Origin of the sequence: Variovorax sp. MHTC-1 (assembly GCF_003984645.1) — a bacterium.
In the GTDB taxonomy this organism is placed as follows: domain Bacteria; phylum Pseudomonadota; class Gammaproteobacteria; order Burkholderiales; family Burkholderiaceae_C; genus Variovorax.
The window spans coordinates 1-46,383 of record NZ_RWKI01000026.1 but is presented as its reverse complement, the minus strand read 5'-3'; the positions used below and the strand labels follow the sequence as shown (position 1 = coordinate 46,383).

Below are 46,383 nucleotides of genomic sequence, written 5' to 3'. Positions count from 1 at the left end.
AGCGGCGAGCCCGCGCACCGCCCAGGCGCGCGCATTCAGCTCGATCGCGCCATCGGGCCGGCGCGGCAATGTGGCGCTGAGGCGTTCGCGCAGCTTCGATCGATCTGTCTCGTTCAAGGCCATCGCATAGCCGGGCGCCGGTCCTTGCCCGCCCAGGAACGGCGTCCAGTAGTCGTCGAAGTCGCGAAACGGCGTCGCGATATCGAGCGGCCGCACTTCGACGGCACGCAATCCGGCCTGGACGAACAGCGCTTCGAGCGGCGCCGGCCGACACAGCGGAAATCGCAGTCCTTCGTCGAGTTCCGTGGCCGCCGGATTCAGCGCCACGGCCGCGTCCCAGAAGCGGCGCATGAGTTCCATCCCGCCGGCGTAGTCCCACACGTAGGCGGCCACCGTCCCGCCCGGCTTGACCGCACGGGCCATTTCGGCGACCGCGCGCCCGGGCTCGGGAACGAAGTTCAGCACCAGCGCGGCGACCGCGGCATCGAAGCGCCCCGCCTCGACCGGCAGGCTTTGCGCGTCGCCGACCTCGAAGGACGCACGCGGATCCGGTATGCGGCGCCGCGCGTGATCGACGAAGCCTTCGGAGGCATCGATGCCGAGCAGCGACGCCGGCTGCGCGTGTTCCAGGATGGTCTGCGCGACGGCACCGGTGCCGCAGCCGACGTCCAGCCATGCCGATTGCGCCGGCACCCGGAGCCAGGCCAGGAGTTCGGCCGCCACCCTTCGGCTCCAGCGCCCCACATAGGGCTCGTAGAGATCGCCGGCTGCCCAGGTGTCCTTTCGATCGGCCATGACTGCGCTCCTTCAGGAGATGTCCCGAGAAAGGGATTGTCCGCCTCGCTGGACTTGTTCCGGCAAAGGCGGCAGGCGGGAACAGCACGGTCCTCTGCCGCATCCAATAGCACAAGGCCCGACATGCCGTCACCTCCATCCGCCAACGCCGCAGCGACCCCTGCCTCCGATGCAGAACTGGCCGCTCGCGCTGCGCGTGGCGACATCGATGCCTTCCAGCAGATCATGCGCAAGCACAACCGCCTGCTGTTTCGCACCGGCCGCAGCATTTTGAAGAACGACGAAGAGACGCAGGATGCGCTGCAGGAGGCCTACCTGCGCGCCTGGCGCTCACTCCCCGCCTTCCGCGCGGAGGCGCGCCTGTCCACCTGGCTGGTGCGCATCGTGGTCAACGAGGCACTGGGGCGGCTGCGCCGCGGCGCCGGCGCCCAGGTGGTCCCGCTCGACGCCGCCATGGATCTGTGCGCAGCGCAAGGAGAAACGTGGATGCACGCGGACGCCGGCGAACAGCCCGAGCGCGTGGCCATGCGCGGGGAAACGCGTCGCCTGATCGAGGCCGGCATCGATGCCTTGCCCGAAGCGTTTCGCACCGTGTTCGTGCTGCGTGCCGTGGAAGACATGAGCATCGAGGAAGTGGCGGCTGCGCTGGCGATTCCCGAAGCGACTGTGCGCAGCCGCTTCTTTCGCGCCCGCGGACTGCTGCGCGAGTCGCTGTCGCGCGAAGTCGATGTCGCCTTGAGCGATGCATTCGCCTTTGCCGGCGCCCGCTGCGACGCCATCATCGCGCGCGTCATGGCTGCCATCGGCCAGGCCGGCGCTGCGCGCTGAATCCCCCACACGGGTGCTGCGAAAGGAGCTCCACATGACCACGTCTCATCGTGAATGGCTGCAAGCGAGCGGATTCGAAACCCAGGCCGGCGCACGAACCGCGCTGATCGCGACCACGACTGCGATCGCAGCCGCCCTGGCTGTCGCGTGCGGCGGCGGCGGGGGCGGCGGAGGCGTCGGTGCGGGTGGCGCCGGAGGTCCCACAGCCGAGCAAGCCGCTCTCGTCGCACAGGGCAAGCAGATCTTCCGCTTCGACACCTTCGGCGACGAGGCCCATTGGACCGACACGCTGCGCATGCATGAGGTCATCAGCGCCGCGATCAGTCCCGTGGCCGCGCTGGCGGTCGGACTGAAGGTCGACGCCGAGGCACTGCCGCCGGCCGTGGCGAAGGGCATCCAGGACGGAAGCATCGATCTCAAGAGCCCCGACACGACCGTCGCATTGCTGAAGCTGGACGCTGTGGTCGGGCTCAAGGGCACGGTGCAGACGGTCGGCGGCAAGGATGCGCTGACCCGCGTCGGCGTCACCTGCGCCCTCTGCCACTCGACCGTCGACGATTCTTTTGCGCCGGGCATCGGCAAGCGGCTCGATGGCTGGGCCAATCGGGACCTGAATCCCGGCGCGATCATCGCGCTTTCGCCGGCGGTGGACGCGGCCAGGAAGGCCGTCTATCTCTCCTGGGGCAAAGGCAAGTACGACCCGCGGTTCAACATCGACGGCCTCAACAAGCCGGTGGTCATCCCGCCGGCCTATGGACTGGAGGGCATTCACAGCATCACTTTCACCGGCGACGGCGCTGAAGTCGCCTACTGGAACCGGTATGTGGCCGTGACCCAGATGGGCGGCCAGGGAAGTTTCTCCGAGCCGCGGCTGAATCTGAACATCACCAACGGCACCACGGACCTGGTCACGAGCAAGCTGCCCGCGTTGCAGGCGTATCAGTTGTCCTTGAAGGCTCCGGCTGCACCGGCGGGCAGTTTCGACGCCGCTGCAGCCGCGCGGGGCAAGGTGGTCTTCGACGGCGCAGGAAAGTGTGCGAGCTGCCACAGCGGCGCCCTCTTCACGGACGCCAACTCGACGCTGCATCCTCCCGGCGACTCGATGGCGGAACCGGAAACACCGAGCTACGCTTCCCGTTCGGCGACCAGGATGTACCGCACCTCGCCCCTGCGAGGCGCCTGGCAGCACGCGCCCTACTTCCACGACGGGTCGGCCGCCACGCTCGAGGATGTTGCAGCCACCTACAACACCAGGCGGTCGCTGGGCCTCACTCCGCAGGAGATCGCAGATCTCGCCCAGTACCTGAAGTCGCAGTGAGGCACAGCGCGAGGTTCGCGCACTCGCTGCTCACGCGCACGACGCGGCTTGCCACGACCGCCTTTAACGGCAAGGCGCGGCGTGGTCCCTTGGTGAAAACCCACTGGCCCATGACTTGCTAAACCTGGGCCAATGATCGAAAATTTTCTTTCCCTGCACCACTTTGTAATTTTCTTTTCATCTTTCGCACCTTGAAGGGGCGAGCCCGAACCGAATGCTTGCCTCTTCCGCGACTTCCGCGACCACCGTGGCGCAGCGCATCGCGCAGGCCCTGCCGCAGCTGACGCGCTCGCACCGCCAGGTGGCCGACTACGTACTGGAGCGTCCCCTGCAGGTCGCGACGCTGCCGATCGACGAGCTGGCGATGGCGGCCGGCGTGTCGGTGGCCACCGCCAACCGGTTCGCACGCGCCCTGGGCTTCGACGGCTATGCGAATTTCCGCGCCGAACTGGTCCGCGGTTTCGAGCCCCTGCTGGCGCCGGTCGAGCGGCTGCGCGGCAGCCTCGCGCAGCCCTCGACGGTGGCCGAGGTCTTTGCCGCCGCGCTGGAGGAAAGCCGGGGCAACATCGAGGCCATCCGCCAGGCGCTCGACCCGGCCTCCTGCGAGGCGGCGGTGGCGCGCATCCTCGAGGCACGCACCATCTACATCGTCGGCTTCGGCGCCAGCGCCTGGCTTTCCGGTCTGCTGCAACATGGCCTGGACACCTACTGCGCCGACGTGCGGCTGCTGCCCTCGGTGAGCGGCGTGACGCACGGCGCGCGCGCGCTGTCGCGCGGCGGAGCGCCCGATCTGCTGGTGGCGCTGAGCTTCCCGCGCTACCTGACCGACACCATCGCGCTGACCGGCATCGCCCGCGGCCAGGGTGTCGGCGTGCTGGCCCTCACCGACCGGCCCAGCTCGCCGCTGGCGCCGCTGGCCGACGTGGTGCTCTATGCGCAGACCGAGACCCGCTACCGCCCCAACTGCGAGACCAGCGTGCTGGCGCTGATCGAGGCGCTGACCAGCGCCGTGGCTCTGCGCGCGCCGGGCGCGTTCCAGGCCGCCGGCAAGATCGTCCACTCGGTCATGCCCTGGCTGCACGGCGCGCAGGGACTGCGAGCCCCCAACGCCGAAAAGAACCAACCCGCGCAGGCGCCGCGCGCACCGAGAAGAAAGAAGAAGGCACGATGAGAACCACACCGGTCATTGCGATCCACGGCGGCGCGGGCACCATCAGCGCGGCGGCGCTGGACGCGGGCGCGGCCGCGGCCTACCACGACGCGCTGCGCACCATCGTGCTGGCCGGCCAGGCGCTGCTGCTGCGCGGCGCCAGCGCGCTGGACGCGGTCTGCCTGGCGGTCGAGATGCTGGAGGACTGCCCGCTGTTCAACGCCGGCCATGGCGCGGTCTTCACAGGTGCCGAAACGCACGAGCTCGACGCCGCCGTGATGGACGGCGCCGAGCTGCGCGCCGGCGCCGTGGCGGGCGTCAGCCGCATCCGCCACCCGGTGCACGCCGCACGCGCGCTGATGGAGGACGGCGCCCACGTGCTGCTGGCCGGTGCCGGCGCCGAGGCCTTCGCGCGCGAGCGCGGGCTGCAGATGGTCGAACCGGAGTACTTCTCCACCGAGGCGCGACGCGAGCAGTTGTGTCGCGCGCGCGCCGAAGGCCGTATCGCGCTCGACCACGACGGCGCGGCACGCGCAGCGGCGCTGTCCACCGCGCCGCTGGACGAGACCGACAAGTTCGGCACCGTCGGCGCCGTCGCGCTCGACCGGCATGGCCACCTGGCGGCCGCGACCTCCACCGGCGGCATGACCAACAAGCGCGTCGGCCGCGTCGGCGACTCGCCGCTGATCGGCGCCGGCACCTATGCCGACGACAAGCGCGCCGCCGTGTCCTGCACCGGCAGCGGCGAAATGTTCATCCGCACCGCCGCGGCCTACGACGTCTGTGCGCGCATGCGCTATGCCGGCCAGTCGCTGGCGCAGGCCGCGCACGCCGTGATCATGCAGGCCGTGCCCGCCATCGGCGGCAGCGGCGGCCTGATCGCGATCGACCGGGCCGGCAACGTGTGCCTGCCTTTCAACACCGAGGGCATGTACCGCGGCCACGCGCGCGGCGCCGAGCTGCCGCACACTGCCATCCACCGATGAACGCTGCCGTCCTGCCAGAACCCGCCGCGACCTCCGGCGCGCCGGACCTGCCCGGCCAGCGCGTGCTGGCGGTCGACGCCCTCACCGTGCGCTTCGCGAGCTCCGAGCGCACGGTGGACGCGGTGCGCAAGCTGTCCTTCCACGTCGACCGCGGCGAGACGCTGGCCATCGTCGGCGAATCGGGCTCGGGCAAGTCCGTCACCTCGCTGTCGCTGATGCGGCTGGTCGAATACGGCGGTGGCCGCATCGTGCAGGGCCGCATGGCCTTCCGCCGCCGCGACGGCCGGGTGCTCGACCTGGCGCAGGCCTCCGACGCGACCATGCGCGGCATCCGCGGCGCCGACATCGCGATGATCTTCCAGGAGCCGATGACCTCGCTGAACCCGGTCTTCACCGCCGGCGACCAGATCGCCGAGGCCATCGCCATCCACCAGGGCAAGGACCGCGCCGCCGCACGCGCCGAGGCGCTGCGCATGCTGGAGCTGGTGCGCATTCCCGAAGCGCGCAGCGTGCTCGCGCGCTACCCGCACCAGCTCTCCGGCGGCATGCGCCAGCGCGTGATGATCGCGATGGCGCTCTCGTGCCGGCCCTCGCTCCTGATCGCCGACGAGCCGACCACCGCGCTCGACGTCACGATCCAGGCGCAGATCCTCCAGCTCGTCCGCGAGCTGCAGGCCGAGATGCAGATGGGCGTGGTCTTCATCACCCACGACATGGGCGTGGTCGCCGAAGTGGCCGATCGCGTGCTGGTGATGTACCAGGGCGACAAGGTCGAGGCCGGGCCCTCCGAGCCGCTGTTCGCGGCGCCCCGGCATGCCTACACGCGCGCGCTGCTGTCGGCCGTGCCGCACCTGGGCGCGATGCGCGGCACCGACCTGCCGCGGCGCTTCGAACTGCTTCGGGTCGACGCCGCGGGCGCCCGCGTGAGCGTGAGCGATGCAAGCCCGCAGAACACTGTGCAGAGCGACCAGCCGCCGATCCTGCGCGTGAAGGACCTGGTGACCCGCTTCGAGCTCAAGAGCGGCCTCTTCAGCCGCGTGACGCGCGTGGTGCATGCGGTGGAGCAGATCAGCTTCGATCTGCGTGCCGGCGAGACGCTGGCACTGGTCGGCGAATCGGGCTGCGGCAAGTCCACCACCGGCCGCTCGCTGCTGCGCCTGGTCGAGAGCCAGGGCGGCGCGATCGAGTTCGACGGCCGCAACGTGCTCACGCTGCCCACCGTCGAGCTGCAGGCGCTCCGGCGCAATATCCAGTTCATCTTCCAGGACCCCTTCGCCTCGCTCGACCCGCGGCTCACTGTCGGCTTCTCGATCATGGAGCCGCTCTTGATCCACAAGATCGCGAGCGGCGCCGAGGCCCAGCAGCGCGTGCGCTGGCTGCTCGAGAAGGTCGGCCTGCCGGCCGACTACGCGCAGCGCTACCCACACGAGTTTTCCGGCGGCCAGCGCCAGCGCATCGCGATCGCGCGCGCACTCGCGCTCAACCCCAAGGTGGTGGTGGCCGACGAGTCGGTGTCGGCGCTCGACGTCTCGATCCAGGCGCAGATCGTCAACCTCATGCTCGACCTGCAGCGCGAGCTGGGCATCGCTTTCCTGTTCATCTCGCACGACATGGCCGTGGTCGAGCGCATCAGCCACCGCGTGGCGGTGATGTACCTGGGCCAGATCGTCGAGATCGGCCCGCGGCGCGCAATCTTCGAGAATCCGCAGCACGCCTACACGCGCAAGCTGATGGCGGCAGTGCCGGTCGCCGATCCGGCGCGCCGCAACCGCGACCGCCCGCTGCTGCAGGGCGAGATCCCGAGCCCCGTGCACCCGGTGGGCTACGCACCCGAGCTCAAGCCGCTCGTCGAGGTGGGCCCCGGCCACTTCGTCGCACACCACCCGATCAACTGATTTATCTAGAAGGAGCTCCAGCATGAACAAGCAACGCCTCTCCCGCATCGCCGCCGCGCTGACCATCGCCGGCCTGGCCGGCTTCGCGCTCTCGGCGCACGCCGCCAAGGACGTCGTCGTCGCCGTGCAGTCGGGCTTCACGACCACCGACCCGTACGACGCCAACGACACGCTCTCGCAGGCCGTCGCCAAGTCCTTCTATCAAGGCCTCTACGGCTTCGACAAGGACATGAAGATGGTGCCGGTGCTGGCCACGAGCCACACCGTCAGCAAGGACGGCCTGGTCTACACCGTCAAGCTGCGCACCGGCGTGCAGTTCCACGACGGCACGCCTTTCAACGCCGAGGCCGTGAAAGCCACCTTCGACCGCGTGACCAATCCGGACAACAAGCTCAAGCGCTACAACCTCTACAAGAACATCGCCAAGACCGAGGCGGTCGACGCGACCACGGTGCGCTTCACGCTCAGCGAGCCCTTCTCGCCCTTCATCAACACGCTCGCGCACCCGTCGGGCGTGATCATCTCGCCGGCGGCGCTGGCCAAGTACGGCAACAAGGGTATCGCGCAGAACCCGGTCGGCACCGGCCCCTTCAAGTTCGTCGAATGGAAGGCCACCGACCACCTGAAGGTCGCCAAGTTCGACGGCTACTGGAAGAAGGGCTACCCGAAGGTCGACAGCATCACCTTCCGCCCGGTGGTCGACAACAACACGCGCGCCGCGATGATGCAGACCAACGAGGCGCACTTCGCCTTCCCGATGCCGCCCGAAGCGGCCGCGACGCTGAGGGAAAAGCCGAGCCTCGAGGTGAGCAGCTCGCCCTCGATCATCCATCGTTACATCTCGATGAACACGCAGCAGAAGCCCTTCGACAACCCGAAGGTGCGCGAGGCCATCAACTACGCGATCAACAAGGAAGCGCTGGTCAAGGTGGCATTCTCGGGCTATGCCATTCCGGCCGAAGGCGTGCTGCCCAAGGGCATCGAGGGCGCGGCCAAGCTCGGCCCCTGGCCCTACAACCCGGCCAAGGCGCGCGAGCTGCTGAAGGAAGCCGGCTACCCGAACGGCTTCGAGAGCACGCTCTGGTCGGCCTACAACTACACGACCGCGCAGAAGGTCATCCAGTTCGTGCAGCAGCAGCTGGCGCAGGTCGGCATCAAGGTGCAGGTGCTGGCGCTCGAGGCCGGCCAGCGCGTCGAGCGCGTCGAGAGCGCGCAGGACCCGGCCACCGCGCCGGTGCGCATGTACTACGTGGGCTGGTCCTCGTCGACCGGCGAGGCCGACTGGGCGATGCGGCCGCTCCTGGCCTCCGAGTCCTTCCCGCCCAAGCTCTTCAACACCGCCTACTACAAGAACCCCGAGGTCGATGCCGACATCAAGAAGGCGCTGGTGACCACCGACCCCGCCGCCAAGGCCAAGATCTATGCCGACGCGCAGCAGCGCATCTGGAAGGATGCGCCCTGGGCCTTCCTGGTGACCGAGCAGCTGCTGTCGGTGCGCGCGCGCAACCTGGCCGGCTTCTACGTGATCCCCGATGGAAGCTTCAACTTCGACGAGGTGGAACTCAAGTGAAGCTCTCCCCCAGGCTCCCCCACTTCGTGTGGTCCGCCAACCCCCTCACCGGGGGCAACACCAGCGGCCCGGCAAAGCCGGTTCCGCGGTGTTCCCCGAACGGGCCTGGCTTCGCCGGCCGCGGGGTGGGGCGCGAAGCGCGGTGGGGCACTGAAATGATGATCCTGCACACAGCAAGCGCATGACCCAATATGTCCTCAAGCGCTTGCTGGGCTTGCTGCCGACGCTGTTGATCGTCGCGGTGCTGGTGTTCCTGTTCGTGCACATGCTGCCCGGCGATCCGGCGCGGCTGGCGGCGGGGCCGGACGCCAGCCCGGAAACGGTGGCGCTGGTGCGCGCGGACCTCGGACTCGACAAGCCGCTGCCGCAGCAGTTCCTGAACTTCTTCACGAACATGCTGCAGGGCGACTTCGGCCATTCGCTGCGCTCGAAGCGGCCGGTCGCGACCGAGATCGCCGAGCGCTTCATGCCGACGCTGCTGCTGACGATCACGAGCATGGCGTGGGCCGTGGTGTTCGGCATGGCCATCGGCATCACGTCGGCGGTGTTCCGCAACCAGTGGCCCGACCGGCTCGGCATGACGCTGGCAGTCTCTGGCATCTCGTTCCCGGCCTTCGCGCTGGGCATGCTGCTGATGCAGATCTTCTCGGTCCAGCTCGGCTGGCTGCCGACGGTGGGCGCCGATTCGTGGCGGCACTACATCCTGCCTTCGCTGACGCTGGGCGCGGCCGTGGCGGCGGTGATGGCGCGCTTCACGCGGGCCTCCTTCATCGAGGTGATCCAGGAAGATTTTGTTCGCACCGCGCGCGCCAAGGGGGTGTCGGAGAAGTGGGTCATCCTGAAGCACTGCCTGCGCAACGCGCTGATCCCGGTGGTCACGATGATGGGCCTGCAGTTCGGCTTCCTGCTCGGCGGCTCGATCGTGGTCGAGGCGGTGTTCAACTGGCCCGGCCTCGGGCGCCTCCTGGTCGACGCGGTCGAGATGCGCGACTACCCCATCATCCAGACGCTGGTGCTGCTCTTCTCGCTCGAATTCATCCTGATCAATCTCGTGGTCGACGTGCTCTATGGCTATATCAACCCCACCATCCGCTACAAGTGACGCGCCGGTCCCGGCGCTCGCCGCCGAAGGCAAGGTGCGCACGCCGTGGACCGAGTTCTGGCGCAAGTTCCGCATGCAGCACGTGGCGGTGGGTGCGCTGGTCTTCGTGCTGCTGCTGGTGGCGGTCGCGATCGTCGCGCCGTGGATCGTGCCTTACGACGCCGAGAACTTCTTCGACTACGACAAGCTCAACACCGGCCCCTCGGCCGCGCACTGGTTCGGCGTCGACCCGCTCGGGCGCGACATCTTCAGCCGGATCCTGATGGGCGCGCGCATCTCGCTGGCGGCCGGCTTCCTCTCGGTGGTGCTGGGCGCCATCGTGGGCACCGTGCTGGGCCTCCTGGCCGGCTACTACGGCGGCTGGTGGGACCGCATCGTGATGCGCATCTCCGACGTGCTGTTCGCCTTCCCCGGCATCCTGTTGGCGCTGGGCGTGGTCGCCATCCTCGGCAGCAGCATGACGAACGTGGTGGTCGCGGTCTCGGTGTTCAGCGTGCCGGCTTTCGCGCGGCTGGTGCGCGGCAACACGCTGGTACTGAAGAACCTGACCTACATCGAGGCCACGCGCAGCATCGGCGCCAGCGACCGCACCATCCTGCTGCGCCACATCCTGCCGGGCACGATCTCCTCCATCGTCGTCTACTTCACGATGCGCCTGGGCACCTCGATCATCACGGCCGCCAGCCTGAGCTTCCTCGGCATGGGCGCGCAGCCGCCGATGCCCGAGTGGGGCGCGATGCTCAACGAGGCGCGCGCCGACATGGTGAATGCGCCGCACGTGGCGCTGTTCCCGTCGTTGGCGATCTTCTTCACGGTGCTGGCTTTCAATCTGCTGGGCGACGGTCTTCGCGACGCCCTCGACCCGAAGATCGATCGGGTATGAAGCTCTCCCCCAGGCTCCGCGCACTTCGTGTCGCTCCTCCACCCCCCCCACCGGGGGCCACACCGGCGGCTCGGCAAAGCCGGTTCCGCGGTGTGCCTGGAACAAACATCGCAGCAGGCGCAGTGACATGCTGATCTCTGCGATCCCACGCATCGGCACCCTGCCTTCGGGCCGGTGCGATGCCATCACTGACGTGCACAGCGTCGCGGTCGGCCATGCGACGCTGGCCGACGGCGAGGTGCAGACCGGCGTGACGGTGATCCGCCCGCATGCCGGCGACCCGTTTCTGCAGCGCGTGCCGGCGGGCTTCGCGGTGCTCAACGGCTTCGGCAAGAGCGTCGGCCTGCTGCAGGTCGAGGAGCTCGGCGTGCTCGAAACGCCGATCGCGCTGACCAACACCTTCTCGGTGCCGGCCGTGGCGGCGGCGCAGATCCGCCAGTGCATCGCTGCGAATCCGGAGTGCGGGCGCAGCCTGCCGACGGTCAACCCGCTGGTGTTCGAGTGCAACGACGGCTTCCTCAACGACATCCAGCGCATGGCCGTCGAAGAGAGCCACTACCTGCAAGCGTGGGCCTCGGCCGGCGAGGACGTAGCGCAGGGCGCGGTCGGTGCCGGCCGCGGCATGTCCTGCTTCTCGCTCAAGGGCGGCATCGGCACTGCATCGCGGCGCGCCGGCACGCACACGGTGGGTGCGCTGGTGCTCGCCAACTTCGGCCTGCTGCACCAACTGATCGTCGCCGGGCAACCGGTCGGCAAACGGCTTGCCAGGCAGCCCGCCGAAGCCGAGAAGGGCTCGATCATCATGCTGCTCGCCACCGACGCGCCGCTCGACGCGCGCCAGCTGCGCCGGCTGGCGCTGCGCGCCGGCGCCGGCCTCGCGCGCACCGGCTCGGTCTTCGGCCACGGCAGCGGCGACATCGCGCTCGCCTTCTCGACCGCTTACGCGCTGCCGCAGCGCCGCGAGGATCCGACGCCGGCCGTCGCGCTGCTGCACGACGGCCTGCTCGACGAATTGTTCCAGGCCGCGGCCGACAGCACCGAGCAGGCCATCCTGCATGCGCTGTGGCATGCGGAATCCGTCACCGGGCGCGACGGCCATGCGCGGCCGGCGCTCAGCGCGCTGCTGCGCGAACTTGGCTCCCCATGAAAATCCTTATCTCCGTCGATATCGAAGGCGTGGCCGGCGTCTTCCATGCCCAGCAGGTGCGTGCCGGCAACCCCGAGTACGAGCGCGCGCGCCGGCTCATGACCGAGGAGGCGAACGCCGCCATCGCCGGCGCCTTCGACGGCGGCGCGAACGAGGTCTGGGTCAACGACTCGCACGGCGACTTCCGCAACATGCTGCCCGATCTGCTCGACGCGCGGGCCCAGGTGATCCAGGGCAAGCCGCGCTACCTGAGCATGGCGAGCGGCGTCGAACTCGGCATGGACGGCGTGTGCATGGTCGGCTACCACTCGCGCGCACAAGGCCTGGGCATCCTCGCGCACACCATCAACAGCTTTGCCTTCGCCGGCATCGAGATCAACGGCCAGGCGGTAGGCGAGGCCGCCCTCTACGGCGCGCTGGCGGGCGAATACGGCGCGCCGGTGCTGATGGCCAGCGGCGACGACGTCTTCATCGCGGAGAACCGAGCGCTGTTCCCGCACGCCACCTTCGTGCAGACCAAGCGGGCGACCGGCCAGACCAGCGGGGTGTCGCTGTCGCCGGCGCAATCGTGCGAGGCGATCCGCGCCGGCGTGAAGGCGGCCCTTGCGGCGCCTGGCAACGCGCAGCCATTCGTCATGCAGAAGCCGCTCGCCGTCAGCTTGCGCACTCAAACGCCCGCGCTGGCCGACCTGTTCTGCCAGTGGCCCGAGTTCGAGCGCGTCGCCGCGGCCGAGCTGCGCTTTGCCGCGCCCTCGGTCGAGGCCGCGGTGCGCATGCTCAACTGCTGCTCCGCGATGTCGTCGATGCTGCGTTGAACGGATCGACGTACACGGTGACGGCCGGGCAGGCACTGCCCTCGCGGCTGTCGGCGCGCCGCTGCAGCGCTTCGATGCCGGCCATCATCGCGGCGTTGTAGCTCGGCATCGGTCCTTCGGCCGATTCGATCGCGATCGGCTTGCCGTCCAGTTCGGCGTGCTTCTGAAGGATCCAGTAGAAGTGGCCGGCGACGGGCTCGTCCACGATCAGTTCGACGGAATCGGGGGTCATGGCGCTCTCTCTCCTATTGCGCGAACATCAGCGCCAGGCGCTGCGCGTCGTGCTCGGCGTCGAGCAGCGCATCGTCGGCGGTGGCCCGCAGCTCGATGCAGACGTGCACGACCCGTTCTTCGGAAGCTTCGCGGATCTTGACCACGCCCGTCCACCAGCCTTCCTGCCACTGGCAGTCGAGCAGCATGGTCTGGCCGTGCGCCTGCGCCACGACCGCCTGTCGGCGGCGCACGGGCGAAGTCCGGTGCCAGACGCGTCGGGATGAACTCAACAGCTTGGAGAACATGGCGGCCCTTTGGTTGAAGACCAGGGAGCCCATTGGATGCGCGCCAAGCTGCGCGCGGAAGCGATGGATTTCACGCTTCGGCCGATTTGCGCACGGGATCGGCTGAAGCGTGCAATACGCCACGGCCAAGGGTCCAGCGCCGGCAAGAAAGGCAGAATGCGCTGAGCTCGCACCCCGAGGGAGCGGGCACGCGTCCCGAAAGGAGCGGAGATGGCGCAGCACAAGCAGACGTGGGCGGCAGGAGATCGCTACGAGCCCTACATGGGCCGCTGGAGCCGACAGGTCGCGCCCGGGTTCCTGGGCTGGCTTCAGGTGCCGCCGGGATCGAAGTGGCTCGACATCGGCTGCGGCACGGGCGCGCTCACGGCCGCCATCCTCGATCGGGCGCAGCCGGCCTCGGTGCTCGGCATCGATCCCTCGGCCGGCTTCGTCGAACATGCGCGCGCGCACGTCGCGGATGCGCGGGCGTCTTTCGAAATCGGCGACGCGCAGCAACTGCCGGTCGAGTCGAAGCGCTTCGACGCCGTGGTGTCCGCGCTGGTGCTGAACTTCGTTGCGAAGCCCGAGCTCGCGGCCGGCGAGATGGCACGCGCAGCGCGACCCGGCGGTACCGTCGCCGCATACGTGTGGGACTACGCGGGCAAGATGGATCTCATGCGCCGCTTCTGGGAGGAGGCGGTCGAGCTGGACCCCGCGGCCGCGGCCTTCGACGAAGGCCGACGACCGGTTCAGCTCTGCCAGCCGGCGCCGCTCGAAGCGCTGTTCGTCCAGGCCGGGCTGCGTGGCGTTGAAGTGCAGCCGCTCGATATCGAGACACCCTTTCGCGACTTCGACGACTACTGGACACCCTTCCTCGGCGGACAGGGATCCGCGCCCGGCTACGCGATGTCCCTGAGCGAGGCGGATCGCGCGACGCTGCGCGAGCGCATTCGCTCGGCGTTGCCGGTCGGGCTCGACGGTGCGATCGAACTGGGCGCGCGCGCCTGGGCAGTGCGCGGGATCGCGGCCTGAGGGCGGCGATGCGGGGGCGCGTCACGCACTGAGGCGCCGGGCTCGATCAAGCCGCGCGAAGCGCGCGATCATCCAGGGCCCAAGCAGCGCACCCGCGCCGACGGAGCTCCAGGCGGCGACCCAGCCATAGGTGCTGCCCAGGCCGAAGCGGGCTTGTCCCCAGTCCAGCGCCAGTCCGAATACCCAGGGACTGAGCGCGCCGGCGCCGAAGCCCATCACCGAGCGCACCGAGTAGGCAGCGCCGAGCCGGTGCGGCGCCACGCCGTCGGCGAGCGCAGTCGAATAGACCGACGAGTCGGCGATCGCGAGGAGGTTGTAGAGCGCGGCCATCGCGGCCAGCAGCCACAGCGGCCAGGCCCACATCCATCCGAAGGCGAAGGACATCGAAAGGCTGGCGAGGCTCGCGATCATCATGACCCGTGCGCGTCCGAGCCTGTCCGACGCGGTGCCGCCCAGCACGCTTCCGAATACGCTGACCAGGTGCGCGAGCGCAGCCAGCGCCACGCCGATGCTCTGCATCGAACCCAACTGCCCCGACGAGGCCACGAGGTAGGCGGGCAGCCAGGCCCACAGCGCCATGAGCTCCCAGCAATGGAAGGCATAGGCCCAGTTGCCGGCCATGGCCGGCTTGTCGCGCACCGTCTCGACCAGCGCATGCCAGCTTCCTCCGCCGGCTTGCACGGCAGCGGCGGGCGCGCCGGTGGGACGCATGCGCCGTAGCGCATGCACGGTGACGACAGCGCCGACCACCGCGCAGGCTGCCGCCGCGATCAGGCCGACGCGCCAGTGCAGCGCATGGCTCAATCCGGCCACCACCGCCAGCGAGAGCGCGTAGCCCATCGACGACGAGGCGATGAAGAGCCCCATCGCGCGGCCGCGCACGGCAGGCGCCGTGTTGCGCGCCAGCAATTGAAGGCCGGGCGTGTACGAGGCGCCGGCACACAGGCCCGCCAGCGCATAGAGCAGCGCAGCCGACAGATGGCCGCTCGCGAACACCGCGAAAGCCAGCGCCGCGATCGAACCGAGCGCGCTGCCGGCGAGCAGGACCCGGTGGGCACCGAGCCGATCGGCGAGCAGGCCGACGGCGAACAGGGAGGCGAGATAGCCCACATGCCAGGCGCTCTGGACCGAGCCGGCCTGTGCAGCCGTCATGCCCCAGTCGTGCATGACGAAGGGCAGCACGCCCGAGTAGGCGGTGACGATCATGGCCTGCAGCAGCCGGCTCGCACAGAGGAGCGCCAGCCATCCGCGCTCCGGGCCTTCGCCGGCGGCCGCAGCTTCCTGCGGCGCCACTAGCTGGACACCACGTCGCAGAGCGGGCGCTGCATCAGCACGGTGTCCACCCGGCGCCCGAACTTGAAGCCCACGTCGCGCAGCACGCCGACGTGCTCGAAGCCCAGGCTTTCGTGCAGGCGGATAGAGCCCGTGTTGCCGCTGTCGCCGACGACCGCCACCATCTGCGAAAGGCCGGCCTGGCTGCAGCGCTCGATCAATGCGGCGAGCAAGGCGCGGCCGATGCCGCGGCCCTTCATCCCCTCGGCAACGTAGACCGAGTTCTCGACCGTGCGCCGGTACGCGGGCCGCGGCCGATACGCGCCGGCATAGGCGTAGCCGGCCACGTGGCTGCCGACCATCGCGACGAGGTAGGGCAGGCCGAGCCGCAGCACGTCCGCGCGCCGCGACAGCATCTGCGTCGCGGTCGGCACTTCCTCCTCGAAAGTACACAGCGCATTCAGCACGTAGCGGCCGTAGATCGAGCGGACCGCCTCCATGTGATGCGGCTCTGCATCCAGGATTTCCAAGGCAGCGAGTGAGTTCATGCGGCGATGTTGACCTTCCCCGGTCCATAAGTGAAGCTTCGATCGTCTATGCAAACCATAAGGAATTCTTTGGAAAAGAATTTGAACCTGGATCAGCTCCGATCCTTCGCCCTGGTCGTCGAGGCCGGCAGCTTCTCCGCCGCGGCCGACCGGCTCGGCCTCACGCAGCCGGCCGTCAGCCTGCAAGTCAAGCTGCTGGAACGGCGGCTGGGGGTGCGCCTGATCGAGCGCGTCGGCAAGCGCGCGAGGCCGACCGTCGCGGGGCTGGCGCTGCTGCAGCATGTGAGCCAGATCGAGAGCGCAGTAGAGGCCGCGATCGATGCGGTCGCCGATCATGCCGCGGGCGCGACCGGCCGCGTGCGGCTGGGCTGCGGCGCGACCGCCTGCCTCTACTTCCTGCCGCCGGTGCTGCGCGCTCTGCGTGCGCAGTTTCCGGCGCTCAGCATCGTGGTGAGCACCGGAAACACCGACGACTACGTGCGCAAAGTGGAAGAAAACACGATCGATCTCGCGCTGGTGACGCTGCCGGCGGGCGGACGCTCGCTGGTTGCCACGCCGGTGCGGGACGACGAGTTCGTCGCCATCGGCCGCGGGGACGGCGCGCCGCTGAAGGCACGCGTCTCGCCCGCCGACCTGATGCCACTGCCGCTGGTGCTCTTCGAACCGGCAGCCAACACGCGCAAGCTGATCGACCGGTGGTTCGCGGCTGCGGGATTGACGCCGCGTCCGGTCATGGAACTGGGCAGCGTCGAGGCCATCAAGGAGATGGTGGCCGCGGGACTGGGCTACGGCATCGTGCCGGGCATGTCGATGGCCGGCCGCGGAGCGCATCCCGATCTCAAGGCCAGCCGCCTCTCGCCGCGCATGCATCGCACGCTGGCGCTCGTCACGCGGCGCGACAAGCCGGTCAGCAAGGGAATGCGGATTCTGTTCGACGCCGTCGTATCGGCGGGCAAAGGCTAGGGCCCGTCAACAGGCCCTAACGCACGACGCTGCCCACCAGCCGCCGCTGCGTCGGAAACAACGACCAGCGCTGCTGCGCGTAGCCCCAGAGCCCCTGCTTGAAGAAGATCGTGACCACGATCGCCAGCAGGCCGAGGCCCAACAGGTACCAGGTGCCGTAGTCGCTGAAGAACTTGTTGAGCGCCCAGAAGATCAGCGCACCGACCAGCGGCCCCTCGATGCGGCCGATGCCGCCGATCACCACCATGAAGATCGCAAAGGCGGTCCAGTTCACGCTGAAGGCGGCGTCGGGGCTGATGCGCAGGTTGCCGACGAAATAGAGCGCACCCGCGAGGCCGGCGCCGAAGGCCGCGACCACGTACACCGCCAGCTTCATGCGCACCACCGGAATGCCCTGCGATTCGGCCGCCACCTCGTTGTCTCGGATCGCGAGCAGGGCCAGCCCGCGCTTGCTGCGCAGGAACAGGTAGACCAGCGCGATGGCTGCCACCACGCAGGCCAGCGCCATCCAGTAGGTCACGCTCTCGCGCGTCGCGCGCTCGATGCCGCGCAGCGCGGTGAGCGTGGTGCCGGAGCCACCGCCCACGGCAGAGACGTTGGCGAAGCTCAGGCGGAACACCTCGGCGATCACCCAGGTGCCGATCGCGAAGTAGCCGCCCGAAAGGCGGAAGGCGACGAAGGACACCGGCACCGCGATCGCGGCAGCCGCCAGCGCGCCCAGCGGAATGGCGATGAATGGATTGACGCCGGCGAAGTTGCCGAGCATCAGCATCACGTAGCCGCCGAAGCCGAAGAAGGCCTGCTGGCCGATGCTGACCATGCCGCCGTAGCCGGCGAGCAGGTTCCACATCATCGCGAAGATGAGGTAGCAGGCGATCTCGACGAACTCGCGCATCCAGCTCGATTCGCCCCAGAAGGGCAGGCTGGCCGCCAGCACGACCAGCAGCACCGCCACGATCAGCGCGGCGCGGCTCGCGGCCGTGCTGCGCACGACGTCGAAGGCCGGGTTCGGGGTCAGGACCGGATTCTTGGTCATCGCATCAGCCTCGCGTCTTGGGAAAGAGCCCTTGAGGGCGAAGCACCAGCACCAGCAGGAACACGATGTGCCCGACCCAGATGCCCCAGCCCGGGTCGAGCCGGAAGCCGATCTGCTGCGTGATGCCGAGGATCATCGCGCCGGCGAGCGTGCCCCAGAAGGAGCCCATGCCGCCGATGATCACGGCCTCGAAGGCGAACAGCAGCAACAGCGGTCCGTCGGAGGGCGACACCGTCGTGCGCATGCCCTGCAGGGCACCGGCCACCGCGATCAGCGCGAAGGCAATGGCGGTGGCGAACGCGTAGACCTTCTTCGCATTGAGGCCCATGAGCTCGGCGATCTCGCGGTCGTCCGATACGGCGCGGAAGGAACGGCCGAGTGCCGTGCTTGCGAAGAGCCATTGCAGCGCCGCCGTCGCAAGCACGGCGACTGCCAGCACCACCAGCGGCAGCACGCCCAGCGACAACGACTCGCCGATGCGCAGCCCCAGCGTGTTGAGGCCGCCGGTCTCTATCGAGCGCGGATCGGCCGAGAACAGTTCCAGGAGCAGGTTCTGGATCACGATCGAGAGGCCGAAGGTCACGACCAGCGAGGGCAGCGGGTCCTTGCCCAGCGTGCCGTTGAGCACGTAGCGCTGCAGCGCATAGCCGAAGCCGAAGGCCAGCGGCAGCACCGCCAGCGCGACCAGCAACGGCGCACCGCCCACGAGCGCGGTGCCCGCGATCACCGCGAAGGCGCCGAGGATGATGAAGTCGCCCTGCGCGGTGTTGGTGAGCCGCATGACGCCGAACATCAACGACTGGCCGAGTGCGAACAGGGTGTAGAGGCCGCCGAGCAGGATGCCCTGGAGAAGGGTTTCAAGCACTGTTCAGACTCCGAAGTACGCCGCCGAGATCTGGTCGCGGGTGAGCGCGCCGGAGCGCCCCGAGAGCGAGACGCGTCCCTCCTGCAGGCAGTAGATGCGCTGCGACACGCGCTGCGCCATGCTCACGTCCTGCTCGACGATCACCACAGCCATGCCTTCGCCAGTGATGGCCGGCATGGCCGCGTAGATCTCGCGGATCACGACCGGCGCCAGGCCCAGCGAGAGCTCGTCGCACAGCAGCACCTCGGGGTTGCTCATCAACGCGCGGCCGAGCGCCACCATCTGCTGCTGGCCGCCCGAGAGCGAAGTGCCGGGGTCGCGCCGCTTCTCGGCGAGGATGGGAAACAGCGCGTAGAGGCGCTGCAGGTCCCATGGCCCCTTGCGGCCGGTGTGGCCGCCGATCAGCAGGTTCTCTTCCACGCTGAGGCTTGCGAACAGGCGCCGGCCCTCGGGCACCATCGCCAGCCCGCGCTTCACGATCTCGCCGGGCGCGACGCTGCCGATGGCCTCGCCCTTGAAGTGCACCGCCTCGCGCGGCGCGCGCACCAGGCCCGTGAGGCACTTGAGCAGCGTGGACTTTCCCGCGCCGTTGGCCCCGATGACCGCGACCAGCTCGCCCTGCGCCAGCTCGAAGTCGACGCCGAAGAGGGCCTGGGCATCGCCGTAGAAGGCCTTGAGGCCATGGGCTTCGAGCAAGGCGCTCATGGCTGTTGCTCCCTCTCCCTCCGGGAGAGGGCGGGGGTGAGGGCACAGGACGCTGGCAGAGCGCGCAACGATGGATGCGCCCATGCCCTCACCCTCTCCCGGAGGGAGAGGGGACAAGGCACAAGAGCGCTCATGCTTCCATCCCCATATAAACCCGCCGCACCTCCGGATCGTTCATCACCGCCCGCGGCTCGCCTTCCGCCAGCTTCTGCCCGAAGTTGATGACGAAGAGGCGATCGGCCAGCGACAGCAGCGCATGCACCACGTGCTCGATCCAGATCATGGTCACGCCGCGCGCCTTGATCTGCTTGAGCTCTTGCACCAGTTGCCTGGCTTCAGGCTCGGTCAGGCCGCCCGCGATCTCGTCGAGCAAGAGCAGCTTGGGCCGCGTCGCGAGCGCTCGCGCCAGCTCGAGCCGCTTGCGGTCGAGCAGGGTCAGGCCGCCGGCCGGCTTGTTGGCATGCGCCATGAGCCCGGTCTCGGCCAGCACCTCCTGCGCCGTCTGCCAGGCCTCGCGCTCGGTCTCGCCGGCGCCGAAGCAGGCGGCGGTGACCAGGTTCTCGAACACGCTCATGTGGCCGAAGGGCTGCGGCACCTGGTAGCTGCGGCCGATGCCGGCATGGCAGCGCTGGTGCGGCTTGAGCGTGGTGACGTCGCGTCCTTCGTACTCCACGCGCCCCGCGTCGACGCGCACGTCGCCCGAGATCAGGTTGAACAGCGTGGTCTTGCCTGCGCCGTTCGGCCCGAGGATGCCCAGCGTCTCGCCCTCGGCCACCGCGAGCGTGATGCTGTCGGTCACCTTGAGCGCGCCGTAGGACTTGCACACGCCGTGCAATGCAAGGAGCGTCATGGCTCTCCCCCAGGCTTCGCGCACTTCGTGTCGCTCCGCCAACCCCCTCGCCGGGGGCAACACCAGCGGCCCGGCCAAGCCGGTTCCGCGAAGGCTTGTTGCTCTCCCCCAGGCTCCGCGCACTTCGTGTCGCTTCGCCAACCCCCTCTCCGGGGGCAACACCTGCGGCCCGGCAAAGCCGGTTCCGCGAAGGCTTGTTGCTCTCCCCCAGGCTCCGCGCACTTCGTGTCGCTTCGCCAACCCCCTCTCCGGGGGCAACACCTGCGGCCCGGCAAAGCCGGTTCCGCGGTGTTCCTGGAAAAGAGCGGCTTCATGCCGAAAGCAGCTTCAATGTGCCGCCGGCCGGAATGCTCTTCGCGGCCTCGTTGTTGACGATGGTCAGCTCGACCTTGTACTTCGTGCCCTTGTTCCACTGGCCCAGCACCAGCGGCGTCTTGCTCACGTTTTTGAACGGCCCCTGCCCGCCCCACTTCACCGGGCCGACGACGGTGTCGAGCGAAGTGGCGGCCACCGCATCGCGCACGTCGGCCGCCTTGGTCGACTTGGCGCGCGAGAGCGAATTGGACGCCACCTCGAACAAGGCATGCGCGAAGCCGATCGGCTGCGTCCATTGCTTCTTCGCGCCGGCCTCGTAGGCGTCGGCCAGCGCCTTCGCGCTCTGCTTCGTGAGGCTGGACGTGAACGGATGCGACGGGCTCCACCACACCTCGGTCGACAGGCCATAGCCCAGCTCGCCCAGCGCCTCGATCGCGCCCGGGAACAGGAGCGCCTTGCCCAGCGTGATGACCTTGGGCCGGAAGCCCTGCTGCCGCGCCTGGGTGAGGAAGGTCTTGGCATCGGGCGGGATCACCACGCCGGTCACGATCTCGACGTTGTCGCGCTTGAAGGCCGCGATCTGCGCGCTGAAATCCTGCGTGCCGTTCTGGAAGCGGCCCGGGTCGGTCAGCGTGAAGCCCATCTGCGCCAGCGGCTTTGGGAAGCCGAGCTCCTTGTCGCCCCAGGCGTTGCCGTCGCCGTCATTGGGGAACAGGCCGCCGACCTTCTTGTTGGTGCTGAGCGTCTTCCAGCCGTTGGTGAAATTGGCGATGACGTCCTCCAGCCCCCAGAACAGGTGGTAGGTCCAGTCGAAGCCCTTGGCCGGATCGCCCTTGCGGCCGAAGAACCAGGGCTGCCACGGCACCACGCTGGAGACGCAGGGCACTTCGTTGAGCTCGCAGGCATCGCTCACCGGGTTGGCGGTCTCGGGCGTGCCTGCCGTCAGCACGAGCGCGACCTTGTCCTTCAAGATCAGGTCGTTGGCGACCTCGCCCGCGCGGTTGGGATTGGACTGGCTGTCCTTCAGCACGATCTGCACCGCGTACTTCCTGCCGCCGACGCTGATGCCGTCCTTGAAGGCGGCCTTCATCTGCTCGATGACCCACTTGTCGGCCTCGCCGAAGGGCGCCAGCGGTCCGGTCTGCGGCGACACGTAGCCGATCTTCAGCGTGTCGGCCGCGAACACCAGCGGCGCGGCGCCGCCGGCGGCGAGCGCGGCCGCGGCCTGGGTGAACTGTCTGCGATTGAATGCCATGGTTGTCTCCTTCTCTGCGTTGTTCTTGCACAAGGAACTCAGGCCGGCGGCTCGCCTTCGAAGGCGCGCTGCAGCAGTGCGCGGATTGCCACGCGTTCGATGGGGCGCGGATTCCAGTAGGGATTGCTCGCCGCGATGTCCGCCGCGCGGTCGAGATCGGCTTGCTTCATGCCGATGTCCTCGAGCGCGACGGGCGCGCCGTTGCCGCACGCCAGCTCGAAGAGGCCGAGCGCCGCGTTCTCGCGGCCCAGCGCCCGCGCAATGCGCTCCATCGCCCGCGGCGCAGCAGCCGCGTTGTAGGCGATCGCATGCGGCAGCACCACCGTGTGCACCTCGGCATGCGGCAGGTTGAAGCTGCCGCCCAGCGTGTGGCACAGCTTGTGGTGCAGCGCCATGCCGACATTGCCGAGCACGCTGCCGCAGAGCCACGCGCCGTAGAGCGCATCGGAGCGCGCCTCGATGTCCTCGGGCCGGCTTCGAATGGCGGGCAGCGCACGCGCGATCGCGGCGATGCCCTCTTCGGCCATCAGGTCCATCACCGGGTTGCTGTCCTGCGCATACAAGCCCTCGGCCGCATGCGCGATCGCGTTGATGCCGCTGGTGACCGACAGCCCCACGGGCAGGCTGCGCGAGAGCTCCGGGTCGTAGATCACGGTGCGCGGCAACACGCGAGGGTCCTTGCCGGTCTTCTTGAGCCCGCCCTCGGTGAGGCCGTAGATCGGCGTCATCTCGCTGCCGGCGTAGGTGGTCGGGATGGCCAGGATCGGCAGGGCCGAATCGAGCGCGATGGCCTTGCCCAGCCCGGTGGTGGAGCCGCCGCCGATGGCCACCGCACAGTCGGCATCGAGGCTGCGCGCGGTCTCCCGGGCTTCGCGCGCGGTCTCGATCGGCACGTGCATGACCGCGCGGTCGAAGATCCCGGCGGCCTGCGCGCCGAGCAGCTCGGCCACGCGCTCCGCCTGCGCGCGCTGCTCGGGCGTGCACAGCACCAGCGCGCGCCGTGCACCCAGCGCATCGATCTCGCGCGCCAGGTGCGCGAGGCTGCCGGCGCCGAAGACCACGCGCTGCGGCTGGCTGGTGTAGACGAAGTCGCGCATCGCCGTCTTTCCTATTCCAGGCTCAGGTTGCGCTCGCGCACCAGCCGCGTCCACTTGTCCTGCTCGGTCTTGAGCGCGGCGGCGAACTGCTCGGGCGTGCTGGCGATGCCGGTGAGGCCCTGCTCGCGCAGCCGCTGGTCGAAAGCGGGATCGGTCACGATCTTGCGCACCTCCGACTGCAGCCGGTCGACCACCGTGCGCGGCGTGCCGGACGGCGCCAGAAGGCCGACCCAGGAGTTGACCTCGAAGCCGCGGTAGCCGCTCTCGGCCACCGTCGGCGTGTCGGCGTACGCGGGAACTCGCTGCGCACCGGTCTGGGCCAGCGCGCGCAGCTTGCCGGCCTTCACATGCGGCTGCGCCAGCACGGCCGAGAGAAACATCATCTCGACCTGGCCGCCCAGCAGGTCCTGCTGCGCCGGGCCGCCGCCGCGATAAGGGATGTGAGTGACGAAGGTGCCGGTGTGGGCCTTGAAGAGATCTGCCGTCAGGTGGTTGCTGGAGCCGGGGCCGACGCTCGCGTAGTTGTACTGGGCCGGCTGTGACTTGAGCAGGCCGACGAAGCTCTTGAAGTCGTTGGCCGGCACCTTCGGGTTCACCACCAGCACCAGCGGATTGCTCGCAATCTGCGTCACCGGTTGGAGATCCTTGGCAATGTCGAACGTGAGCTTGGGATAGACCAGCGGATAGCTCGCGTAGCTGTCGAACACCATCAGCAGCGTGTGGCCGTCCGGCGCGGCCCTGGCGACCTCGGCCGAACCGACCGTGCCGCCCGCGCCGCTCCGGTTGTCGATGAGCACCGGCTGCCCCAGCGCCGCCTGCAGGCGCGGCTGCAGCTGGCGCGCCACCGTGTCCACGATGCCGCCTGGCGGGAACGCGACGACCACGCGCACGGGCTTGCTCGGCCAGGCTTGCTGGGCGTGCAACGGGCCCGCGGTGCCGAGCAGGACGGCGCAGGCGGCAAGGATGTTGACGAGGGGAGCAATCATTCGATTCTTTCTTCGGGGGTGGTTTTCAGCGCTTGAAGTGCGGCGGGAACTGAGCATCGACATTGACCCAGACGCTCTTGACCTGCGTGTATTCGCGCATCGCGTCGAAGCCCATCTCGCGGCCGTAGCCGCTCTGGCCGACTCCGCCGAAAGGCGAGCCGGGATTGACGCGCTTGTAGCTGTTGATCCAGACCATGCCGGCGTGCAGATCGCGCGCGACCTGGTGGGCGCGCTGCAGGTTGCTGGTCCACAGGCCGCTGCCGAGGCCGTAGTCGGTGCCGTTGGCGATCTGCATGGCCTCGGCGTCGTCCTTGAAGCTGAGCACGGTGACGAAGGGGCCGAAGACCTCTTCCTGCGCCACGCGGTCGCGATACGACTTCGTGCGCACCACCGTCGGCTCGACGTAGCAGCCGCGCGCGAGCTCGCCGCCGGGCGAGCCGCCGCCGGCGAGCACTTCCCCGCCCTCGCCTTTCGCCACTTCGACATAGCTCAGCACGCGCTCGCGATGCTGCGCGCTCGTGAGCGGACCCATCTCGGTGGCATCGTCGAGCGGGTTGCCGAGCCGGATCGACTTGGCGAGCGGGATGAACTGGTCGAGAAAGGCGTCGGCGATCTTCTCGTGCAGCAGCAGGCGCGAGCCCGCGATGCAGGCCTGCCCCTGGTTGTGGAAGATGGCCCAGGCGCTGCCGTTGACGGCGGCCTGCAGGTTTGCATCCTCGAACACGATGTTGGGGCCCTTGCCGCCGAGCTCGAGCTGCACCTTCTTGAGGTTGCCGGCGCTGGCCTGCACGATGCGCCGGCCAGTGGCGGTGCTGCCGGTGAAGGCGATCTTCGCGATCTCGGGATGCTCGGCGATGTACTGGCCCGCGACGCTGCCCAGCCCCGGCAGCATGTTGACTACGCCATCGGGCATGCCGGCCTCGGCCATGAGCTCGACGATCTTGAGCGAGGAAAGCGGCGTGATTTCTGCCGGCTTCATCACGATGCAGTTGCCGGCCGCGAGCGCCGGCGCCATCTTCCAGCTCGTGAACATGAGCGGGAAGTTCCACGGCACCACCTGGCCCACGATGCCGACCGGCTCGCGCAGCGTGTAGTTGAGGAAGCCCTGCTCCACCGGAATGGTCTCGCCCTGGAACTTGTCGGCCATGCCGCCGAAGTAGCGGAAGCAGGCTGCCGTGCGCGGCACGTCGAGCTTGCGCGAGTCGCGCACCGGATGACCGGTGTCCAGCGATTCGAGGCGCGCGAGTTCTTCGGCGTTGGCCTCGATCAGGTCGGCGAGCTTGAGCAAGATGCGTCCTCGGTCGGCCGCGGCCATGCGGCTCCAGGCCGGGAAGGCGTGCTTCGCCGCGGCCACGGCACGGTCGACGTCGGCGCGGCCGGCCAGCGCGACCTCGGCGATGGTCGAGTTGTCGTGCGGGTTCAGCGTGGCCAGCGTCTCGCCCGATTCGGCATCGACGAAGCGGCCGTCGATGAAGAGCTGGTGGCGGATCGGCGTCTTGAGGCCTGCGGCCTGCTGGATGTCTGCGAGTTTCATGTCAGGTCGTCTTTCCGGCCAACCACGGATAGCGCGCCGTGTCCTTGCCCGCGTAGTCGGGATCAAGGTAGATGAAGCAGCGCTGGATCAGCCAGTCGCGCACCTCGAACACGTCGCACCAGCGGCCCGCGCCCCACTCGGGCACGCCGGCGCGCCAGGGGCCGTCGGCATGCTCGCCGTAGCTCGTGCCTTCGCAGGCGAACAGGTCCGTGCCGGTGAAGATCCAGTTGAAGCCGGCGTAGTCGTGGCGAATGGATTTGCCGCGGCTGCCGACTTCGCCGAAGAGCTTGCCGATCTCGTCCTTGCCGTTGGCCAGGCCCCATTTCGGAAAGTAGACCTGCGCATCGCTCGCGAACAGGTCGAGGATAGAGCCGCCGGTGGAAGTGACGCCGCCGTTGTCGTAAGCCTTGAGGTATTCGAGCGCCACCGACTTGCGCTGCTCGTCGGTCATGGTTTGACGGGTGAGTGCCATGGTGAGTCTCCTTCTTTCACTTCTGCGATTGCATGTACTCGATGAGCGCGGCGCGCTTCTTCGGGTCGTCCTGGAAATAGACCATCGTGTTGCCGGGCGCGACGGCCTGCGTGTCGGCGAGCCACTTGTCGAGCAGCGCGCGATCCCAGGTCTTGCCTTTCATCGCGTCGAGGTACTGCTTCGAGTAGGTGAAGCCGGCGTTGGATGCCGCCGGCTTTCCGAGCAGGCCGAACAGGTTGGGCCCGACGCCGTGCGGCTCGCCCTTGCCGAAGCTGTGGCACTGGATGCACGCGGTCTGCGCGAGGCGCTGGCCGGCCGATTGCGCGTGGGCCAGGTTCGCGGCGAGCGCCAGCGCCGGGATGAGAAGCCAGGTCTTCATGTGGCGCTCCTGCCTTCGGCATGGGCCGCGTTCGCCGCGCGGTAGGCGAAGGCGATGATCGGCCCCAGCGTCGCACCGCCGGCCCAGTAGGCGCGGCCGGAGGCCGAAGCGACGCAGTTGCCGACGCCGTAGAGGCCGGGGATCGGCCGGTCGGCGCCGTCGAGCACGCGGCCGTGGGTGTCGGTCTTGGGCCCGCCCTTGGTGTCGAGGGTGCCGGCGACGACCAGCGCCGCGTAGTACGGCCCCGCATCGGCCAGCGGCCACATCGTCGCATTGGAGCGGCCCGGCTCGGCCTTCACGTCGCCGTTGAAGAGCTGCTCGACGATGCGCTCGCCACGCTGGAAGTCGAGGTCCTTGCCGGTCTTCGCCAACTGGTTGAAGCGCGCGATGGCGGCCTGCAGGTTGGGCAGGAAATCGAGCGCGAGCTTCGCACCGCCGGTGGCGCTGGCGTACTTGGCCAGGCGCTCGTCGATGGCGCGCGCCAGTTCCGCGAGCGTCGCGCCCTTGATCACGTGGCGGTCGTCGGTGCCGGGCGGCACGATCAGCCGGCCGTACTCGGCGCTGGCCGAATGCTGCTGCGAGCGCTGGTCCCAGACCGCAATGCGCACCAGGTTCGGGTACTCGGCCTTGGCGCCGTCCCACTCGAAGAAGGTCTGGGCCAACTCGTTGTATTGCAGCTTCTCGTTGACGTTGCGCTGTCCGTACTTGTTGACGAAGAGCATCGAGTCGCCCGCCACGGAGAACATGCCCGAGATCGAGCCATCCTTCGCGATCGCCTTCTCCAGCGGGATCGGGCAGGTCCAGGCGTAGTTCATGTTGCGCAGCTGGGCGCCCAGCGGCCCGGCGATCTGCACGAAGTCGCCCTCGTTGCTGGGCGCCGCGCAGCCGCCGTAGATCGGGCCGTTCAAGAAGTTCTTGCGCAGCTCGGCGTTGTGCGTGAAGCCGCCGGTGGCGAAGATCACGGCCTTCCTCGCGCGCAGGCGCACCGTGGCGTCGAGCTCGTCCTTCGCCTCGACGCCGATCACGCGGCCGGACTTATCCTGCAGCACCTTGGTCACGCGGATGCCGGTGCGGATCGGAATGCCATCCTGCCGCGCCTTGGTCGACATCGTGCGCACGGCCACCAGGCCGCCGTCGGACATGCTCGGGATCGCGTCCTTCGGCACCAGCACGCGGCCCTTGGGCGCCTTGTCTTCCGGCAGCTCGGCGAAGTAGTCGGGCACGTCGGCCACGTGGCGATAGGGCAGCGCGCCCTTGGCCGCCAGCAGCTCGGCCGCCGGCGAGGCGCTGTCGTAGAAGGCGGAGCACATGTCGTACTCCCATGGCGTGAGGCCAAGGCGGGGATGCGCCGGGTCGTAGGTCTGCGGACTCGACAGCCGCGCCACGTACTTCAGGAAGTCGGGCTTCGGGTCGGCAATGCCGGCTTTCTTCATCGCCTCGTTGTTCGGCACCCAGTACCAGAACGCGGCCTTGGCGGTGGTGCCGCCGATGCTGCCGGCTTTCTCGAGGATCACCGCGCTGTTGCCCTGCCAGCGCGCAAACAGCGCCGAGGCCAGCCCGCCGCAGCCGCTGCCGCAGACCACGACGTCGTAGCTCGCGTCGAAGGCCGGTGCCGCTTCGGCGTCCTGCGCCGCCAGGCCCAGTGTTGCGGCCGCGACCGCCGCCGAGCCTGCGCCGGCCTGCTGCATGAAGCGCCGGCGCGATGCTGCGCCGGCATCCGACCTGACGTGGTCTGCCATTTTTGTCTCCTCAACACCAGAAGGACGCGCCGCGCGAGCGGCGCGTTGTCGCTTGTCAAAAGCTCACGGGGATCTCAGGGCTCTCGCCCTTCTGGATCTCGTAGACCAGGCTCGGCGAGCCGTTCTCCCACACCAGCAGCATCGAGCGCTTGGGGCTGTAGCCCTGGTGGCGGCAGTAGGCGGGCATGGCAGCCATGTCGCCGGCCTTCATGATCACGCGGGCCATCGGCTTGCCGGTGTTCTTGTCGCCGCAGTCCCAGTGGATCTCGTCGGTCATCTGGAAGAACCACTCGACGCGGTCGTTGCCGTGGATGATCGGCAGGATGTGCTCCTCGGTGGTCGGGCACATGAAGCTGTGCTTCACCACCGAGGTGAAGCTGGGGTTCCACGTCACCTGCGAGCGGCTCAGGAAGCCGAAGAGGTTGAAGGCATGCACCTCGTCCTCGAAGCCGGGTTCGGGATGCAGCTCGGGCTCCCCCTGCGGCACGTCGGCGAAGGCGCGGTTGACCGGCGCGCCGGTGTCGTCGCTGCGCAGCCGGAGGTCGTCCTTCAGGCCCACGCAGCGCTTGGCGAGCTCGCGCGCGCGGGTGATCTTGGCGGTGTTGTTGCCCTTCTTCCGGCCGTAGGGCGAGCCGGTTTCCTGCGGTGCGCTGAAGGGGTCGAAGCTCTCGTTGGTCCAGTCGTCGAGCATGGCCTCGAAGGTGGCGCGGATCTGCGCGGTCGGGAAGTTCTCGAGCAGGTCGATGCCGGCTTCCTTCATCGTGCCGTTGTAACTGCCGGCGTAGAGGTCGACCGACTGGTAGTGGTTGACGGTGCCGACCACGTCGTCGAAGTTGACCCAGCCGTAGAAGAAGCCCCAGGCCACGTCGCGCATCAGGGCGCGCAGGTAGTTGCCGACATCCATGGTGTGGCTCATCGGCCGGCCGTCCCGGGTCTTCCAGGTGATGTGGGCGAAATACTCGTCGCGCCGGAAGCCGAAGCTGCCGAGAGAGAAGTCCTTGTAGCCGAGCGTGGCGTCGGGCTGCGACGCGATGACCTTGGCGAGTTCTGCGGGTGCGTTCATGGCTTGATTCCTCCGTGGGTTCAGTGCGTCTGACAAATTTCTGCCCACTTCTCGACAGAGAGTTCGCCCTTGCAGGTCTGCAGCACGATCACGCCGGGCTCGCCGACGCTGCGGAATTGGTAGGCGGTGTTCTTCGGCAGCAGGCCCTGGTGGCCGCGCGAGAGCTTCATCCAGCCCATCTTCCGGCCCTTCGGTTCGCCCTTCACGAGCACCGCGCCGTTCTTCTCTACGTCGGCGACGGTCTGGGAGGCGTCGAGCTTGATGAGGTGAACCTCGAGCTCGCCGTCCATCGCCAGCGCGAACTCATCGTGCGCGCAGGTGTACCAGGGCGAGTTGCCTTCGGCGCGCAGGGTCTCGAGCACGTAGATCTGGTTCTGGCCGAACACGACCTTCTCGTAGGGCTTGCTCTTGCTCGCGATTTCGAAACAGTTCGAGAAGGCGTAGTGGCGCACGTCGTCGGCAATCGGCTCGACATGGCCTTTTTCGAAATGCTTGAGCGACCCGAAGCGGGTCTGGTAGCCGGTGGCGGTCATGGGCTTTGTCTCCTGGGTCGTCGAAGCAGCGCTCTCGCTGCGATGGCTGAACTCTAGGAAACGAAGGCCCTCACGGGTAGGGTCTAAATGCGGGCCGCATTGTTCGGCGAATCCGGTCAATCCGCAGGGTTAACCCGGGATGGGGTTGGTCGTCACGCTGGGGTGCGGAGGCGGGCGGTATGCCCTGTGCCGGCCGACGTCACCGGCCCTTCGGGCTTCGCTGCTGCTCCTCGCCCAGGACGGGGTCCGCGCAAACTCGCTTCGCTCAAACACGCGCGGCCCTGATCCGTCCTGCGCTGCGGTGCTCGCCGGTGACTCAACGGCCGGCCCAGGGCACACCGCCCGCCTCCGTGGACACGCTGCTGAGCGAACCGATCCTAAGCGTCGGCGATCAGCTCGGCGGGCAGCAAACCGCGCTCGATCATCGCCGCATCCCACGGCGGCACGCGCGCGAAGGCCGCGGTGATGTGCTCGATGAAGAGGCGCAGCTTGAAGGCATTGCGCGAAGTGCCCGCATAGACCGCGCTGAGCGAGAACGATGACAGTTGGTGCTCGGGCAGCACCACCTGCAGGTCGCCGCGCAGGATCGCATCGCCGGCCACCAGCGTCGGCAGGCAGACGATGCCGGCATGCTCGAGCGCGTATTCGCGCAGCAGGTGCACGCTGTTTGTCAACAGGGCTGCGCTCATGTAGATCGTCACCTGCTCGCCGTCGTGATGGAAGGTCCAGCGGTCGCGTGTCGGGTAGCCCGAGTAAAGGCCGAGCGTGTGCTTGTGCAGCTCGCGCGGGCTCTGCGGCGCGCCGTGCGTGCGCAGGTACTCGGGCGTGGCGCAGAACACGCGGCGCACCGGGAAAAGCGGTCGCGAAACCAGCTCGGTCGAGGCGGCCGGGAAGATCTGCAGCGCGCAGTCGACGCCGGTCTTGACCGGGTCCACCACCGCATCGCTCACGATCAGTTCGAGACGGATGTCGGGGTAGCTGACCTGGAAGGCGCGCAGCAAGGATGCGAAATGGCCGAGCACGAAGCCGGTCAGCGCGTGGACGCGCAGCGTGCCGGTCGGCCCGGCCCGCGCGCCGCGCATCTGGTCCATGATGTCGTTGGCCCGCCCGACCAGCTCGGTGCAGTCGCGCAGGAAGGCCTGCCCGACGTCGCTGAGCCGCACGACCCGCGTGCTGCGGTGGAACAGCGGCGCACCGACGTGGTCTTCGAGCTGCTTCACGCGGCTGGTGACCACCGACTTGGCTACGCGCAGCTGCCTGGCAGCCTCGGCGAAGCTCTGTGTCTGCGCGACCCGAACGAATGTCTCAATGTTTTCCAGGCGGTCCATGGACTTCCAGCTTCGATACGCGATCGCGCAATATATCGCCTGGACGATGCCTTTTCGCGTTCGACGTATTGACGGTCCCGGCGTCCAGGACTACCTTTTGCGAGGCGGCGCACAAGCGCGCAAGCCCCCCGGCGCTCACCGCTTGGACGATGCCAAGGCAGGCTACAGATGAAGGACTTTCCATTGCATGGAGTTCGGTTGCCGAGCGTCTTCGGGCTGCTGCTCCTGTCCTGCGTCCTGCCCGGCTACTGCCTCGCGGGCGAGCTGAGGGGCAAGGTCCTGTATGCCGGTGCGGCCCCTGCGCGGCAGACAGTGCCGGTCACGATCGACCAGTACCTCTGCGGCAACGAAAAGCTTGCCGACGACCTGCAGGTGTCTGCCAATCGCGAGATCCGCAATGCCGTCGTCTGGCTCGAGAATCCTCCGCCGGGTGCAGCGGCGCCGGCGCGAGCCGAGAAGGTCGAACTCGATCAGAAGGGATGCTCGTTCGTGCCGAGGATCGTCATCGTTCCGGCCGGCGGAACGGTGGATTTTCTGAACAGCGATCGCCTGCTCCACAACATTCATGCGACCCCGAAGCTCAACGTGTCGTTCAACCGGACCCAGCCGATGGGCCGGACGATTCCGGTCACCTTCGCCAAGCCCGAGATCGTGCGCATCGAATGCGACCTGCATTCCTGGATGACCGCGTGGGTGGTGGTGGCCGCACACCCGTTCTACGCGGTCACCGGCGCCGATGGGAGCTTTGCCTTCGACAATCTGCCGCCGGGCCAATACAAGCTCCAGATCTGGCATGAGCGGCTGGGCACGCTGCCCGCGAGCGTCACCGTCGGCGAGCAGCAGCCTGCGCAGCTCACCGTCGAGATGAAGGCGCGCTGAGGCAGCGACGCGGGACGCTTCGCCTCAAGGAAGCACGGTGATCTTTTTCGACGCCTCCCAGGCGGCGGAATGCGTCGGCTCGGCGATCGCCGTGAGCGACCCTCCTTCGTCGAGCGCCACAGTGAAGGTCACCGTCGGCGACGAATACACCGGATGCAGGTAGGCGCGTGCGATCTCCACCGTGTCCTTGTACAACGCAACGTAGCGCACGAAGTGCTCCGCCAGCGAGGGGTGCAGCGATCCGGTTCCGACGCTGACCGTCACGTTGAACCAAGCCCCTCGGCGTACGCTGTCCGGTGCCGTGATCTTCGGGGTGTGCTTCGGGTCGATGCCCTTGTGAACCTGGCGGAACTCCGGCGTGAACTGCTGCGCCTGCTCCTCCTCGGCGTGCGCGGTGAGCGCACCGAGGCTCATCGTCAGCAGCCCTGCGATCGCCGCGCACGCGGCGCTTCGAACTGTCTTCGGCATGGAACCCCCTTTCGGCTTGCTTCAGAGGTCCGGAAGAAACTGCTTGACCATGGCAAGCAGCTCGCTCGGACTGTAGGGCTTGGCGAGGTAGCTGGACGCGCCGGCCTGCATCGCCTTCTCGCGGTCGCCGCTCAGCGCATACGAGGTGATCACGATGATCGGGATGTGGCGCGTGAGGGCGTCGGTGGTCAATCGCCTGGTGGCGTCCAGCCCGGACATCTTGGGCAGTTGCACGTCCATCAGGATGAGGTCGGGCAAGTCCTGCTGCGCGAGCGCGACGCCGGTCTCTCCGTCCCCCGCCTCGATCAAGCGGCAGGACGAACGCTTGAGCAGCTGCCGCACGATCTTGCGGTTGTACTCGTTGTCCTCGACATACAGGATGGTGCGCCCGCTCATTGGATAACCCGGCTTTCTTCGCCCGCGCGCAACGGCACGGAGAACATGAACGTGGAGCCCTTGCCCAGCTCGCTCTCGACCCAAATGCGGCCGCCCAGCCGTTCCACGAACTTCTTCGAGATGCTGAGGCCGAGGCCCGTGCCGCCGTATTCGCGCGTGATGGTCGTGTCGATCTGGCGGAACTCGGTGAAGATGTGATCGAGTTCTTGCTGCGCAATGCCGATGCCCGTATCGGTGACGCGGTAGATGAGCTCGCCGTCCACCAGCTCGACGGCGATGTCGACCCGGCCCTGCCGCGTGAATTTCAGTGCATTGCCGGCCAGGTTGGTCAGGCACTGGGCAAGCCGGCCGCTGTCGCCGTAGGCCACCGGCAGATCCTCTGGGACATGGGCGGTGAATTCAAGACCCTTCTCCGCAGCGATCGAGCGCAGGGAGGTGCGCACGGTGTGGACGACATCGCTGACGGAATACTCGCCGAGCGCGAGCTCCATGCGCCCGGCCTCGATCTTGGACAGATCGAGCACGTCGTTGATCAGGCGAAGCAGGTTGCGGCCGTTGACCTGGATGTCCGCCAGCGGCTCCTTCAGCTCGGCCGGTATGTCGCCGTAGATCCCGTCGATCATCATCTCGCTGAATCCGAGGATCGCGTTCATGGGCGTGCGCAGTTCGTGGCTCATGTTGGCCAGGAATTCGGACTTGGCCTTGCTCGCGCGCGCCAGCTGCTCGTTGAGGTCCACGAGCTCGGCGGCGGCCTGCCGCTGCGATTCGTCGAGACGATGAAGTTGCTGGCTCATGTGATTCATCCGGTCGGCGAGCGCCCCGAATTCATCCCGGTTGGGCACCGAGATTTTGCGCCCGAAGTTTCCTGCCGCGACATCGCCCAGGAAAGTTTCCGCCTCGCGCACCGGCAGGATGAAGGACCAGGAGATCACGAATCCGCAAAGCCAGGCGAGCAGCACGGCGCTCACTGCGAAAGCCAATGTCAGGATCAGCGATCGGCGATTGGCGGCCTCCACGTTGTCGCGCAGCTGGGCCATGCGGTTCTGCTCCGCATCCACGAGCTGCCCCATGCGCGAGGCGATCTCGGCATCCAGGCGCTCCTCGCGCCTGAGCAGCTCGCCCGTGATGTCGTCGAGCTTGCCGTCGCGGATCGCATTGGCGATGTCGGCGATCACGCTCATGGCGTCGTCCTGCAGAGAGCGGATCTGGTCGATCAGGCCCTTCTCGCCGGCGGGGCCGGCGATGTCCAGCTTGGCCAGTGTCTCGTTGAAGCGGTTGTTCTCGCGCAGGATCCGCCTGATGGCAGCCTCGTCCTTCGAAAGCAGCGCCAGCGCCGTGAAGTGCATCTGCCTGGCCAGCGCGTGCTGGCTCTGCTGCGACCAGCCGACCCGCTCGTGCGCCTCATCGAGCATGCGGCTCTGTTCGGTGGTGTTGACGAGGATTGACAGGCTCGCGATCGCCATCGCGATGAACAGCAGTGTGATGATCAGGAAGGCGAGCAGGAGCTTGGTGTGAACCGAAGCGTGAACACGCGCCACCCAACCCACCAGCCGACCGATGGGTGACCGGTTCAAGACTCCCGTGACAAGCCGCTCGAGTTTGATTTGGCAGGGCTCCGTCAGTACAAAAAGAAGCGTTTCGAATCGCTCCTAACGCACCTCACCGCCTTGTAGAACCACTGTGAAGCCAGTACAGTTTTTCGATCGGGAGAATTGACGGTGAGAACCCCCCCGCGCATCCTCATCGTCGACGACAACGCGACCAACGTCAAGATTCTGCAGGCGCGGCTGGGCAGCGAGGGCTACGAGGTCGTCTCTGCGGCCGACGGCGAAGAAGGTCTCTCCGCTGCACGGCAGTTCCTGCCGGACCTGATCCTGCTCGACCTGATGATGCCCAAGCTCGGCGGCATCGAAGTCTGCCGGCGCCTTCGGGCCGATCCTGATTTCCCCTTCACGCCCATCATCATGGTGACCGCGATGGCCGACCTGAAGGACGTCATCGCCGGCCTGGAGGCAGGCGGCGACGAGTACCTCACCAAACCCGTGGACCACGCCGCGCTCGCTGCGCGCGTGCGCTCGATGTTGCGGATCAAGCGCCTGCACGACCAGGTCGAAGCGCTGGCCGCGCAAATGAAGGAGTGGAACGCGTCGCTCGAGCAGCGCGTCGCGACCCAGGTCGCCGAGCTCGAGCGCATCGGCCGGCTGCGGCGCTTTTTCTCGCCGCAGCTCGCGGAGCTGATCGTCAGCGGCGGCACCGAAGACCCGCTGCAGAGCCATCGGCGCGAGATCACCGTGGTCTTTCTCGACCTGCGCGGCTTCACCGCCTTCGCGGAGATTGCCGAACCCGAGGAAGTGATGGGCGTGCTGCGCCAGTACCACGCGGCCACCGGCGAGCTGATCCTCGCGCACGAGGGAACCCTCGAGCACTTCACCGGGGACGGCATGATGATCTTCTTCAACGATCCGGTGCCTGTGGCCGACGCGGCCGAGCGCGCAGTGCGGATGTCGATCGCGATCCGCGAACGTGTCGGCTCGATCGCCGAGGCGTGGCGCAGGCGCGGCTATTCGCTCGGCCTGGGCATCGGCATCGCGCAGGGTTTCGCCACGATCGGGGCCATCGGATTCGAAGGGCGCTGGGACTATGGCGCGATCGGCACGGTGACCAACCTGGCGGCGCGGCTGTGCGGCGAGGCAGCGGGCGACCAGATCCTCATCTCACGGCGCGTCTACGCGCAGCTGGAACCCCTGCTCGACGTGGAGCCGCCGCAGGCGCTCAGCCTCAAGGGATTCCAGCGCCCCGTCGAGTGCTTCAGCGTTCGCGGCATCAAGGCATCACCGGCGTGAAGCCGGCGCCCCTCAGGCCGCACAGGCGCGCGCCGCGTCGAGGATCACCTCTTCGGACGGGAGCTTGCCGATGCCGGCCATGCCCTCGGCGGCGCACTCGATGTCCATCCAGCGCACGATGCCCTCGCGGTCGATCATGAACATCGCCTTCAGCTGCGGCCATTGCCGGTCGATGTCGGCCAGGTCGGCCGGCGTGTAGGTGTAGCCGTCGAGCTCCTGCAGCACCTTGGCGGCCTCGGGAATCGGAAGCGGCTCGGGGAGTTCGCCGGTGGGGTTGACGCGGGTGGTTTCCATCTCCTGGATAAACGCCGGCGTCGGGTCGACTTTGGGCACCCGGAACGCGCGGTGCGTGCTCAGCTCGGGGTCGGACGCCATCCGCAGGCGCGTCGGCCTGAACTTGAAATACAGCCGCGCGTTCTCGGGCTCCGTCGCCACCACGGCCAGGCTCTCGACGCCCAGCGCCTTGAGCTTGCCCTCGAGACTGCCGAGCTGGACCAATGCGCGCCGGCAGAACGGGCACCACAGGCCGAGCATCAGCGAAAGGAACAAGGGGCTGCGCCCGCGGTAGTCGGCGAGCGAAACGGTTTCGGGCCCGGCCACGGCCGGCAGCGCGAAATCGGGGGCGGGTTCGCCTGGCATCACGGGTCGACTCGTCGCGAATGTCATATCGAGGCTCCTTCCGGCAAGTTCAGCAAAGGAACGGAAGCACCATCAGGGCGTCGGGCTCGAGGCCGGCGCGTTCGCAAATCGCCTGCGCCATCGCGAGATAGGTCTCGGCCTCAGCCGGGCGCCCGGTGTCGAGATACAGCGTTGCCAAACCATCGTAGCAGGGAAAGAGCAGTTGAGGCTCGTCGACCTGTTCGGCCAATTGCAACGCTTCCCGGTACCACGCGAAGGCGCGCGCATGATCGCCGTGGCACTGGTGGATCTGGGCCAGCACGATCAGCGGCACCGCGAGGTGATCGAGCAGCCCGAGGCGGCGATCCAGGTTCGCGGCAGCATGCGCCGCGGCGATGCCCTCGGCCTCGCATCGATTGGTCAGCGCGCAGTACGCCACCGCCAGGTTGGCGTACAGCCGCGACTGGAAGCCGAGGTCGCCGACCTTCTTGGCGGTTTCGAGTCCGCGCAGGCAGGTCTCGATGCTGCGCTGCGGATCGAGCGACGCGTACAGCACGCCCAGGTTGGTGTAGCCGCGGCAGGCGGCCTGCAGCAGGTTGTTGGCTTCGGCCTGCGCGACGCTGCTTTCGATCTGCGCCACCGCCTCGGACGGCCGGCCCAGGCGCGCCAGCGCGATGCCGAGCGTGTTGAAGGCCTCGGCGCGCACGACGGTGGCCTCGCGTGTGCGTCCGGCGGCATCGGCGGGCACCTCGGCCAGCGCGCGCTGCGCCAGCGCCAGGGCGGTGGCGTTGTCGCCGGCACGGAAGGCGAGCCGGCCCATCTCCTGGAACAGATGGGCGCGTTCGATCGCATCGCCGTCTTCGCCCAGGCGAGCCAGGCCGGCGTCGAAGCAGGCGCCCGCGCGCTCGCGCTCGCCGGCCTCCCAGTGCAGGCCGCCGATCTTGCGCAACAGGCGCGCGGCCCGCACCGGATCGCGCTGCCCTTCGACCGCCCGCTGCACGAGTTCGTAGTGCGCCAGCGCCTCGGCGCGCCGGCCCTGCAGGGCGAACAGGTCGGCGAGCCGCTCGCGTGCGTCGAGCTCCGCGGCCTCGACCTCGGCCGCTGCGGCAGCGCTGTCCAGCGGAGCCTCGACCAGGGTGCGCAGCGCACGCTCGTAGTGGCGGATCGCGTCGTCATTGGCATAGACCGCGCGCGCCCAGTCGCCGGCGGCCAGCAGGTAGCGCGCCCCGCGCGCCTTGTCCGGCGACAGGCTCCAGTGGTGGCCCAGCGCCTCCAGCTCGACCAGGCGGCGCGGGCTTCGGCCTGGGCCGTCGATCGAGGCCGCCGCATCCGCGCCGAGCTCGGCTTCCAGGGCACGGCCCGCACGCAAGTGCAGTTCCGTGCGGCGTGCCAGCAGCAGGTTCTGATAGGCCACCTCGTGCAGCAGCGCGTGCATGAAGCGCCAGCGTTGTGCGCCCACGTCGTCGGCGCGGATCAGATCGGCCCCGGCCAGTCGTTGGAGCGCCGCCTCGGTCGAGCTCGGCTCGCTCGCGATGCGCTGCAACAATGCGCGGTCGAACTCGGCGCCCAGCACGGCCGCTTCCTGCAGCGCCCGGCGATCCCCGGCGGCGAGCCGATCGATGCGCGACAACAGCAGGCCATACAGCGTGGGCGGAACATCCGGCGCGTCGCAATCTGCCGCGCACACCCAGCGACCTTGCCTGCGCACCAGCAGGCCACGGCCGGCCAGGCTGCGCACGACTTCCTCGACGAACAGCGGATTGCCGCCGGCGCGCGCCGCGACGAAATCGCGCATCGGGGCGAGGCTGTCGTCGGCCGCGGGAGCGCCCAGCAGGTGGCTCACCAGCGAGCGCGCCTCCTCGTCGCCGAGCGGACCCAGCTCGATCGTCGAGTGCTCGGCGCACAGGGTGCGCAGCACGCGCGCGTCGGGGCGCTGCGACACCAGCAGCATCAGCGGCCGATCCGCCAGCTGATCGACGACCTCGCGCAGCAGGTCGACCGAGGCCGCATCGGCCCATTGCAGGTCGTCCACGACGACCATCACCGGCTGCCGCGCCAGCCGCCGCTCGAGCAGCGCGCGCGCCGCCAGCGTGATCTGGCGCTGCAGCTGCTCGGGTTCGATGTCGCGGGGCCGGGCCTCCTGGATCCCGAGCAGGTAGTTCAGCACCTGCGCCACCGCATCGGCCTCGTCCGCATCGGCGCCCAGCGCCTGCAGGCCCTGCTGCAGCTTGCGCCGGGCCGCTTCCAGCGTGTCGGCTTCCTCGACGCGATAGGCCTCGCGGAACAGCGCGCCGAAAGTGCCGTAGGTCGGCTCGCCGAGCGACGAGCAGGTGGTGCTGCGCACGACCGTCGCAGCGAACCGGCCGTCGCTTTCGAGCCGCGCGAACAGCTCGGCAAGAAGACGCGACTTGCCCGCGCCGGCCTCCCCGATCACGCTGACGAGCTGGGCCTGGCCGCGCTGCATGCGGTCGAACGCGGCCAGCAGGGACTCGATCGCCGCGTCGCGCCCGACCAGCGGCGCCGCCAGCCCGAGTTCGGCGAGGCCGCGCGCGGAAGCCAGATCCGGGCGCACGCCGGCCAGGCGGTGGACCCGCATCGACTGCGCCTTGCCGCGCAGCGCCAGCTCGACGGCGGGCTCGAAGGCGAAGCGATGCCGCACCATGGCCTGCGTCGCGTCCGACACCAGCACCGTGCCCGGCTCGGCGGCCGCGAGCAGCCGCGAAGCGGTGTTCACGGTATCGCCGGTGACCGCGTAGGCGCTGCCGGCGCCCTGCCCCAGGCTGCCGGCCACCACCGCGCCGGTGTGGACGCCGATGTGCAGCGTCACCGGGCGTCCGAGGCGCCCCGTCCACTGGCGGCTCAGGCGGTCCACGCGCTGCATCATTTCCTGCGCGGCCTCGATGGCGCGCAACGGGTCGTCCTCATGCGCACGCGGCGCGCCGAACACGGCCATCACCGCGTCGCCGACGAACTTCTCGACGAAGCCGTCGTAGTGCGCGACGGCCTGCGCCATGATTTCGAACAGCGCGCTCTGGAAGCTGCGCAGCGTTTCGGGATCGAGCCCTTCGGCCAGCGAGGTGAAGCCCGTCAGATCGGCGAACAGCACTGTGACCTGGCGCCGGTCGCCTTCTTGATCCGCGTTTTGCGGCGCCGGACGGCGCGCCGCGCCGCAGCGCGGACAGAAGGCGAAGTCCGGATCGCAGACGCAACCGCATGCCGGGCAAAGACAGGTCGTGGCCATCGCAGCCCGATGCTGCGCCACTTCGCGCCCTTGCGCCACTGGCTAGCCTGCTGCTGCTAACCTTGGCCCATGTTCAATCCCTCCCAAGAGGAAGTGCGTCGTTTCTTCTGCGACGTCTTCGCCAAGAGCCGCCAGGGCCTGCCGATGGAGGCGCTGGAAATCATCGCCAGCCGCTGGATCGACGAACACCCCGAGTACCACGCCGACCTGGCCGACGCCGACGCCGCGGTGGCGCGCGTCTACGACGGCACGGACGGGCGCGAGAACCCTTTCCTGCATCTCTCGATGCACCTGTCGATCAGCGAGCAGTGCTCGATCGACCAGCCGCGCGGCATCCGCCAGGCGGTCGAGCTGCTGGCCGCGCGCCGCGACTCGCTGCTCGATGCGCACCACGAGGCGATGGAATGCCTGGGCCGGATGATGTGGGAGAGCCAACGCGCCGGCCGGCCGCCCGATGGCGAGGCCTACGTGGCCTGCGTTCAGCGGCGGGCCACGCGCGACTGAGTCGACTGCGCCTTGCCGCTCTCGCGCAGCAGCGCGACCAACATCTGCCGCGCGGCCGACGGCTCGGCATCGCTGCGCAGCAGCAGCCCGACCGGCTCGTCGGTGCCGGCGGTGTCGATGGCCAGCCGCACCAGCTGGCCGCTCTCCAGGTCGTCGCGCGCGGCGCCGACGGGCGTGAACCAGACGGCGTCGGAGCGGATCAGCAGCGCGCGCGCCACCGAGAGATCCAGCGTCTGCGTCACATGGGGGGGCAGGCGCAGGCCCAGGCCGGAAAGAAAGCTCTCGGTGTGGTGGCGCGGGATGGTGCCCTCGCCGTAGATCACGAGCGGATGGCGCAGCACCTCCTGCACAGAAGGTGCACCGCCCGCGAGCGGATGGCCGGGCCGCGCCACCAGCGCCAGCGGCTCGGTGTAGAGCAGCTCGAAGGTGAGCCCGGCCATCAGCTGCGGGTCGCTCATGCGGCCGGCCACCAGGTCCAGCTCGCCGGCGCGCAGGGCGTCGAGCAGCGGGCTGTTGGCGCCGGTTTGCACCTGCACCTGCAAGGCGGGCAGCCGCTCGCGCAGCGCCGCCAGCGCAGCGGGCAGCAGGGACGGCGCGACGCTCGGCAGTGCGCCGATGCGCAGGCGCTGCGGGCGCGTGCCCGAGGCCGGCATCACCGCTTCGGCGCTGGCGTCGAGCGCTTCCAGCACGCGCAGCGCATGGGCCAGCAGCTGCTCCCCGGCCACGGTGAAGCCCTGGATGCCGCGCCGGCCGGCACTGCCGCGCTCGACCAGCCGGGCGCCGGCCAGGGTTTCGAGCTCGGCCAGGGTCTTCGATACGGCCGGCTGGCTCAAGGCCAGGCGCTCCGCCGCCCGCGCCAGATGGCGCTCCTGCGCCACCGCCACCAGGCAGCGCAGATGCCGCAGCTGGACGCCGCGGACGAAGGCTTCGGAGCTGGCCGTCATAGATTACCGGTGGTTATGAAAAATCGCCAGGACGTCAATTTACATCAGCAACGCGCATGAATAGAGTTCAGTTCATTCCCACGATCCCGGAGACGAATCCATGAGCTCAATCACGCCGCGCGACTGGCCCAGCCATCCCTCCTACGTCTATTCCGGCTACAAGTCGACCGCGAAGCGCGGGCCGCTGCAGCCGCTGATTCCGCTGAAAGCCTCGCTCGGCGAACTGCAGCAGCCGGTCTACGGCCACAGCGGCATCGGCGAGCTCGACCACGACCTGACGCGCAATGCGCGCAGGAACGGCGAGCCGCTGGGCGAACGCATGATCCTCACCGGCCAGGTGCTCGATGAGCGCCGCCGCCCGGTGCGCAACACGCTGGTCGAACTGTGGCAGGCGAACGCGGCCGGCCGCTACGTGCACAAGGTCGACCAGCACGACGCGCCGCTGGACCCGAACTTCCTCGGCGCCGGCCGCTGCCTGACCGACAACGAGGGCCGCTACCGCTTCCTCACCATCAAGCCGGGCGCCTACCCCTGGGGCAACCATCCCAACGCCTGGCGGCCGCAGCACATCCACCTGTCGCTGTTCGGCGAGCACTTCGCGAGCCGCCTCGTGACGCAGATGTATTTCCCCGGCGATCCGCTGCTGCAGTACGACCCGATGATCACCGGCACGCCGGAGAAGGTGCGCAACCGGCTGATCTCGGACTTCAGCCTCGACGTCACGGAAGAAGGCTACGCGCTCGGCTACGTGTTCGACATCGTGCTGCGCGGTGCCGACGAAACGCCTTTCGAAACTCGTTGAGCCAGGAGACACGACCATGATGAGCGCACTCGAAACCAATTTCGGCCAGACCCCCTCGCAGACGGTCGGCCCCTATTTCGCCTACGGACTCACGGCCACCCAGTACGGCTACGACTTCGACCAGCCCTTCGACGCGGTGCTCGCGCTCGACGGGGCGCGCGGCGAGCGCATCCGGATCGAAGGCCGCGTGATCGACGGCGACGGCAAGCCCATCAACGACGCCTTGGTCGAGATCAGCCAGGCCGACGGCACCGGTGCCTATCCGAAGTCGGTAGAGGATGCGCAGGCCATCGGCTTCCGCGCCTTCGGCCGCGCCGGTACGGGCACCGATGCACAGAACCGCTTCGTCTTCCACACCGTCAAGCCCGGCGCCGAGGCGGCGGGCGAGGCGCCGCACGTCAATGTGATCGTGCTGATGCGCGGCATGCTGCTGCACGCGTTCACGCGCATCTATTTCAGCGATGAGGCCAAGGCCAATGCCGAGGACAAGGTGCTCGCGAGCGTGCCGGCCGAGCGCAGGAAGACGCTGGTCGCCGAGCGCAGCGAAACGGGCGGCGCCGTGAGCTATCGCTTCGACATCCACATGCAAGGGCCGCGAGAGACCGTCTTCTTCGACGTATAAAGAAAAAACAAAGCCCGCTGAAAGCGGGCTTTGTACTTGTGGGGTTTGCGCTTCCTACTTCGCGCGGTGGATGCGCGACTCCGGCACCGTCTTCAGTTCGCCGGGCAGCGAGCTGATGTAGCTGGACAGTTCCTTGAGCTCGGCATTGCTGAACTTCTTGGCCTGGCCGCTCATCACGCCGTTGGAGCGGCCGATCTGCTGATTCTTGTCGGTCTTGTACGACTTGAGCGCCACGTAGAGATAGTCGGCATGCTGGCCCGCGAGCTTGGCGACCGTGCCGTCGTTCGGCGTGTTGAAGTCGACGCCGTGGCACTTGGTGCAGGTGTTGTCCTTGTCGCGCGAGATCAGGGCCTGCATTCGCTCGCTCGGCTGCTTGGCGGCGGCGGTCGGCGGCGCGTCGCCTTCCTGCATACCGAGCTGGCTGTAGTAGGCGGAGAGATCGGCAATGTCCTGCTCGCTCAGCGTGTCGGCGATGGCGCGCATGGTCGGGTGCTTGCGGTCGCCGCTCTTGTACGCGGCGAGCGCCGACGCGAGGTAGGTGGCGCTCTGGCCCGCGATCATCGGGACCTTGTGGATTTCAGGAAAGCTGGCCTGGTAGCCGATGATGCCGTGGCAGCCCACGCACATCGCCACCTTCTTCGAGCCGTTTTCGGCATTGCCGGTGATCTTCTGGGCCTGGGCCGAGACCGTCACGCAAGCGACAGCAAGGGCAAACATCGTGGTCAACAACTTGTTCATTTTGCGCGCACAATCTCGTGGAGATACAGATTTCAGATCAACTTTTGATTATATGCGGGGGCCTTCGCGGTCCTGAGCGTGAAGCCTCGGGCGCTGCGCAACGCAGATGAATGATGTGTCCTTTCATCCACCCTGCTCCACGCCACTCATGAAATTCAAGGGTTCCGACAACTACGTCGCCACACAGGATCTGATGCTCGCGGTCAACGCCGCAATCACGCTCAAGCGCCCCCTGCTCGTCAAGGGCGAACCCGGCACCGGCAAGACGATGCTCGCGGAAGAAGTGGCCCAGGCGCTCGACCTGCCGCTGCTCCAGTGGCACATCAAGTCGACCACCAAGGCCCAGCAGGGCCTCTACGAATACGACGCGGTGAGCCGGCTGCGCGATTCGCAGCTCGGCGACGAGCGCGTGAAGGACATCCACAACTACATCGTCAAGGGCGTGCTGTGGCAGGCCTTCACCTCCGACGAGCCGGTGGCGCTGCTGATCGACGAGATCGACAAGGCCGACATCGAATTCCCGAACGACCTTCTGCGCGAGATCGACCGCATGGAGTTCTACTGCTACGAGACGCGCGAGCTGGTCCGCGCCAAGCATCGGCCGGTGGTCTTCATCACCTCCAACAACGAGAAGGAGCTGCCCGACGCCTTCCTGCGCCGCTGCTTCTTCCACTACATCAAGTTCCCCGATCCGGACACGATGAAGAGCATCGTCGCGGTGCACTTCCCCGGCCTCAAGCAGGAGCTGCTGGCCTCGGCCATGAAGACCTTCTACGACGTGCGCAACCTGCCCGGCCTGAAGAAGAAGCCTTCGACCTCCGAGTTGCTCGACTGGCTCAAGCTGCTGGTGGCCGAAGACATTCCTCTCGAAGCGCTGCAGAGCAAGGACGACAAGGTCGCGGTGCCGCCGCTGGTCGGCGCGCTGCTCAAGAACGAGCAGGACGTGACGCTGTTCGAGAAGCTCGTCTTCATGCAGCGGCACAACCGATGAGCGAAAGCGGCCGGCATCCCACTCGCCAGTTGCTCCTGCTTGGCCTGGCTCAGGCAGTGCTGTTCGTGGTGGGCGCCCTGCTGGGCCGCTGGCTCGGCCTGGCGCTGGGCTTCGACGCCTTCGGCGCCGGCGGATACAGCAACAGCGCCATCTTCGGCATCCTGTTGATCGGCCTCGGCGGCGGCGGCGGCGTGCAGCTCGCACGCGCCTGGTACACACGCAAGTACGGCTCCCCGAGGGACTGACATGGCTTTCGTAGAGCCCGTCACGCTCAGGTCGCGCGGCATCGCCCTGGTGCCGCTCGCGCTGGAACACGAAGAGGGCCTGCGCGCGGCAGCGGCCGACGGCGAGCTGTGGAAGATTCGCGTGACCTCCGTGCCCGAGCCGCAGGACACGCGCAGCTACATCGAGGCTGCGCTGCAGATGCGCGAGGCCGGCAACCGCTTCGCCTTCGCTGTGACCGACGAAGCGAGCGGCGCGGTGCTCGGCTCCACCAGCTTTCACGACATCCTGCCCGCGGTGAAGCGCGTCGAGATCGGCTACACCTGGTACGCCGGGCGCTGCCAGCGCACGCACGTCAACACCACCTGCAAGCTGCTGATGATGACGCACGCCTTCGATACCCTCGGCTGCCACGTGGTCGGCTGGCGCACGGACAATTTCAACCATGCGTCGCAGCGCGCCATCGAGCGTCTCGGCGCCAGGAAGGACGGCGTGATCCGCGGCCATGCCCTACGCCGCGACGGCACGATCCGCGACACGGTGATGTACAGCTTGCGATCGGGCGAGTGGCCCGAGGTGCGGGCCCAGTTGCTCTATCTGCTGGACAAGCCGCGTCCCGAACCCAAGGAGTGATGCGCCATGCTGATCGACTTCTTCTACACCCTGCGCTCGGCGAAGCTGCCGGTCTCGGTCAAGGAATACCTGACGCTGCTCGAAGCGCTGCAGGCCGACGTGGTCGGGCCGAACTCCGACGACGCCTTCGGTCTCGACGACTTCTACTATCTCTCGCGCACCGCGCTGGTGAAGGACGAGAAGCACTACGACAAGTTCGACCGCGCCTTCGCCGCCTACTTCAAGGGCGTCGACCTGGTGACCGACTTCACAAAGGAAGTGCCGCTCGACTGGCTGCGCAAGACGCTGGAGCGCGAGTTCACGGCCGAGGAGAAAGCCAAGATCGAGAAGATGGGCTGGGACGAGCTCATGGAAACGCTCAAGAAGCGCTTCGAGGAGCAGAAGGAGCGCCACGAAGGCGGCAGCAAGTGGATCGGCACCGGCGGCACCTCGCCCTTCGGCCACGGCGGCTACAACCCGCAGGGGATCCGCATCGGCGGCGCGGGCAAGAACAAGAGCGCGGTCAAGGTGTGGGACCAGCGCGCCTACAAGGACTACGACGACAGCCAGGAACTCGGCACGCGCAACATCAAGATCGCGCTCCGGCGGCTGCGCAAGTTCGCGCGCGAGGGCCACGAGGACGAGCTGGATCTCGACGATACGATCCGCTCGACGGCGGCCAACGCCGGCTACCTCGACATCAAGATGCGGCCCGAGCGCCACAACAACGTCAAGGTGTTGCTGCTGATGGACGTCGGCGGCACGATGGACGAGCACATCCAGCGTGTCGAGGAGCTGTTCTCGGCTGTCAAGACGGAGTTCAAGCACCTCGAGTTCTATTACTTCCACAACTGCGTCTACGACTTCATGTGGAAGAACAACCGGCGCCGCTTTTCCGAGAAGTTCGCCACCTGGGACATCATTCGCAAGTACAACAAGGACTACAAGCTGGTCTTCGTCGGCGACGCGACCATGAGCCCCTACGAAATCCTGCAGCCGGGCGGCAGCGTCGAATACAACAACGAGGAAGCCGGCGCCGAATGGATCCAGCGGCTGACCCACGCTTTCCCGAAGTTCGCGTGGATCAACCCGGAGCCGCAGGGCGTGTGGCAGTACCGGCAAAGTATTGCCGTGATGCAACAACTCGTGTCGAACCGCATGTATCCGCTTACTCTCAAGGGCCTCGAAGAGGCCATGCGGCTGCTCTCGAAGTAGCGCCTGGGGCCGCAGCAAGACGCGGCTGACAGGCCATCCCGCGGGTCATCAAACGCGTAAAAAAGTTGTCACAGCGCTGAGACCTGAGGTTACATTTAACACCTAAGGATTCAAATAAGGCGTCTCCTTGACGCTGCGTCCGCAGGAGGTTGTGCCATGTCTGCCGTGCTTTCTTTTCCGCTGCATCCCCCGGTATTCGAGCAGCCTTTGGCCGGCGCATTGCTGGAAGCGCGATTCCAGCCACCGACCGATTTCATCAGCATCCGCGGCGTGCGCCTGCCGCGTGCCGAACTCGTCGACCACTCGCTCTTCGCACCCGAGCAGCGCGAA

The 46,383-nt window shown here is 68.1% G+C and carries 47 protein-coding genes; 21 read left to right on the top strand and 26 right to left on the bottom strand.

Annotated features, from left to right (window positions below; all coding sequences use genetic code 11):
• Positions 1–795 (bottom strand): class I SAM-dependent methyltransferase (locus EJI01_RS25400; protein WP_148112372.1); only part of this gene is annotated, 795 nt, incomplete at its 3' end.
• A gap of 123 nt (positions 796–918) precedes the next feature.
• Between EJI01_RS25400 and EJI01_RS25395 the strand changes: the two genes are divergently transcribed.
• The 10 genes from EJI01_RS25395 to EJI01_RS25350 all read left to right on the top strand — a co-directional run bounded on the left by EJI01_RS25395 (position 919) and on the right by EJI01_RS25350 (position 12,489).
• On the top strand, positions 919–1,623 hold the full coding sequence (locus tag EJI01_RS25395) for an RNA polymerase sigma factor (protein WP_126839900.1): 705 nt from the start codon (positions 919–921) through the stop codon (positions 1,621–1,623).
• Positions 1,624–1,657: 34 nt separating this feature from the next.
• Complete coding sequence (locus EJI01_RS25390; RefSeq protein ID WP_126839899.1) at positions 1,658–2,941, top strand: c-type cytochrome; 1,284 nt, start codon at positions 1,658–1,660, stop codon at positions 2,939–2,941.
• Between the two features lie 214 nt (positions 2,942–3,155).
• The gene (locus EJI01_RS25385) at positions 3,156–4,112 is read left to right on the top strand and encodes a MurR/RpiR family transcriptional regulator (protein WP_126839898.1); all 957 of its coding nucleotides are present in this window, start codon (positions 3,156–3,158) and stop codon (positions 4,110–4,112) included.
• The gene (locus EJI01_RS25380; protein WP_126839897.1) at positions 4,109–5,077 is read left to right on the top strand and encodes an isoaspartyl peptidase/L-asparaginase family protein; all 969 of its coding nucleotides are present in this window, start codon (positions 4,109–4,111) and stop codon (positions 5,075–5,077) included. The genes EJI01_RS25385 and EJI01_RS25380 overlap by 4 nt, the downstream gene beginning before the upstream one ends.
• Positions 5,074–6,972 carry a dipeptide ABC transporter ATP-binding protein gene (locus EJI01_RS25375; protein ID WP_126839896.1) on the top strand — a complete coding sequence of 633 codons (1,899 nt, stop codon included), beginning with the start codon at positions 5,074–5,076 and terminating at the stop codon, positions 6,970–6,972. The genes EJI01_RS25380 and EJI01_RS25375 overlap by 4 nt, the downstream gene beginning before the upstream one ends.
• Positions 6,973–6,994: 22 nt before the next feature.
• Positions 6,995–8,542 carry a glutathione ABC transporter substrate-binding protein GsiB gene (gene gsiB / locus EJI01_RS25370; RefSeq protein ID WP_126839895.1) on the top strand — a complete coding sequence of 516 codons (1,548 nt, stop codon included), beginning with the start codon at positions 6,995–6,997 and terminating at the stop codon, positions 8,540–8,542.
• A 181-nt stretch (positions 8,543–8,723) separates the two neighbouring features.
• Positions 8,724–9,644, top strand: a complete 921-nt coding sequence (gene gsiC / locus EJI01_RS25365; protein WP_126839894.1) for a glutathione ABC transporter permease GsiC — start codon at positions 8,724–8,726, stop codon at positions 9,642–9,644.
• The gene (gene gsiD / locus EJI01_RS25360; protein ID WP_126839893.1) at positions 9,610–10,527 is read left to right on the top strand and encodes a glutathione ABC transporter permease GsiD; all 918 of its coding nucleotides are present in this window, start codon (positions 9,610–9,612) and stop codon (positions 10,525–10,527) included. Before gsiC ends, gsiD begins: the two co-directional genes overlap by 35 nt.
• A 127-nt stretch (positions 10,528–10,654) precedes the next feature.
• Entirely contained in the window at positions 10,655–11,674 is a 1,020-nt protein-coding gene (locus tag EJI01_RS25355; RefSeq protein WP_126839892.1) for a P1 family peptidase, read from the top strand.
• Positions 11,671–12,489, top strand: a complete 819-nt coding sequence (locus EJI01_RS25350) for a M55 family metallopeptidase (RefSeq protein WP_126839891.1) — start codon at positions 11,671–11,673, stop codon at positions 12,487–12,489. The genes EJI01_RS25355 and EJI01_RS25350 overlap by 4 nt, the downstream gene beginning before the upstream one ends.
• Here EJI01_RS25350 and EJI01_RS25345 read toward each other — a convergent pair.
• Positions 12,452–12,721 (bottom strand): hypothetical protein, encoded by a 270-nt coding sequence (locus tag EJI01_RS25345; protein WP_126839890.1) that lies wholly within the window; start codon positions 12,719–12,721, stop codon positions 12,452–12,454. The two genes, EJI01_RS25350 and EJI01_RS25345, sit on opposite strands and share 38 nt — an antisense overlap.
• 13 nt (positions 12,722–12,734) lie before the next feature.
• Entirely contained in the window at positions 12,735–12,953 is a 219-nt protein-coding gene (locus EJI01_RS25340; protein ID WP_126839889.1) for a hypothetical protein, read from the bottom strand.
• Between the two features lie 264 nt (positions 12,954–13,217).
• Between EJI01_RS25340 and EJI01_RS25335 the strand changes: the two genes are divergently transcribed.
• Complete coding sequence (locus tag EJI01_RS25335; protein WP_126839888.1) at positions 13,218–14,018, top strand: class I SAM-dependent methyltransferase; 801 nt, start codon at positions 13,218–13,220, stop codon at positions 14,016–14,018.
• A 21-nt stretch (positions 14,019–14,039) separates the two neighbouring features.
• Here EJI01_RS25335 and EJI01_RS25330 read toward each other — a convergent pair whose 3' ends face one another.
• Together EJI01_RS25330 and EJI01_RS25325 are read right to left on the bottom strand one after the other, a co-directional pair.
• The gene (locus EJI01_RS25330; RefSeq protein WP_126839887.1) at positions 14,040–15,311 is read right to left on the bottom strand and encodes an MFS transporter; all 1,272 of its coding nucleotides are present in this window, start codon (positions 15,309–15,311) and stop codon (positions 14,040–14,042) included.
• Positions 15,311–15,838 carry a GNAT family N-acetyltransferase gene (locus EJI01_RS25325; RefSeq protein ID WP_185879052.1) on the bottom strand — a complete coding sequence of 176 codons (528 nt, stop codon included), beginning with the start codon at positions 15,836–15,838 and terminating at the stop codon, positions 15,311–15,313. Before EJI01_RS25325 ends, EJI01_RS25330 begins: the two co-directional genes overlap by 1 nt.
• 48 nt (positions 15,839–15,886) lie before the next feature.
• Between EJI01_RS25325 and EJI01_RS25320 the strand changes: the two genes are divergently transcribed.
• Positions 15,887–16,801, top strand: a complete 915-nt coding sequence (locus EJI01_RS25320; RefSeq protein WP_126839886.1) for a LysR family transcriptional regulator — start codon at positions 15,887–15,889, stop codon at positions 16,799–16,801.
• A gap of 16 nt (positions 16,802–16,817) precedes the next feature.
• Here the strand turns inward: EJI01_RS25320 and EJI01_RS25315 are convergent, their stop codons facing one another.
• From EJI01_RS25315 to EJI01_RS25245, 14 genes are all read right to left on the bottom strand, one after another.
• Positions 16,818–17,837, bottom strand: coding sequence for a branched-chain amino acid ABC transporter permease (locus EJI01_RS25315; protein WP_126839885.1), 1,020 nt, complete (start codon positions 17,835–17,837; stop codon positions 16,818–16,820).
• Between the two features lie 4 nt (positions 17,838–17,841).
• Complete coding sequence (locus EJI01_RS25310) at positions 17,842–18,702, bottom strand: branched-chain amino acid ABC transporter permease (protein WP_126839884.1); 861 nt, start codon at positions 18,700–18,702, stop codon at positions 17,842–17,844.
• Positions 18,703–18,705: 3 nt separating this feature from the next.
• Positions 18,706–19,407, bottom strand: a complete 702-nt coding sequence (locus EJI01_RS25305) for an ABC transporter ATP-binding protein (RefSeq protein ID WP_126839883.1) — start codon at positions 19,405–19,407, stop codon at positions 18,706–18,708.
• A 130-nt stretch (positions 19,408–19,537) separates the two neighbouring features.
• On the bottom strand, positions 19,538–20,257 hold the full coding sequence (locus tag EJI01_RS25300; RefSeq protein WP_126839882.1) for an ABC transporter ATP-binding protein: 720 nt from the start codon (positions 20,255–20,257) through the stop codon (positions 19,538–19,540).
• Between the two features lie 310 nt (positions 20,258–20,567).
• The gene (locus EJI01_RS25290; RefSeq protein WP_126839880.1) at positions 20,568–21,827 is read right to left on the bottom strand and encodes an ABC transporter substrate-binding protein; all 1,260 of its coding nucleotides are present in this window, start codon (positions 21,825–21,827) and stop codon (positions 20,568–20,570) included.
• Between the two features lie 38 nt (positions 21,828–21,865).
• Positions 21,866–22,924 (bottom strand): maleylacetate reductase, encoded by a 1,059-nt coding sequence (locus tag EJI01_RS25285; protein WP_126839879.1) that lies wholly within the window; start codon positions 22,922–22,924, stop codon positions 21,866–21,868.
• A gap of 11 nt (positions 22,925–22,935) precedes the next feature.
• Positions 22,936–23,910 (bottom strand): Bug family tripartite tricarboxylate transporter substrate binding protein, encoded by a 975-nt coding sequence (locus EJI01_RS25280; RefSeq protein WP_126839878.1) that lies wholly within the window; start codon positions 23,908–23,910, stop codon positions 22,936–22,938.
• A 25-nt stretch (positions 23,911–23,935) separates the two neighbouring features.
• Entirely contained in the window at positions 23,936–25,399 is a 1,464-nt protein-coding gene (locus EJI01_RS25275) for an aldehyde dehydrogenase family protein (protein WP_126839901.1), read from the bottom strand.
• Positions 25,400–25,445: 46 nt separating this feature from the next.
• Positions 25,446–25,916 carry a nuclear transport factor 2 family protein gene (locus tag EJI01_RS25270; RefSeq protein WP_126839877.1) on the bottom strand — a complete coding sequence of 157 codons (471 nt, stop codon included), beginning with the start codon at positions 25,914–25,916 and terminating at the stop codon, positions 25,446–25,448.
• Positions 25,917–25,932: 16 nt separating this feature from the next.
• Complete coding sequence (locus tag EJI01_RS25265; RefSeq protein WP_126839876.1) at positions 25,933–26,295, bottom strand: c-type cytochrome; 363 nt, start codon at positions 26,293–26,295, stop codon at positions 25,933–25,935.
• A complete protein-coding gene (locus tag EJI01_RS25260) occupies positions 26,292–28,034 on the bottom strand; it encodes an FAD-dependent oxidoreductase (protein WP_126839875.1) in 1,743 nt (580 codons plus the stop codon). Before EJI01_RS25260 ends, EJI01_RS25265 begins: the two co-directional genes overlap by 4 nt.
• A gap of 55 nt (positions 28,035–28,089) precedes the next feature.
• Complete coding sequence (locus tag EJI01_RS25255; RefSeq protein ID WP_126839874.1) at positions 28,090–29,097, bottom strand: hydroxyquinol 1,2-dioxygenase; 1,008 nt, start codon at positions 29,095–29,097, stop codon at positions 28,090–28,092.
• A gap of 20 nt (positions 29,098–29,117) precedes the next feature.
• The gene (locus EJI01_RS25250; RefSeq protein WP_126839873.1) at positions 29,118–29,630 is read right to left on the bottom strand and encodes a hydroxyquinol 1,2-dioxygenase; all 513 of its coding nucleotides are present in this window, start codon (positions 29,628–29,630) and stop codon (positions 29,118–29,120) included.
• Positions 29,631–30,007: 377 nt separating this feature from the next.
• Complete coding sequence (locus EJI01_RS25245) at positions 30,008–30,958, bottom strand: LysR family transcriptional regulator (protein WP_126839872.1); 951 nt, start codon at positions 30,956–30,958, stop codon at positions 30,008–30,010.
• Between the two features lie 198 nt (positions 30,959–31,156).
• Here EJI01_RS25245 and EJI01_RS25240 point away from each other — a divergent pair, with 198 nt between their 5' ends.
• Complete coding sequence (locus tag EJI01_RS25240) at positions 31,157–31,837, top strand: carboxypeptidase regulatory-like domain-containing protein (protein WP_185879051.1); 681 nt, start codon at positions 31,157–31,159, stop codon at positions 31,835–31,837.
• A 24-nt stretch (positions 31,838–31,861) separates the two neighbouring features.
• Here EJI01_RS25240 and EJI01_RS25235 read toward each other — a convergent pair whose 3' ends face one another.
• Genes EJI01_RS25235 through EJI01_RS25225 form a run of 3 tightly spaced genes read right to left on the bottom strand, consistent with a single transcriptional unit; the run spans position 31,862 to position 34,239 of the window.
• A complete protein-coding gene (locus tag EJI01_RS25235; RefSeq protein WP_126839870.1) occupies positions 31,862–32,305 on the bottom strand; it encodes a desulfoferrodoxin family protein in 444 nt (147 codons plus the stop codon).
• Positions 32,306–32,326: 21 nt separating this feature from the next.
• Complete coding sequence (locus EJI01_RS25230; protein ID WP_126839869.1) at positions 32,327–32,701, bottom strand: response regulator; 375 nt, start codon at positions 32,699–32,701, stop codon at positions 32,327–32,329.
• Positions 32,698–34,239, bottom strand: coding sequence for a sensor histidine kinase (locus EJI01_RS25225; RefSeq protein ID WP_221885712.1), 1,542 nt, complete (start codon positions 34,237–34,239; stop codon positions 32,698–32,700). The genes EJI01_RS25230 and EJI01_RS25225 overlap by 4 nt, the downstream gene beginning before the upstream one ends.
• A 180-nt stretch (positions 34,240–34,419) precedes the next feature.
• Between EJI01_RS25225 and EJI01_RS25220 the strand changes: the two genes are divergently transcribed.
• Complete coding sequence (locus EJI01_RS25220; protein ID WP_126839867.1) at positions 34,420–35,544, top strand: adenylate/guanylate cyclase domain-containing protein; 1,125 nt, start codon at positions 34,420–34,422, stop codon at positions 35,542–35,544.
• Positions 35,545–35,556: 12 nt separating this feature from the next.
• Here the strand turns inward: EJI01_RS25220 and EJI01_RS25215 are convergent, their stop codons facing one another.
• A complete protein-coding gene (locus EJI01_RS25215; RefSeq protein ID WP_126839866.1) occupies positions 35,557–36,210 on the bottom strand; it encodes a peroxiredoxin family protein in 654 nt (217 codons plus the stop codon).
• A gap of 22 nt (positions 36,211–36,232) precedes the next feature.
• Positions 36,233–39,403, bottom strand: a complete 3,171-nt coding sequence (locus tag EJI01_RS25210; RefSeq protein ID WP_126839865.1) for an adenylate/guanylate cyclase domain-containing protein — start codon at positions 39,401–39,403, stop codon at positions 36,233–36,235.
• A 69-nt stretch (positions 39,404–39,472) separates the two neighbouring features.
• Here EJI01_RS25210 and EJI01_RS25205 point away from each other — a divergent pair, with 69 nt between their 5' ends.
• Positions 39,473–39,907, top strand: coding sequence for a DUF1841 family protein (locus EJI01_RS25205; RefSeq protein ID WP_126839864.1), 435 nt, complete (start codon positions 39,473–39,475; stop codon positions 39,905–39,907).
• Here EJI01_RS25205 and EJI01_RS25200 read toward each other — a convergent pair.
• On the bottom strand, positions 39,883–40,851 hold the full coding sequence (locus tag EJI01_RS25200) for a LysR substrate-binding domain-containing protein (protein ID WP_126839863.1): 969 nt from the start codon (positions 40,849–40,851) through the stop codon (positions 39,883–39,885). The two genes, EJI01_RS25205 and EJI01_RS25200, sit on opposite strands and share 25 nt — an antisense overlap.
• A 100-nt stretch (positions 40,852–40,951) precedes the next feature.
• Between EJI01_RS25200 and pcaH the strand changes: the two genes are divergently transcribed.
• Entirely contained in the window at positions 40,952–41,653 is a 702-nt protein-coding gene (gene pcaH, locus EJI01_RS25195; RefSeq protein WP_126839862.1) for a protocatechuate 3,4-dioxygenase subunit beta, read from the top strand.
• 16 nt (positions 41,654–41,669) lie between these two features.
• Positions 41,670–42,275: a protocatechuate 3,4-dioxygenase subunit alpha gene (gene pcaG, locus EJI01_RS25190; RefSeq protein WP_126839861.1), complete on the top strand. Its 606-nt coding sequence runs from the start codon at positions 41,670–41,672 to the stop codon at positions 42,273–42,275.
• A gap of 54 nt (positions 42,276–42,329) precedes the next feature.
• On the opposite strand, the gene EJI01_RS25185 is transcribed toward pcaG, so the two are convergent.
• Positions 42,330–43,013 (bottom strand): c-type cytochrome, encoded by a 684-nt coding sequence (locus tag EJI01_RS25185; protein WP_126839860.1) that lies wholly within the window; start codon positions 43,011–43,013, stop codon positions 42,330–42,332.
• A gap of 148 nt (positions 43,014–43,161) precedes the next feature.
• Here EJI01_RS25185 and EJI01_RS25180 point away from each other — a divergent pair, with 148 nt between their 5' ends.
• The 4 genes from EJI01_RS25180 to EJI01_RS25165 are packed head-to-tail and all read left to right on the top strand — an operon-like array spanning position 43,162 to position 46,053.
• Positions 43,162–44,004, top strand: coding sequence for an AAA family ATPase (locus EJI01_RS25180; RefSeq protein ID WP_126839859.1), 843 nt, complete (start codon positions 43,162–43,164; stop codon positions 44,002–44,004).
• Positions 44,001–44,249 carry a hypothetical protein gene (locus EJI01_RS25175; protein ID WP_126839858.1) on the top strand — a complete coding sequence of 83 codons (249 nt, stop codon included), beginning with the start codon at positions 44,001–44,003 and terminating at the stop codon, positions 44,247–44,249. The genes EJI01_RS25180 and EJI01_RS25175 overlap by 4 nt, the downstream gene beginning before the upstream one ends.
• A gap of 1 nt (position 44,250) precedes the next feature.
• On the top strand, positions 44,251–44,859 hold the full coding sequence (locus EJI01_RS25170) for a GNAT family N-acetyltransferase (protein WP_126839857.1): 609 nt from the start codon (positions 44,251–44,253) through the stop codon (positions 44,857–44,859).
• A 6-nt stretch (positions 44,860–44,865) separates the two neighbouring features.
• Positions 44,866–46,053 carry a vWA domain-containing protein gene (locus tag EJI01_RS25165; RefSeq protein WP_126839856.1) on the top strand — a complete coding sequence of 396 codons (1,188 nt, stop codon included), beginning with the start codon at positions 44,866–44,868 and terminating at the stop codon, positions 46,051–46,053.
• Positions 46,054–46,383: the final 330 nt, after the last annotated feature.

What these genes read in the sequence shown, in the direction of transcription:
- EJI01_RS25245 (WP_126839872.1), bottom strand. Translation starts at nt 30,958, where the DNA reads ATGGACCGCCTGGAAAACATTGAGACATTCGTTCGGGTCGCGCAGACA.
- EJI01_RS25250 (WP_126839873.1), bottom strand. Translation starts at nt 29,630, where the DNA reads ATGACCGCCACCGGCTACCAGACCCGCTTCGGGTCGCTCAAGCATTTC.
- pcaH (WP_126839862.1), top strand. Translation starts at nt 40,952, where the DNA reads ATGAGCTCAATCACGCCGCGCGACTGGCCCAGCCATCCCTCCTACGTC.
- EJI01_RS25265 (WP_126839876.1), bottom strand. Translation starts at nt 26,295, where the DNA reads ATGAAGACCTGGCTTCTCATCCCGGCGCTGGCGCTCGCCGCGAACCTG.
- EJI01_RS25205 (WP_126839864.1), top strand. Translation starts at nt 39,473, where the DNA reads ATGTTCAATCCCTCCCAAGAGGAAGTGCGTCGTTTCTTCTGCGACGTC.
- EJI01_RS25345 (WP_126839890.1), bottom strand. Translation starts at nt 12,721, where the DNA reads ATGACCCCCGATTCCGTCGAACTGATCGTGGACGAGCCCGTCGCCGGC.
- EJI01_RS25165 (WP_126839856.1), top strand. Translation starts at nt 44,866, where the DNA reads ATGCTGATCGACTTCTTCTACACCCTGCGCTCGGCGAAGCTGCCGGTC.
- EJI01_RS25390 (WP_126839899.1), top strand. Translation starts at nt 1,658, where the DNA reads ATGACCACGTCTCATCGTGAATGGCTGCAAGCGAGCGGATTCGAAACC.
- EJI01_RS25215 (WP_126839866.1), bottom strand. Translation starts at nt 36,210, where the DNA reads ATGACATTCGCGACGAGTCGACCCGTGATGCCAGGCGAACCCGCCCCC.
- EJI01_RS25170 (WP_126839857.1), top strand. Translation starts at nt 44,251, where the DNA reads ATGGCTTTCGTAGAGCCCGTCACGCTCAGGTCGCGCGGCATCGCCCTG.
- EJI01_RS25380 (WP_126839897.1), top strand. Translation starts at nt 4,109, where the DNA reads ATGAGAACCACACCGGTCATTGCGATCCACGGCGGCGCGGGCACCATC.
- EJI01_RS25325 (WP_185879052.1), bottom strand. Translation starts at nt 15,838, where the DNA reads ATGAACTCACTCGCTGCCTTGGAAATCCTGGATGCAGAGCCGCATCAC.
- EJI01_RS25280 (WP_126839878.1), bottom strand. Translation starts at nt 23,910, where the DNA reads ATGATTGCTCCCCTCGTCAACATCCTTGCCGCCTGCGCCGTCCTGCTC.
- EJI01_RS25395 (WP_126839900.1), top strand. Translation starts at nt 919, where the DNA reads ATGCCGTCACCTCCATCCGCCAACGCCGCAGCGACCCCTGCCTCCGAT.
- EJI01_RS25270 (WP_126839877.1), bottom strand. Translation starts at nt 25,916, where the DNA reads ATGGCACTCACCCGTCAAACCATGACCGACGAGCAGCGCAAGTCGGTG.
- EJI01_RS25285 (WP_126839879.1), bottom strand. Translation starts at nt 22,924, where the DNA reads ATGCGCGACTTCGTCTACACCAGCCAGCCGCAGCGCGTGGTCTTCGGC.
- EJI01_RS25230 (WP_126839869.1), bottom strand. Translation starts at nt 32,701, where the DNA reads ATGAGCGGGCGCACCATCCTGTATGTCGAGGACAACGAGTACAACCGC.
- EJI01_RS25375 (WP_126839896.1), top strand. Translation starts at nt 5,074, where the DNA reads ATGAACGCTGCCGTCCTGCCAGAACCCGCCGCGACCTCCGGCGCGCCG.
- gsiB (WP_126839895.1), top strand. Translation starts at nt 6,995, where the DNA reads ATGAACAAGCAACGCCTCTCCCGCATCGCCGCCGCGCTGACCATCGCC.
- EJI01_RS25200 (WP_126839863.1), bottom strand. Translation starts at nt 40,851, where the DNA reads ATGACGGCCAGCTCCGAAGCCTTCGTCCGCGGCGTCCAGCTGCGGCAT.
- EJI01_RS25290 (WP_126839880.1), bottom strand. Translation starts at nt 21,827, where the DNA reads ATGGCATTCAATCGCAGACAGTTCACCCAGGCCGCGGCCGCGCTCGCC.
- EJI01_RS25315 (WP_126839885.1), bottom strand. Translation starts at nt 17,837, where the DNA reads ATGACCAAGAATCCGGTCCTGACCCCGAACCCGGCCTTCGACGTCGTG.
- EJI01_RS25355 (WP_126839892.1), top strand. Translation starts at nt 10,655, where the DNA reads ATGCTGATCTCTGCGATCCCACGCATCGGCACCCTGCCTTCGGGCCGG.
- EJI01_RS25305 (WP_126839883.1), bottom strand. Translation starts at nt 19,407, where the DNA reads ATGAGCGCCTTGCTCGAAGCCCATGGCCTCAAGGCCTTCTACGGCGAT.
- pcaG (WP_126839861.1), top strand. Translation starts at nt 41,670, where the DNA reads ATGATGAGCGCACTCGAAACCAATTTCGGCCAGACCCCCTCGCAGACG.
- EJI01_RS25260 (WP_126839875.1), bottom strand. Translation starts at nt 28,034, where the DNA reads ATGGCAGACCACGTCAGGTCGGATGCCGGCGCAGCATCGCGCCGGCGC.
- gsiC (WP_126839894.1), top strand. Translation starts at nt 8,724, where the DNA reads ATGACCCAATATGTCCTCAAGCGCTTGCTGGGCTTGCTGCCGACGCTG.
- EJI01_RS25255 (WP_126839874.1), bottom strand. Translation starts at nt 29,097, where the DNA reads ATGAACGCACCCGCAGAACTCGCCAAGGTCATCGCGTCGCAGCCCGAC.
- EJI01_RS25175 (WP_126839858.1), top strand. Translation starts at nt 44,001, where the DNA reads ATGAGCGAAAGCGGCCGGCATCCCACTCGCCAGTTGCTCCTGCTTGGC.
- gsiD (WP_126839893.1), top strand. Translation starts at nt 9,610, where the DNA reads ATGGCTATATCAACCCCACCATCCGCTACAAGTGACGCGCCGGTCCCG.
- EJI01_RS25185 (WP_126839860.1), bottom strand. Translation starts at nt 43,013, where the DNA reads ATGAACAAGTTGTTGACCACGATGTTTGCCCTTGCTGTCGCTTGCGTG.
- EJI01_RS25180 (WP_126839859.1), top strand. Translation starts at nt 43,162, where the DNA reads ATGAAATTCAAGGGTTCCGACAACTACGTCGCCACACAGGATCTGATG.
- EJI01_RS25300 (WP_126839882.1), bottom strand. Translation starts at nt 20,257, where the DNA reads ATGACGCTCCTTGCATTGCACGGCGTGTGCAAGTCCTACGGCGCGCTC.
- EJI01_RS25385 (WP_126839898.1), top strand. Translation starts at nt 3,156, where the DNA reads ATGCTTGCCTCTTCCGCGACTTCCGCGACCACCGTGGCGCAGCGCATC.
- EJI01_RS25210 (WP_126839865.1), bottom strand. Translation starts at nt 39,403, where the DNA reads ATGGCCACGACCTGTCTTTGCCCGGCATGCGGTTGCGTCTGCGATCCG.
- EJI01_RS25235 (WP_126839870.1), bottom strand. Translation starts at nt 32,305, where the DNA reads ATGCCGAAGACAGTTCGAAGCGCCGCGTGCGCGGCGATCGCAGGGCTG.
- EJI01_RS25350 (WP_126839891.1), top strand. Translation starts at nt 11,671, where the DNA reads ATGAAAATCCTTATCTCCGTCGATATCGAAGGCGTGGCCGGCGTCTTC.
- EJI01_RS25335 (WP_126839888.1), top strand. Translation starts at nt 13,218, where the DNA reads ATGGCGCAGCACAAGCAGACGTGGGCGGCAGGAGATCGCTACGAGCCC.
- EJI01_RS25320 (WP_126839886.1), top strand. Translation starts at nt 15,887, where the DNA reads ATGCAAACCATAAGGAATTCTTTGGAAAAGAATTTGAACCTGGATCAG.